At 64.2% G+C, this 53496-nt stretch carries 63 protein-coding genes and 1 pseudogene (2 of these 64 cut by a window edge); 33 read left to right on the forward strand and 31 right to left on the reverse strand.

Going from position 1 to position 53496, the window contains the following annotated elements; genetic code table 11:
• From AC07UX_RS14995 to AC07UX_RS15005, 3 genes are all read left to right on the forward strand, one after another.
• Nucleotides 1-321, forward strand: partial view of an alpha/beta fold hydrolase gene (locus AC07UX_RS14995; protein ID WP_495192795.1) — the end only. The gene continues 435 nt to the left of window position 1, outside the view; the window shows 321 of its 756 coding nt (coding positions 436-756); its start codon lies off the left edge, out of view; its stop codon occupies nt 319-321.
• Nucleotides 321-1193, forward strand: a complete 873-nt coding sequence (locus AC07UX_RS15000; protein WP_495192796.1) for a tetratricopeptide repeat protein — start codon at nt 321-323, stop codon at nt 1191-1193. Before AC07UX_RS14995 ends, AC07UX_RS15000 begins: the two co-directional genes overlap by 1 nt.
• Nucleotides 1194-1281: 88 nt before the next feature.
• Nucleotides 1282-1524, forward strand: coding sequence for a YMGG-like glycine zipper-containing protein (locus AC07UX_RS15005; protein ID WP_495192797.1), 243 nt, complete (start codon nt 1282-1284; stop codon nt 1522-1524).
• A gap of 109 nt (nt 1525-1633) precedes the next feature.
• On the opposite strand, the gene AC07UX_RS15010 is transcribed toward AC07UX_RS15005, so the two are convergent.
• The gene (locus AC07UX_RS15010) at nt 1634-2341 is read right to left on the reverse strand and encodes an SIMPL domain-containing protein (protein WP_495192798.1); all 708 of its coding nucleotides are present in this window, start codon (nt 2339-2341) and stop codon (nt 1634-1636) included.
• A gap of 104 nt (nt 2342-2445) precedes the next feature.
• Between AC07UX_RS15010 and AC07UX_RS15015 the strand changes: the two genes are divergently transcribed.
• From AC07UX_RS15015 to AC07UX_RS15025, 3 genes are read left to right on the forward strand one after another with little or no spacing between them, the layout of a single operon-like run.
• A complete protein-coding gene (locus AC07UX_RS15015) occupies nt 2446-2880 on the forward strand; it encodes a VOC family protein (protein ID WP_495192799.1) in 435 nt (144 codons plus the stop codon).
• 5 nt (nt 2881-2885) lie between these two features.
• Nucleotides 2886-3608, forward strand: coding sequence for a hydroxyacylglutathione hydrolase (gloB, locus tag AC07UX_RS15020; RefSeq protein WP_495192865.1), 723 nt, complete (start codon nt 2886-2888; stop codon nt 3606-3608).
• Between the two features lie 56 nt (nt 3609-3664).
• Nucleotides 3665-4078 carry a hypothetical protein gene (locus tag AC07UX_RS15025; RefSeq protein ID WP_495192866.1) on the forward strand — a complete coding sequence of 138 codons (414 nt, stop codon included), beginning with the start codon at nt 3665-3667 and terminating at the stop codon, nt 4076-4078.
• Between the two features lie 70 nt (nt 4079-4148).
• Here the strand turns inward: AC07UX_RS15025 and AC07UX_RS15030 are convergent, their stop codons facing one another.
• The 5 genes from AC07UX_RS15030 to rpmF form a co-directional block, all read right to left on the reverse strand.
• The gene (locus AC07UX_RS15030; RefSeq protein WP_495192800.1) at nt 4149-4520 is read right to left on the reverse strand and encodes a MerR family transcriptional regulator; all 372 of its coding nucleotides are present in this window, start codon (nt 4518-4520) and stop codon (nt 4149-4151) included.
• Nucleotides 4521-4669: 149 nt separating this feature from the next.
• Complete coding sequence (gene ihfA / locus AC07UX_RS15035; protein ID WP_495192801.1) at nt 4670-4966, reverse strand: integration host factor subunit alpha; 297 nt, start codon at nt 4964-4966, stop codon at nt 4670-4672.
• A gap of 97 nt (nt 4967-5063) precedes the next feature.
• On the reverse strand, nt 5064-6044 hold the full coding sequence (locus AC07UX_RS15040; RefSeq protein WP_495192802.1) for a beta-ketoacyl-ACP synthase III: 981 nt from the start codon (nt 6042-6044) through the stop codon (nt 5064-5066).
• The gene (gene plsX / locus AC07UX_RS15045; protein ID WP_056690763.1) at nt 6041-7066 is read right to left on the reverse strand and encodes a phosphate acyltransferase PlsX; all 1026 of its coding nucleotides are present in this window, start codon (nt 7064-7066) and stop codon (nt 6041-6043) included. Before plsX ends, AC07UX_RS15040 begins: the two co-directional genes overlap by 4 nt.
• 68 nt (nt 7067-7134) lie before the next feature.
• Entirely contained in the window at nt 7135-7314 is a 180-nt protein-coding gene (gene rpmF / locus AC07UX_RS15050) for a 50S ribosomal protein L32 (protein ID WP_066606737.1), read from the reverse strand.
• 207 nt (nt 7315-7521) lie between these two features.
• Here rpmF and AC07UX_RS15055 point away from each other — a divergent pair, with 207 nt between their 5' ends.
• Nucleotides 7522-7953 (forward strand): MAPEG family protein, encoded by a 432-nt coding sequence (locus AC07UX_RS15055; RefSeq protein ID WP_495192803.1) that lies wholly within the window; start codon nt 7522-7524, stop codon nt 7951-7953.
• Nucleotides 7954-8064: 111 nt separating this feature from the next.
• Here the strand turns inward: AC07UX_RS15055 and AC07UX_RS15060 are convergent, their stop codons facing one another.
• The 5 genes from AC07UX_RS15060 to AC07UX_RS15080 all read right to left on the reverse strand — a co-directional run bounded on the left by AC07UX_RS15060 (nt 8065) and on the right by AC07UX_RS15080 (nt 11150).
• Nucleotides 8065-8724: an MBL fold metallo-hydrolase gene (locus tag AC07UX_RS15060; protein WP_495192804.1), complete on the reverse strand. Its 660-nt coding sequence runs from the start codon at nt 8722-8724 to the stop codon at nt 8065-8067.
• A 116-nt stretch (nt 8725-8840) separates the two neighbouring features.
• Nucleotides 8841-9266: an RrF2 family transcriptional regulator gene (locus AC07UX_RS15065; protein ID WP_120251189.1), complete on the reverse strand. Its 426-nt coding sequence runs from the start codon at nt 9264-9266 to the stop codon at nt 8841-8843.
• Between the two features lie 91 nt (nt 9267-9357).
• Nucleotides 9358-10401, reverse strand: coding sequence for a glycerophosphodiester phosphodiesterase (locus AC07UX_RS15070; protein ID WP_495192805.1), 1044 nt, complete (start codon nt 10399-10401; stop codon nt 9358-9360).
• The gene (locus tag AC07UX_RS15075; RefSeq protein ID WP_120251191.1) at nt 10398-10754 is read right to left on the reverse strand and encodes an ArsC family reductase; all 357 of its coding nucleotides are present in this window, start codon (nt 10752-10754) and stop codon (nt 10398-10400) included. Before AC07UX_RS15075 ends, AC07UX_RS15070 begins: the two co-directional genes overlap by 4 nt.
• A gap of 15 nt (nt 10755-10769) precedes the next feature.
• Complete coding sequence (locus AC07UX_RS15080; RefSeq protein ID WP_495192806.1) at nt 10770-11150, reverse strand: RidA family protein; 381 nt, start codon at nt 11148-11150, stop codon at nt 10770-10772.
• 154 nt (nt 11151-11304) lie between these two features.
• Here AC07UX_RS15080 and AC07UX_RS15085 point away from each other — a divergent pair, with 154 nt between their 5' ends.
• A complete protein-coding gene (locus AC07UX_RS15085; protein ID WP_495192807.1) occupies nt 11305-11616 on the forward strand; it encodes a hypothetical protein in 312 nt (103 codons plus the stop codon).
• Here AC07UX_RS15085 and AC07UX_RS15090 read toward each other — a convergent pair.
• The gene (locus AC07UX_RS15090) at nt 11613-12026 is read right to left on the reverse strand and encodes a globin domain-containing protein (RefSeq protein WP_495192808.1); all 414 of its coding nucleotides are present in this window, start codon (nt 12024-12026) and stop codon (nt 11613-11615) included. The two genes, AC07UX_RS15085 and AC07UX_RS15090, sit on opposite strands and share 4 nt — an antisense overlap.
• Before the next feature lie 149 nt (nt 12027-12175).
• On the opposite strand from AC07UX_RS15090, the gene AC07UX_RS15095 reads away from it, so the two are divergent.
• Complete coding sequence (locus AC07UX_RS15095) at nt 12176-12778, forward strand: thermonuclease family protein (RefSeq protein WP_495192809.1); 603 nt, start codon at nt 12176-12178, stop codon at nt 12776-12778.
• Between the two features lie 12 nt (nt 12779-12790).
• On the opposite strand, the gene AC07UX_RS15100 is transcribed toward AC07UX_RS15095, so the two are convergent.
• The 4 genes from AC07UX_RS15100 to AC07UX_RS15115 form a co-directional block, all read right to left on the reverse strand.
• Nucleotides 12791-13375, reverse strand: coding sequence for a glycine zipper 2TM domain-containing protein (locus tag AC07UX_RS15100; protein ID WP_495192810.1), 585 nt, complete (start codon nt 13373-13375; stop codon nt 12791-12793).
• 403 nt (nt 13376-13778) lie between these two features.
• A complete protein-coding gene (locus AC07UX_RS15105; RefSeq protein ID WP_495192811.1) occupies nt 13779-13976 on the reverse strand; it encodes a hypothetical protein in 198 nt (65 codons plus the stop codon).
• A 129-nt stretch (nt 13977-14105) separates the two neighbouring features.
• On the reverse strand, nt 14106-15155 hold the full coding sequence (locus tag AC07UX_RS15110) for a ribonucleotide-diphosphate reductase subunit beta (RefSeq protein ID WP_495192812.1): 1050 nt from the start codon (nt 15153-15155) through the stop codon (nt 14106-14108).
• A gap of 11 nt (nt 15156-15166) precedes the next feature.
• Nucleotides 15167-15442: a hypothetical protein gene (locus AC07UX_RS15115; protein ID WP_495192813.1), complete on the reverse strand. Its 276-nt coding sequence runs from the start codon at nt 15440-15442 to the stop codon at nt 15167-15169.
• 59 nt (nt 15443-15501) lie between these two features.
• Here AC07UX_RS15115 and AC07UX_RS15120 point away from each other — a divergent pair, with 59 nt between their 5' ends.
• A complete protein-coding gene (locus AC07UX_RS15120; protein ID WP_495192814.1) occupies nt 15502-15765 on the forward strand; it encodes a DUF2171 domain-containing protein in 264 nt (87 codons plus the stop codon).
• Nucleotides 15766-15811: 46 nt separating this feature from the next.
• Here AC07UX_RS15120 and AC07UX_RS15125 read toward each other — a convergent pair whose 3' ends face one another.
• Nucleotides 15812-17698 (reverse strand): ribonucleoside-diphosphate reductase subunit alpha, encoded by a 1887-nt coding sequence (locus AC07UX_RS15125; RefSeq protein WP_495192815.1) that lies wholly within the window; start codon nt 17696-17698, stop codon nt 15812-15814.
• 721 nt (nt 17699-18419) lie between these two features.
• Here AC07UX_RS15125 and AC07UX_RS15130 point away from each other — a divergent pair.
• The 5 genes and pseudogenes from AC07UX_RS15130 to AC07UX_RS15150 all read left to right on the forward strand — a co-directional run bounded on the left by AC07UX_RS15130 (nt 18420) and on the right by AC07UX_RS15150 (nt 24157).
• Nucleotides 18420-19940, forward strand: a complete 1521-nt coding sequence (locus AC07UX_RS15130; protein WP_495192816.1) for a fumarate hydratase — start codon at nt 18420-18422, stop codon at nt 19938-19940.
• A gap of 50 nt (nt 19941-19990) precedes the next feature.
• Nucleotides 19991-20208: pseudogene (locus tag AC07UX_RS15135) on the forward strand (hypothetical protein).
• 106 nt (nt 20209-20314) lie between these two features.
• Nucleotides 20315-21232, forward strand: a complete 918-nt coding sequence (locus tag AC07UX_RS15140; protein WP_495192817.1) for a DMT family transporter — start codon at nt 20315-20317, stop codon at nt 21230-21232.
• 96 nt (nt 21233-21328) lie between these two features.
• Nucleotides 21329-22690 carry a methyl-accepting chemotaxis protein gene (locus AC07UX_RS15145; RefSeq protein ID WP_495192867.1) on the forward strand — a complete coding sequence of 454 codons (1362 nt, stop codon included), beginning with the start codon at nt 21329-21331 and terminating at the stop codon, nt 22688-22690.
• Between the two features lie 249 nt (nt 22691-22939).
• The gene (locus AC07UX_RS15150; RefSeq protein WP_495192818.1) at nt 22940-24157 is read left to right on the forward strand and encodes an MBL fold metallo-hydrolase; all 1218 of its coding nucleotides are present in this window, start codon (nt 22940-22942) and stop codon (nt 24155-24157) included.
• Nucleotides 24158-24308: 151 nt separating this feature from the next.
• On the opposite strand, the gene AC07UX_RS15155 is transcribed toward AC07UX_RS15150, so the two are convergent.
• A complete protein-coding gene (locus AC07UX_RS15155) occupies nt 24309-24827 on the reverse strand; it encodes a DUF3617 domain-containing protein (protein WP_495192819.1) in 519 nt (172 codons plus the stop codon).
• Between the two features lie 183 nt (nt 24828-25010).
• Nucleotides 25011-25577: a DUF3617 domain-containing protein gene (locus AC07UX_RS15160; RefSeq protein WP_495192820.1), complete on the reverse strand. Its 567-nt coding sequence runs from the start codon at nt 25575-25577 to the stop codon at nt 25011-25013.
• 226 nt (nt 25578-25803) lie between these two features.
• On the opposite strand from AC07UX_RS15160, the gene uvrB reads away from it, so the two are divergent.
• Genes uvrB through AC07UX_RS15175 form a run of 3 tightly spaced genes read left to right on the forward strand, consistent with a single transcriptional unit; the run spans nt 25804 to nt 28564 of the window.
• Nucleotides 25804-27987 carry an excinuclease ABC subunit UvrB gene (gene uvrB, locus AC07UX_RS15165; RefSeq protein WP_495192821.1) on the forward strand — a complete coding sequence of 728 codons (2184 nt, stop codon included), beginning with the start codon at nt 25804-25806 and terminating at the stop codon, nt 27985-27987.
• A 41-nt stretch (nt 27988-28028) separates the two neighbouring features.
• Nucleotides 28029-28346 carry a type II toxin-antitoxin system HicA family toxin gene (locus tag AC07UX_RS15170; RefSeq protein WP_495192822.1) on the forward strand — a complete coding sequence of 106 codons (318 nt, stop codon included), beginning with the start codon at nt 28029-28031 and terminating at the stop codon, nt 28344-28346.
• Nucleotides 28343-28564 carry a type II toxin-antitoxin system HicB family antitoxin gene (locus AC07UX_RS15175; RefSeq protein ID WP_495192823.1) on the forward strand — a complete coding sequence of 74 codons (222 nt, stop codon included), beginning with the start codon at nt 28343-28345 and terminating at the stop codon, nt 28562-28564. Before AC07UX_RS15170 ends, AC07UX_RS15175 begins: the two co-directional genes overlap by 4 nt.
• 37 nt (nt 28565-28601) lie before the next feature.
• Here the strand turns inward: AC07UX_RS15175 and AC07UX_RS15180 are convergent, their stop codons facing one another.
• The 4 genes from AC07UX_RS15180 to ruvA form a co-directional block, all read right to left on the reverse strand.
• Complete coding sequence (locus tag AC07UX_RS15180; protein ID WP_495192824.1) at nt 28602-29345, reverse strand: 3-keto-disaccharide hydrolase; 744 nt, start codon at nt 29343-29345, stop codon at nt 28602-28604.
• 104 nt (nt 29346-29449) lie between these two features.
• Nucleotides 29450-31192, reverse strand: a complete 1743-nt coding sequence (locus AC07UX_RS15185; RefSeq protein WP_495192868.1) for an AMP-dependent synthetase/ligase — start codon at nt 31190-31192, stop codon at nt 29450-29452.
• Nucleotides 31193-31332: 140 nt separating this feature from the next.
• Nucleotides 31333-32355, reverse strand: coding sequence for a Holliday junction branch migration DNA helicase RuvB (gene ruvB, locus AC07UX_RS15190; RefSeq protein ID WP_495192825.1), 1023 nt, complete (start codon nt 32353-32355; stop codon nt 31333-31335).
• On the reverse strand, nt 32352-32960 hold the full coding sequence (gene ruvA, locus AC07UX_RS15195) for a Holliday junction branch migration protein RuvA (protein ID WP_495192826.1): 609 nt from the start codon (nt 32958-32960) through the stop codon (nt 32352-32354). The genes ruvB and ruvA overlap by 4 nt, the downstream gene beginning before the upstream one ends.
• Nucleotides 32961-33086: 126 nt before the next feature.
• On the opposite strand from ruvA, the gene AC07UX_RS15200 reads away from it, so the two are divergent.
• The gene (locus tag AC07UX_RS15200; RefSeq protein WP_495192827.1) at nt 33087-33662 is read left to right on the forward strand and encodes a peptidase S14; all 576 of its coding nucleotides are present in this window, start codon (nt 33087-33089) and stop codon (nt 33660-33662) included.
• A 54-nt stretch (nt 33663-33716) separates the two neighbouring features.
• On the forward strand, nt 33717-34343 hold the full coding sequence (locus AC07UX_RS15205) for a DUF1345 domain-containing protein (RefSeq protein WP_495192869.1): 627 nt from the start codon (nt 33717-33719) through the stop codon (nt 34341-34343).
• On the opposite strand, the gene thiL is transcribed toward AC07UX_RS15205, so the two are convergent.
• The 4 genes from thiL to hisG all read right to left on the reverse strand — a co-directional run bounded on the left by thiL (nt 34340) and on the right by hisG (nt 37750).
• A complete protein-coding gene (gene thiL, locus AC07UX_RS15210) occupies nt 34340-35254 on the reverse strand; it encodes a thiamine-phosphate kinase (protein ID WP_495192828.1) in 915 nt (304 codons plus the stop codon). The two genes, AC07UX_RS15205 and thiL, sit on opposite strands and share 4 nt — an antisense overlap.
• 34 nt (nt 35255-35288) lie before the next feature.
• The gene (nusB, locus tag AC07UX_RS15215) at nt 35289-35735 is read right to left on the reverse strand and encodes a transcription antitermination factor NusB (RefSeq protein WP_120251216.1); all 447 of its coding nucleotides are present in this window, start codon (nt 35733-35735) and stop codon (nt 35289-35291) included.
• A gap of 73 nt (nt 35736-35808) precedes the next feature.
• A complete protein-coding gene (gene hisD, locus AC07UX_RS15220) occupies nt 35809-37098 on the reverse strand; it encodes a histidinol dehydrogenase (protein ID WP_495192829.1) in 1290 nt (429 codons plus the stop codon).
• The gene (hisG, locus tag AC07UX_RS15225) at nt 37088-37750 is read right to left on the reverse strand and encodes an ATP phosphoribosyltransferase (RefSeq protein ID WP_495192830.1); all 663 of its coding nucleotides are present in this window, start codon (nt 37748-37750) and stop codon (nt 37088-37090) included. Before hisG ends, hisD begins: the two co-directional genes overlap by 11 nt.
• A gap of 180 nt (nt 37751-37930) precedes the next feature.
• Between hisG and AC07UX_RS15230 the strand changes: the two genes are divergently transcribed.
• Nucleotides 37931-38206 carry a hypothetical protein gene (locus tag AC07UX_RS15230; protein WP_495192831.1) on the forward strand — a complete coding sequence of 92 codons (276 nt, stop codon included), beginning with the start codon at nt 37931-37933 and terminating at the stop codon, nt 38204-38206.
• Between the two features lie 100 nt (nt 38207-38306).
• Here AC07UX_RS15230 and mnmA read toward each other — a convergent pair whose 3' ends face one another.
• Nucleotides 38307-39413: a tRNA 2-thiouridine(34) synthase MnmA gene (mnmA, locus tag AC07UX_RS15235; protein ID WP_495192832.1), complete on the reverse strand. Its 1107-nt coding sequence runs from the start codon at nt 39411-39413 to the stop codon at nt 38307-38309.
• 163 nt (nt 39414-39576) lie between these two features.
• On the opposite strand from mnmA, the gene AC07UX_RS15240 reads away from it, so the two are divergent.
• The 3 genes from AC07UX_RS15240 to AC07UX_RS15250 all read left to right on the forward strand — a co-directional run bounded on the left by AC07UX_RS15240 (nt 39577) and on the right by AC07UX_RS15250 (nt 40761).
• Nucleotides 39577-39876 (forward strand): hypothetical protein, encoded by a 300-nt coding sequence (locus tag AC07UX_RS15240; protein ID WP_495192833.1) that lies wholly within the window; start codon nt 39577-39579, stop codon nt 39874-39876.
• A gap of 105 nt (nt 39877-39981) precedes the next feature.
• Entirely contained in the window at nt 39982-40281 is a 300-nt protein-coding gene (sciP, locus tag AC07UX_RS15245; RefSeq protein ID WP_120251221.1) for a CtrA inhibitor SciP, read from the forward strand.
• A gap of 225 nt (nt 40282-40506) precedes the next feature.
• Nucleotides 40507-40761: a GlsB/YeaQ/YmgE family stress response membrane protein gene (locus AC07UX_RS15250; RefSeq protein WP_495192834.1), complete on the forward strand. Its 255-nt coding sequence runs from the start codon at nt 40507-40509 to the stop codon at nt 40759-40761.
• Between the two features lie 61 nt (nt 40762-40822).
• Here the strand turns inward: AC07UX_RS15250 and AC07UX_RS15255 are convergent, their stop codons facing one another.
• Nucleotides 40823-41071, reverse strand: coding sequence for a GlsB/YeaQ/YmgE family stress response membrane protein (locus AC07UX_RS15255; RefSeq protein WP_495192835.1), 249 nt, complete (start codon nt 41069-41071; stop codon nt 40823-40825).
• Nucleotides 41072-41318: 247 nt separating this feature from the next.
• Here AC07UX_RS15255 and AC07UX_RS15260 point away from each other — a divergent pair, with 247 nt between their 5' ends.
• The 3 genes from AC07UX_RS15260 (at nt 41319) to AC07UX_RS15270 (ending at nt 47094) form a co-directional block, all read left to right on the forward strand.
• On the forward strand, nt 41319-42491 hold the full coding sequence (locus AC07UX_RS15260) for an efflux RND transporter periplasmic adaptor subunit (protein ID WP_495192836.1): 1173 nt from the start codon (nt 41319-41321) through the stop codon (nt 42489-42491).
• 83 nt (nt 42492-42574) lie between these two features.
• Nucleotides 42575-45745, forward strand: coding sequence for an efflux RND transporter permease subunit (locus AC07UX_RS15265; RefSeq protein ID WP_495192837.1), 3171 nt, complete (start codon nt 42575-42577; stop codon nt 45743-45745).
• Between the two features lie 83 nt (nt 45746-45828).
• Nucleotides 45829-47094 carry a DUF445 domain-containing protein gene (locus AC07UX_RS15270; RefSeq protein WP_495192838.1) on the forward strand — a complete coding sequence of 422 codons (1266 nt, stop codon included), beginning with the start codon at nt 45829-45831 and terminating at the stop codon, nt 47092-47094.
• Nucleotides 47095-47210: 116 nt separating this feature from the next.
• On the opposite strand, the gene AC07UX_RS15275 is transcribed toward AC07UX_RS15270, so the two are convergent.
• The gene (locus tag AC07UX_RS15275) at nt 47211-47801 is read right to left on the reverse strand and encodes an EF-hand domain-containing protein (protein ID WP_495192839.1); all 591 of its coding nucleotides are present in this window, start codon (nt 47799-47801) and stop codon (nt 47211-47213) included.
• 208 nt (nt 47802-48009) lie between these two features.
• Between AC07UX_RS15275 and AC07UX_RS15280 the strand changes: the two genes are divergently transcribed.
• The 6 genes from AC07UX_RS15280 (at nt 48010) to ribH (ending at nt 52872) form a co-directional block, all read left to right on the forward strand.
• Nucleotides 48010-48711, forward strand: a complete 702-nt coding sequence (locus AC07UX_RS15280; protein ID WP_495192840.1) for an energy transducer TonB — start codon at nt 48010-48012, stop codon at nt 48709-48711.
• Nucleotides 48712-48804: 93 nt separating this feature from the next.
• Nucleotides 48805-49326 carry a hypothetical protein gene (locus AC07UX_RS15285; protein ID WP_495192841.1) on the forward strand — a complete coding sequence of 174 codons (522 nt, stop codon included), beginning with the start codon at nt 48805-48807 and terminating at the stop codon, nt 49324-49326.
• A 30-nt stretch (nt 49327-49356) separates the two neighbouring features.
• Nucleotides 49357-50343 (forward strand): bifunctional diaminohydroxyphosphoribosylaminopyrimidine deaminase/5-amino-6-(5-phosphoribosylamino)uracil reductase RibD, encoded by a 987-nt coding sequence (gene ribD / locus AC07UX_RS15290; RefSeq protein ID WP_495192842.1) that lies wholly within the window; start codon nt 49357-49359, stop codon nt 50341-50343.
• A gap of 104 nt (nt 50344-50447) precedes the next feature.
• The gene (locus AC07UX_RS15295) at nt 50448-51056 is read left to right on the forward strand and encodes a riboflavin synthase (protein ID WP_495192843.1); all 609 of its coding nucleotides are present in this window, start codon (nt 50448-50450) and stop codon (nt 51054-51056) included.
• A 97-nt stretch (nt 51057-51153) separates the two neighbouring features.
• Complete coding sequence (gene ribB, locus AC07UX_RS15300) at nt 51154-52437, forward strand: 3,4-dihydroxy-2-butanone-4-phosphate synthase (RefSeq protein WP_495192844.1); 1284 nt, start codon at nt 51154-51156, stop codon at nt 52435-52437.
• 12 nt (nt 52438-52449) lie between these two features.
• The gene (gene ribH / locus AC07UX_RS15305) at nt 52450-52872 is read left to right on the forward strand and encodes a 6,7-dimethyl-8-ribityllumazine synthase (protein WP_495192845.1); all 423 of its coding nucleotides are present in this window, start codon (nt 52450-52452) and stop codon (nt 52870-52872) included.
• 120 nt (nt 52873-52992) lie between these two features.
• On the opposite strand, the gene AC07UX_RS15310 is transcribed toward ribH, so the two are convergent.
• Nucleotides 52993-53496, reverse strand: the end of a protein-coding gene (locus AC07UX_RS15310; RefSeq protein ID WP_495192846.1) for an alkene reductase. Its footprint extends 591 nt past the window's final position; 504 of the gene's 1095 nt are visible here — the last part of the coding sequence; the start codon falls outside the window, past its right edge; it ends in the stop codon at nt 52993-52995.

Raw genomic sequence — 53496 nt, forward strand, 5'->3', positions numbered from 1 at the left:
GCGCTGCTGCACACCGAGGGGCGGATCGAGGAACCGACGCCTTATGGGGACCAGCCCTATGTGACGACGCTGGGTTTCTGGGAATCGGGTCAGGCGCTGCGGCTGCTGGATGGAGGGATCGGCATCGATTGTCCGGTGCGGCTGCTGCACGGGCAGCAGGACGAGGATGTGCCCTGGGCCATCGCCATCAGGACGGCGGAGCGGATGCGTTCATCCGATGTGCAGACGTTGTTGATTAAGGACGGCGACCACCGCCTCTCGCGCGACGGCGACATCGCCCTGCTGATCCTGACCGTCGCCACTCTCCTGGACAGCCTCTGATGCCCTTCTTTCTTCTTCCGATCCTGCTTCAGGCCTATGATCCCGAAATCGAGGCGGTGATGAATCGGAGCCGCAAGCAAAAGCAGGAACAGCGCGCAGCCGCCGCTGCGGCTGCAACACCGGCCGCCGCCGCCCCGGTTCGGGAGGATGGCAAGGTGCCTGTCCCCGCGAAATTCGCTGCGCCCTTTCAGGCGTGCCTGGATCAGGCGATCGAATCGCCCGATGCCGGTGTCGCCTTCGCCGAAAAATGGCGGATCGAAGGTGGCAGCTTCTATGCGCGCCATTGCATGGGATTTGCCTATGCGCGGGCAGAGCGCTGGACCCCGGCCATTGTCGCCTTCGAACAGGCGGCGGAGGAAGCCGAGCGGAGCGGCGAGATGGTCGAGGCGGCGCGGCTGTGGGCGCAGGCCGGCAACGCCGCGATGGCCAGCGGCGACCTGCCCAAGGCGCGGGGCGATTTCGATGCGGCACTGGCGCGCGGCCTGCCCGACGGGCTGGAGAAGGGCGAGGTGCATCTGGACCGGGCGCGGGCGCTGGTGGCGCTGGACGATGCGAACGCCGCGCGCGATTCGCTGGACATCGCGTTGACGCAAGCCCCCAAGGATCCGCTGGCCTGGCTGCTGTCGGCGACGCTGGCGCGGCGCACGGGCGACCTGCGCCTGGCTCAGGCGCATATCGCGCGGGCTGTGCAACTGTCGCCTGACGACGCCTCCGTCGCGCTGGAGGAGGGCAACATCGCCGTGCTGACCGATCATGAGGATGTGGCGCGCGCCGCGTGGGGCCGCGCGGTGAAATTGGCCCCGACGGCGGCAGCGGGCAAGGCGGCGGCAGACAATCTGTCGCGCCTTCCTGCCGAAAAACCAGCCGGTTAAGATCGGCAGCAAGACTTTGTCACGGAACTGGCTTCGCGCCTGACTCGTTCGCCTGTCCGTAGCGGGATTAGATGAAAGAGACAGCGAAATGGACAGTCATTGGAAGAAGATGGTGGGCATCGGCCTGCTGGTGGTTGCAGCGAGCGCGACCACGGCCTGTTCGCGCGGGGCGACGCGCGGCGGGCTGATCGGCGGTGCGGGTGGCGCGATCGTGGGTAGCGCGACGGGCCTTGGCACCACCGAGGGCGCGGTGATCGGCGGGGCTGCCGGCGCGGTCATCGGCGACAAGAGCGATTGTTCGCGCCGCGAACGCCGCCGGGGCCGTTGCTGAGGCTGGCGAATTCCTCACCTCCGTTCGGTTCGAGCATGTCGAGGAGCACAGCGCCAGACGCTTCTCGACTTCGCTCGAAGCGAACGGGATCGGGTGATGGCGGCGAACCCTATTTGAGGTAGAAGTCGATGGTCGTGACGACGCGCACCTTTTTGTAGGGCGTGTCGCTCGATCCGTCACCACCCTCCCCGTTGCGGGCGTCGATCGAGAAATAGCCCTGGGTCGCACTCTTGATGCCACCCACCCCGGCGCCTGAATCCTTGGCGAATTGTTCGGCGGCGGCGCGCGCGTCTCTGGTGGCGGCAGCGACCATGTCCGGCTTCACGTCATTCAGCTTGGTGAAGCTATATTTCATCCCCGACCCTTCCTGAAGCGTCACGCCGCGACGGACGAGGTCGAATTGTTGCGCCACCGCCTTTTGCGCGCGGGCGATGTCCGTGGTGCGCAGCAACATGCGTTGCGTGATGGTGATCGTGTTCACGCCATTGTTGAGATATTGATTCACGCCGGCCCCGGTCGGGGTAAGATCGCCCGGCTTGAAACCCAAGCCGTTGAAATAGGCCTGCAATTCCCTGGTATTATTGTCGATTTCGGCGCGTACCGTCGGCAAGTCGAAACCGGTGGCCGAATAGCTGATTGACCAGGTGGCGAGATCCGCCGTCACATCCTTTTCGGCAAGGCCGCGCACCGTGACCGACCGGTCCGCCGCCTTGGCCCGGGTGAGGCCATCGCCCAGCAGATAACCACCCGCTATCAAACCAAAAGCCAGCAGCCCTGCGCTGCCCAGCAAAATCCTGTCCCGCATTTCCAGTGCCATTGTCCGCTTTCCTCTTCCGTCCGGTGATGCGCGACCTTATCTTGGGGCTCTATCTATAATCACCGAGATGAACCGTTGCTTTATAGCGACAAACGGAGACTATCTTGCCCAAATTTCTGCATAGCATGATCCGCGTGACCGACGTGGACAAGACGATCGCCTTTTTCGACCTGCTGGGCCTGAAGGAGGTCAAGCGCTTCGACAGCGAGCAGGGGCGCTTTACGTTGGTCTATCTCGCCGCGCCGGGGGATGAGGATGCGCAGGTCGAACTCACATACAACTGGCCGCCAGTCGATGGCGGCGCGGGCGAAACTTATGATGGCGGGCGCAATTTCGGCCATATCGCCTATCAGGTCGAGAATATTTACGAGACATGCCAGACGTTGATGGACGCGGGCGTCACGATCAACCGGCCGCCGCGCGACGGGCATATGGCATTCGTGCGCACGCCGGATAATATTTCGATCGAATTGTTGCAGGACGGGCGGCTGGAGCCGGCAGAGCCGTGGGTTTCCATGCCCAATATCGGGGCCTGGTAAGCGCCATGCTGGAGGTCGTTCGCATACCCGTCCTGACCGACAATTATGTCTGGTTGCTGCATGACGACGTCAGCGGCGACACGGTGGCGATCGACCCCGCCGTGGCGGAGCCGGTGCTGGAGACGGCGGCCGCGCGCGGCTGGACCATCGGCCAGATCTGGAACACCCATTGGCACGGCGACCATGTCGGCGGCAATGCGGCGATCAAGGCGGCGACGGGCTGCGTCATAACCGGGCCTGCCGCAGAAGCGGAAAAGATCGGCACGCTGGACCGGACGGTCGAAGAAGGCGAGACGGTCCGCATCGGCGAGCATATAGCTACCGTCATGGCGGTGCCGGCCCATACGGCGGGCCATGTCGCCTATCATCTGGCCGACGATCATATCCTGTTCGTCGGCGACACGATGTTCGCCATGGGATGCGGCCGGCTGTTCGAGGGGACGCCGGCACAGATGTTCGCCAACATGGCGCGCTTCGCCGCCCTGCCCGACGACACGACCGTCTATTGCGCGCATGAATATACGCTTTCCAACGGGCGGTTCGCGCTGGGGGTAGAGCCCGGCAATGCGGCGCTTACGCAGCGGGTCGCGGCGGTGGAAGCCGCGCGGGCGCGGGGAGAGGCCACGGTGCCGACGAGCATCGGGCTGGAACGGGCGACCAACATCTTCATGCGTGCAGACAGTGTGGCGCAGCTGGCGGAACGACGAGCGGCGAAGGACGCAGCCTGACGGATTTTGCGCTATGGTGGCGTCCTTGGGACATGATGATGGAGAGAGTCGCGATGATGGCGAGGATCGGACGCGCGGGGATGGTGGCGGTGGCGACGCTGCTGGCGGGCTGCGCCGGCAGCTATGAACCCACGCCGCTCACCCAGAAGCAGGCGTCCGCGCTGGACAAGGCATTGGCCGGCAAGGTGGCTGGCGAGAAGGTCAGCTGCATCAATCGCGAACCGCAAAGCAACCTGACCGTCATCAGCAACAATGTGCTGCTCTATAGGGTCAGCCGCAAGCTGGTGTACAAGAATGAACTGATCGGCAGTTGCAGCGGCTTGTCCGCTGGCGACATCATGATCGTGCGCAGCTTCGGATCGCAACTGTGCCGGGGCGATTTCACCACAACGGCCGACCGGATGACCGGCATGATGTCGGGCGCCTGTGCTTTAGGCGACTTCATCCCCTATCGCGCGCCGGCGAAATAGACCGTTCCAAGAGTCGTTCGTTTTCCGCATTTTGCGAGCCGCCATCTGTTCCAGATGGCTTCAAAATGCTCTAATCGCCGATCGCCTTGGCCAGGTCCATTCGGATCGCCAGCAGGCGGGCGAGCAGGTCCGCCTGCTCCAGCGGTGCAGGTGCGATCGTGACCGGAGCTTGTGCGGCCAGTTCTTCGCCCCGCGTAGCGCCATTGCCGTCCACCAGCGCCTTTTGCGCGCCCTTGACGGTGAAGCCTTCGACATTGAGCAATTGATGGATACGGCGTGCCAGTGCGACGTCGGCGGGTCGATAATAGCGGCGATTGCCCGACCGTTGCAACGGGCGCAGCTGGGGGAAGCGCGTTTCCCAGTAGCGCAGGATATGTTGGGGAAGCGCAAGCTGGTCGGCCAGCTCGCTGATGGTCAGAAATGCACCCTCCGCCTTTTTCATGACAGGGATGTTGCACCCATAATCGCGCCAAGGTCAACCATGGTGGCGATGCCTATATCGGAAAGGCGATCAATTGCCGATTAGTGCGGGCAAACGACCAGATTATGCGCCGGCCTCACCAGAATTCTGCTGCGCGTGGCGCTATTCCTTCAGGCGGAGGCGACCCTGTCGCGCATAGTCTGGCTGGCGCGAAAGGTCAGCACACGGCGCGGTTCGATCGGCACTTCGACGCCGGTCTTGGGATTACGCCCCATCCTTTCCGTCTTGTCACGCAGGACGAAAGTGCCGAAGCTGGAAATCTTCACATTTTCTCCGCGCTCCAGCGCGCAGGACATATGTTCGAGAATGGATTCGACCAGCGCCGCCGCCTCGGCCCGCGACAGGCCCACATGGCGATTCACGCTTTCTGCCAGATCCGCGCGCGTCAGCGTTCCGTTGCCGGTCATCGACCATCCCCTCGTTCAAGCCCAATGACCATCCCCCCCGGACGGTCAGCAGGAAATGTGATTGATTCGCGGCGCTTTGGCAAGCGGTAGCTATGGTTTACACCCGAAGGACGCATGCGCCCCAGGTGAAACCGCCACCCATCGCTTCCAGCACGATGAGGTCGCCGCCCTTGATCCGACCGTCGCGCACTGCGCAGTCGAGCGCGAGCGGTACCGAGGCAGCAGAGGTGTTGGCGTGACGATCGACCGTTACCACCACGCGATCGGGCGACAGTTTCAGCTTGCGCGCAGTCGCGTCCAGGATGCGGGCATTGGCCTGATGCGGGACCAGCCAGTCGATATCGTCGGGGGTCAGGCCCGCCAGTTCCATCGTTTCCTTGAGCACGGAGGCAAGGTTGACCACCGCATGGCGGAACACTTCCTGCCCCTTCATGCGCAACTTGCCAACGGTCTGGGTCGTGGACGGACCGCCGTCGACATACAGAAGCTGGTTGTGGCGGCCATCGGCATGCAGCTTGGCCGCCAGGATGCCGCGCGCGGTCTTGGGATCGCTGTCCGCGCTTTCCTCGGCGCCCAGCACGACCGCGCCCGCGCCGTCCCCGAACAGGACGCAGGTGGTGCGGTCTTCCCAGTCGAGGATGCGGCTGAAGGTCTCCGATCCGATCACCAGCGCGCGTGTCGCGGCGCCCGAACGGATCATGCTGTCCGCCACGGTCACGGCATAGAGGAAGCCGGAGCAAACGGCCGCGACGTCGAAGGCGACGCAATCGTCGATGCCCAATGCCGCCTGCACCTTGGTCGCGGCGGCGGGGAAGGTCTGGTCCGGGGTTGCCGTCGCCAGGATGATGAGGTCGATATCCTGCGCGGTGATGCCGGCCGCCTCGATCGCCTTGGCAGCGGCGTCGGCCGCCAGCGATGCGGTGGTTTCACCATCGCCCGCGATATGGCGGTTGCGGATGCCCGTCCGCTCGACGATCCATTCGTCGCTGGTATCGACGGTTTCGGCCAGTTCGGCGTTGCTGACGGTGCGAACCGGCAGGGCCGAGCCCGTGCCGAGCAAAATGGACCGGCGGATCACTTGACGGGCTGCTCCAGCTTGGACGCGGCGGCCGACAGCGACTGGATGCCGGCCATGTCGGCGGCGATGCGACGGGTGATATCTTCCTCCAGCAATCGGGCGGCGACATGCACGGCATTGGCCACGCCCTTGTCGTTCGCGCTGCCATGGCTTTTCACCACAACGCCGTTAAGGCCGAGGAAGACCGCGCCATTATGATTATTGGGATCGAGATGATGTTTGAGCAGGTGCATCGCCGGCTTCGAGATCAGGAAGCCGATCTTCGAGCGAATCGAGCTGGTGAACGCCTTGCGCAACACATCGGTGACGAAGCGGGCCGTGCCCTCCGCCGTCTTCAATGCGACATTGCCGGAAAAGCCATCGCACACGATGACGTCGGCGTCGCCGCGCGCGATCTTGTCGCCTTCGGTGAAGCCGTCGAACTGAAGCGGCAGGCTGGTCGCACTGCGCAACACGGCAGCAGCGTCGCGGATCTCGTCCGTGCCCTTCAAATCTTCGGTGCCGATGTTGAGCAGGCGCACGCGCGGCCGTTCAAGATCGAAGGCGATCCGCGAATAGGCCGCGCCCATGACCGCGAACTGGACGAGGTTGCGGGCGTCGCACTCGGTATTGGCGCCCAGGTCCAGCATGACGACATCATTGTCGCCCAGCGTCGGCAACAGGGCCGCGAGTGCAGGACGATCGACACCTGGCATCGTGCGCAGGGCGACTTTCGCCATCGCCATCAGCGCGCCGGTATTGCCGGCGGAGACGGCAGCGCCGGCCTCCCCCGCCTTCACGGCGGCGATGGCCATCGCCATGGAGCTGCTCTTCTTGCGAATCGCGACACTCGGCTTGTCCGAGCCATCGACGACCGTATCGGCATGGACCACGTCCGACGCCGCCCGCAGATTCGGGTGCTGGTCGAGCGCCGCCTTGATCCGCACCTCGTCGCCGAACAGGGTGAATCGCAAACCGTCATGCCGGCGGCGGGCCAGTGCGGCCCCCGCCATCATCACGCGCACGCCTTCATCCCCGCCCATCGCGTCGATTGCGATTCGCGGTTGGCCTGACACTTTAGAGCACCCCTTTGCGGAGTAGAGAGACGGGCTTACGCCCCGACGGCGACGATTTCGCGGCCGTTATAATGCCCGCAGGCGTCGCACAGATTGTGGGGACGCTTCAGTTCGCCGCAGTTCGAGCATTCCTGGAATGCTTCGACGCGGAGCGAATCGTGGCTACGGCGCATGCCGCGCTTGGAGGGAGAAGTTTTGCGCTTGGGGACAGCCATGTCGGCACCTTGTTCCGTATATCAATCAAGTTGTACGACCGGCCAGTTCCCATGGAAAAGCTGACGCCAACGGCGCCGCAGACCCATGCGGCCCGGGTGATCGCGAAGCCCTGCGCCTATAGCGGTTTTTGTTCGGGGTGCAAGTCCTTCCTTGCCCCGCCACACCGGCAAGCTAGGGTAAAGGCCACGAAAACTGGGGGAAAGTCCATGTTGCTGCCGATTACGCTGACCTTTGCCGCCGCCTGCGCGCTGCTGAACATGTGGCTGGCGATTCGCTGCGCCCGGTTCCGCATCAAGGACAAGATATTGCACGGCGATGCCGGGAACGGCCTGCTGGCCAAGCGCATGCGGGCGCATGCCAACTTCGTCGAATATACGCCGATCGTCCTGATTCTCTTCGCGCTGGTGGAGATGGCGGCGGGTGCATCGCTGGGGCTGTGGATCGGCGCGCTGGTCTATGTGGTGGCGCGGGTGGTCCATGCGTTCGGCATGGACGCGGACAAGCCCACTTTATGGCGCGCGGGCGGCGCGCTGCTGACCTGGGGCGTGATGCTGGTGATGGCGGGCGTGGCGCTCAGCATCGCCTATGGCGCGACGCGGGAGGTCACGGTTCCACCGGCGATGGCGGCACGGGGGTAATATGAGGCAAGCGTTCCCCGGCGCAGGCCGGGGTCCAGTTCTGGCCGTGGCACTGGCCCCCGGCCTGCGCCGGGGAACATTCACGTCATTGCTTGTTCTTATACGGGCGAACTATCCCGCCAGCACCGAATCGGCGACATAAGGGTTGGTGCGCCGTTCGTGGGCGAAATTGCTCATCTGGCCATGGCCGGGGACGAAGGCCGTCTCCCCGCCCAGCGGCCACAGCTTGCCGGTGATCGCGTCGATCAGATCCTGATGATTGCCGCGCGGGAAGTCGGTGCGGCCGATCGACCCCTGGAACAGCACGTCGCCCACGATCGCCAGCTTGCTGGGCGCGTGGTGGAAGACGACATGGCCGGGCGTGTGGCCGGGGCAGTGGAACACATCGAGAATGAGGTTGCCGACCGTCACCTGGTCGCCGTCATTGAGCCAGCGGTCCGGCTCGAAACTTTCGCCGGGCAGGCCCCAGCGCTCGCCATCCTGCGGCAGGCGGTCGATCCAGAAGCGGTCGTCCTCATGCGGCCCCTCGATCGGGACGTTGAGGTCGCGGGCCAGTACGCCGGCTTGGCCGCAATGGTCGATATGGCCGTGGGTGACGAGGATCTTCTCGATCGTGACGCCTTGGCTGACGATCGCCTTCTTGAGCACCGGCAGGTCGCCACCCGGATCGACGAAGGCGCCGCGCATCGTTTCCGTACACCAGAAAAGCGTGCAATTCTGCTGCAACGGGGTGACGGGGATCAGGGTGGCTTTAAGCGGCGGCGTGGTCATAGGGCTGATGTGGCGAAGCGGGGCGCGGGGCGCAAGAGCGTCCCTACAGGAGACCATGCCAAATGCCTTTCCCCGTTCCGCGTTCTGGACTGGCCCCCGGCCTTCGCCGGGAACAGTCAGGCCTCATCCATCGCTGCGAACGGTTCGGCCAGGCTGATGCTGTCCAGCACCTTGGCCGTTTCATCGCGCACGCGCAGCATGACGCGGTGCAGGCGGCATTCCGATTCGGGCAGGCAGTTGGTGCAGCTTTCATGCGCGAAGCGGCTGGCGCAGGGCGTGAGCGCCAGCGAACCGCGCGTCAGGCGGACGATGTCGCCATAGCTGATATCGACCGGCGCCAGTGCCAGCCAATAGCCCCCGTCCCGTCCCCGCTGGGTCGCGACCAGCCCTTCGCGCGACAATTCGGACAGGATGACCGTCAGGAACTTGGACGGGATATTCTGCCGCGTGGCGATTTCATTGAGGGGCACCGGACCCTGACGGTAGCGGTCGGCAAGATGCTGAAGCGCGCGGATGGCATAACGGGTCTTCTGGGACAACATGGCCCCGTTATTCGCGTGCCGGCGGGCTTTGGCAAGTCAAGCAAGGCGCAAGACAAAGAAGTTTTCCCGGATCGGCGCGCTCCGGCTGCGATCAGGGGTTGGCAGGCGTCAGGGCCGCCTTCGCCTGCCCTGGAAAATCGCTGAAGATGCCATCGACGCCCGTGTTGGCGATGGCCCGGACATAGCCGGCAAAGTCGCCCCGGCCCTGCGCATCGTCGGGCCGCTGATATTGGGCGGGCAGGAAGCTGTTTTCCATCCGCAGCGTCCATACATGGACCTGAAGCCCCGCATCATGGGCACGACCGACCAAAGCCGTCGGCCCCTGCGCGTCGATCAGTTGCCCTGCCGAGGGGCCAAGGCCATCGGCATAAGTGGCGATGTCGCTCAACCCCTGCACCGTCAGCATGTCCGCATAGGTGGTGCCGGGCAGGTCGGCCGGGCCGCCCTCCCCATCCACAAGCTGGACGAGGCGCAGGCGGGTCGCGGCGCGCAGGGCCTTGAGATTGCCGACCTCGAACGACTGGATGAAGACCGGGTCGGCCTCCGTCTGGTAACCATAACGGCTAAGCAGATCGAGCAGCGCCGCCTGATGCGGCAGGCCGATGCCGGCGAAATAGCTGGGATGCTTGGTTTCGGGATAGAGGCCGATGCGGCGGCCGGTTTCGGCCTCCTTGGCGCGGACCAGCTTCAAAATCTCTTCGAAGGTCGGGATGAGATAGAGATCGTTGAAGCGCTTGTTGGCCGGGCGCAGGTCGGGCAGCCGTTCGCGCGCCCGCAAAGTGCGCAGTTCGGCCAGGGTGAAATCCTCGGTAAACCAGCCCACCATGTCGATGCCGTCGATCCGCTTCGTCGTCTTGCGATCGGCAAATTCGGGATGGTCGGCGACGTCGGTGGTGCCGCCGATCTCATTTTCATGGCGGGCGACGAGGACGCCGTCCTTGGTCAGAACCAGATCCGGCTCGATGAAATCGGCGCTCTGGTCGATCGCCCGCTCATAACTGGCCAGCGTATGTTCGGGCCGTTCGCCGCTGGCGCCGCGATGGGCGATCAGCAGCGGTTCGGCATAGGCCGCAGAAAGGGGGGTGAGGCTCATCAGCAGGAACAGCCCGATGCGCGCCAGCCCCCGCCCGATCACGCCTTCACACCTTGCAGCGCGTTTTCATAGGTCGTCGCCTTGAAGCCGACGATGGTTTCGCGGCCGGTGTCCAGGATCGGGCGCTTGATCATCGAAGGGTTGGTGATCATCAGCAGGATCGCCTTTTCCGCGTCGATATGCGCCTTGTCGCCCGCGTCCAGCGCCTTGAAGGTGGTGCCGGAGCGGTTGAGGATGGTTTCCCAGCCATGCTCCATCACCCATTCCTCCAGCTTCGCCTTGTCGACGCCGGCAACCTTATAGTCGTGGAAGTTGTAGGTGACCCGCTCATTGTCCAGCCAGTTGCGGGCCTTCTTGATCGTGTCGCAATTTTTGATGCCATACATGGTAATCATGACGCCGTGCTCCTGTTACCCTTTGAAGGCGGTGACTTCGATCTCGATCTTCATCTCCGGCTTGACGAGGCCGGCGATGACGCAGCTGGCGGCCGGGCGGGTGTCGCCGAAGACCGGGCCGGCTATATCCCCCATCACGTCCCAATAGGCCGCATCGGTGATATAATAAGTGACGCGCACCACGTCAGCGAAGGAAAAGCCCGCTTCGTCCAGCGCCTTGCCGATGACTTTGAGCGCATTGCGACCCTGTTCGACCACATCTTCGGGCATGGTCTTGGTTTCGGGATCGGTGCCGGTAGTGCCGGCGACGAAGCACCAGTCGCCCTGGACGACGGCGCGCGAATAGCCGACCTGCGCCTCAAAGGGCGAGCCGGAGGAAATGAGCTGGCGGGACATGGGGATTCCTGTTGCAGTGCGAAAGGATCGCAGGGGCCTTTGCGCTCAAGACTGCACACTGTCCAGTATTTTCCGGCCAGCATTTTCCAGCCAGCATTTCCGGAACGGCGGACGCGGCAGACCGTTGGTGGTGCCTTAGCCAAGGAGATATGCGATGGCCCCTTCAAACCCCACTCCGACCCCCGACCGGGACTATGAGGACAATAGCGAGCAGGCAGAGGGCGGCACGCAGGCGCAGGATGTCGCCGACGATGCGCGGGCACGATCGACCGACATCAGTGAGGACAGCGAACGGGGCGGAAAGACCAACCTGGCGCAGATCATCCCCGACGATACCGAGGATCTGGTCGAAAAGATGGAAGCGATGAACCGGTCCGGCCGGATCGACATGGACGCCTATGCCGGCGAACCGCAGATGGACGATGAGGAAGACGACGCCTACGGCCCGACCGAAGACGAGGATTAGGCGGCGGCGTTGCCGGCGTTCAGGCCAAAATTGATCATGCCCCGCGCCATATGGCCTAATGCCTCCGCCATGGCGTCCCCCAGTTCAGGGTCGAGATCGTCGGCGCCGGCGATGGCGCAGGCCATGGCGGTCGCCCATTGATCGGCCAGTGCCGGGGTGATCGGAAAGGCGCGGTGCAGCGACATGATGCAGGGTCCGCGTTCGAACCAGTCGCGCGGGCCGCCGAGCCAGCCGACGAGAAAGCGGGTCAGGCCATGGCGTACCGGGCCAAGGTCCGCTGCATGGATGGCGCGCAAGTCCGCATAGACCGGGTCGCTTTCCAGCAGATCGTAAAAGCGGTCGGCGATGGCGCGGATCGGCCGGTCGCCACCGATGCGGGCATAGGGGCTGGGCGGCGCTGCGGCGTTCATCAATCGGCTCCGTTTCGGATGGGCCGGCTCAGCATGGCAGCGCAGGCAGGCACGGCATTGACCTGCGTCAAATCCCGATATCGCCGGATCGGCGGAAAGATGGAGCGGCTTTAACAAACCATTTGCCGACCCGACGCTAGAGCGGGGGCATGTCGAGATTTGGGATTGGACGGCGGCGGCCGTCACGCAGGGACAAGGTGCAGCAGGCCTGGATGGCGGAGGCGCGGCGGGCCGGTCATGTTGCGCGCTTCCAACCCGTGCGAAAGAGCGGGGGCTTTGGCGGTCCGGCGCTGATCTACATGATGTGCCTTGGCCTGCTATTGGGTTGGTATGGGCCGGACTGGATGGCGCGGCTCAATCCGCCGGACGCGAACGCGCCGCGGCAGAGCCTGGCGATCGACAGCCTCTCTGCCGATTTCGGTTTCTGCCATAGTGGCGGCGCAACCAATTGCGTGGTCGATGGCGACACATTCTGGTTCCGGGGCGGCAAATACCGGATTGCCGACATCGACACACCAGAAACCCATGGACCGCGCTGCGCGGCCGAGGGCCAACTGGGCGCGCAGGCGACGCGGCGGTTGCAGGCGTTGATGAATGACGGTCCCTTCTCGCTGGAGGTCGAAGGGCGCGATACCGATCGCTATGGCCGCGCGCTCAGGATCGTGACGCGCGGAGGCCAGTCGATCGGCGAACAGTTGGTCGCCGAAGGACTGGCCCGACGCTGGGACGGCCGCCGCCATCCCTGGTGCTGAACGGCATGCGCCTTAGCGGCAGCTGACCCCGCCACGGTCGATCTCACGGCCGAGCAAGGCGCCCGCGCCGCCGCCGATCAGCGTGCCCAGCAGGTTGGATTGACCCTGCGCGATCTGGTTGCCGAGCAGGCCGCCCAGCGCCGCGCCGACGATCAGGCCGGTGGTGCCGTCCGACCGGCGGCAATAATAGCGGTCGTCATTGCCGCGATAGATACGGGTACGGCGATCGACGCGGATCGGCTCGTAGCCGCCGCGATAGTAGCGATTGGCCTGATAGCCACGACCATAGCGCGGATCCGGCCGGTTCCAGTCATAGCTGTAGATCGGCCGGCCAGGGCGGATATTGCCGCGCCGGTCCTGTCGCCAATCGCGACGATCATCGCGCAGGTCGCGATTCGCACTGCGAACGTCGCGGCGATAATCCTGTCGGGCATCCCGAACGTCGCGGCGGTAGTCCTGCCGGGCATCGCGGACGTCGCGGCGATGCTCGCGCACGTCGCGGTTCGATTGGGCCGCGGCCGGCGTTGCCGCAATGCCGGTCAGCGCCATGGCGCCGAGCGACAGGGCAACAACGGCCCGTTTGAGCGAGAATGTCATGGAATGAGGCTCCTTCCCTCTGAAGCATTTTATGTCAGCGGCCACGGATGACGGCTGGCGAAATGCCGAAAACAAAAGATTCTTGAGGCGTGATCCGATCCGGTCTCATCGGATCACGCGCCAAGGTCGTGGCGATAGAACCCGTGACGATGAAGGATGTTGCATGAACGGAACAAATCCGACCCGTTCAGCCGGCGGAAAGCCAAGGTCGGCGCAGCACCGCACATAGGACATGCGCGGCTTAACTTCGCACATTTCCCGCCGATTTCGACATTCCATATCCTATCGACGACATATCGTTACGCGACCAGGCGAAATCGGGAGCGTCAGCCGCGACAATAGCGCGGCATGGGGAAGTAGGACAGCCAGCCCGTGACGGCCGATCGAGCGGTGACGGGACGGATCAGAAGATGTTGGCGATGGCCTGACGCTGTTCGTTGGTGAGGCCGTCAGCAGCGGTAGCGTTATCGCCTTGCGCCGGGTCGTCCTTATCGGGACCGGAACCCACGAACTGAATCGCGGTCAGGATGACCAGCACCGCCCAGAGCAGGGCGAACCAGCGGCTGGTAAAAAGCGAGCGGAGACGGACGCCGAAGAGCATGGGAGTGGAGCGTATAGGGCGCAGGTTAAGGAATGCTCATTCCGCGCGCCGCTGGAGGGACAGGCCCTGCGGCTTCAGGAAGACAACAGGTGGCGCCAGCGTGAAGGCGCCACCTGCCATCTCCCCACGTTATTCTGCCGCGATGCCCGCCGCCTTGAACATGTCCGGATCGGTATCGAGATTGGCAGCTTCGCCACCCTTGACCTGCTGGCGGCGATCGAAGGCGTCCCAGACGTCGTTCCACTGGCCGCGGGTCGCGCCCTTCGAATATTCGGTCGCGCGGGTTTCGAAGAAGTTGGCATGCTCCACGCCGTTGAGCAGCGGGGTCAGCCAGGGCAGCGGATGCTCGTCGATCATGTAGATGGGCTTCAAACCCAGCTGGCCCAGGCGCCAGTCGGCGATGTAGCGGACATATTTCTTGATGTCCTTGGGCGTCATGCCGGGCACCGGTCCCATTTCGAAGACGAGATCGACGAAGGCGTCCTCGATGCGGACGGTCTTCTGGCACATGTCCATGATGTCGTCCTTGACCGCGGGGGTCAGGCACTGGCGTTCGGCGCAGAAGGCGTGGAACAGCTTGATGATGCCTTCGCAATGCAGCGTTTCGTCGCGGACCGACCAGGTGACGATCTGACCCATGCCCTTCATTTTATTGAAGCGCGGGAAGTTCATCAGCATCGCGAAGGATGCGAAGAGCTGAAGCCCTTCGGTAAAGCCGCCGAACATGGCGAGCGTGCGGGCGATATCCTCGTCACTCTCGACGCCGAAGGTCGCCAAATAGTCATGCTTGTCCTTCATCTCCTTATATTGGAGGAAGGCGCTATACTCGCTTTCGGGCATGCCGATCGTGTCGAGCAGATGGCTGTAGGCGGCGATGTGGACCGTTTCCATGTTGCTGAACGCGGTCAGCATCATCTTGATTTCGGTCGGCTTGAACACGCGGCCATATTTTTCGTGGTAGCAATCCTGCACTTCTACGTCGGCCTGGGTGAAGAAGCGGAAGATTTGCGTCAGCAGGTTGCGCTCATGGTCGCTGAGCTTCTGCGCCCAGTCGCGGCAATCCTCGCCCAGCGGCACTTCTTCGGGCAGCCAGTGCAGCTGCTGCTGGCGCTTCCAAAATTCATAGGCCCAAGGATATTCGAAGGGCTTGTACACCTTGGAGGCTTGAAGAAGGGGCATGTGGTTCGTCCTTAATGTAATTTGATGGTTTCGATGCCCTCAACAGGGCCAAGAAATCCGAAAGTGAGAGCGCAGGCAAAAACGAAAAATAGCGGTGCAAAAATCATCTGGATTTTGCCGATCAGGTTGAGCCGACCTATTGGTAACTGCGAACCCTCTATTGGCATTCCAAACAGTGTACGGCCAACGAAGGGGTTTGCAGCCATGCGAGCAAAGCGCAGACCGTTTGCAAATACCCCCAACGCAATGAGCGCGACGATCGCCAGAAAGATGCGCCCGTCGGTCATGCGACCATTGCCGCCGCCGCGCGTTCAACGCTCGCTACCCCCAGCACAGGAGAAATATCATGGTCGATCTGACCAGCATCCAGGAACATGCCGAAGTGATCGGTGCCGACGGCGTCCATGTCGGCACCGTCGACCATGTCGAAGGTGACCGCATCAAGCTGACCAAGAAGGACAGCGGGGCGCAGATCGAGGGCGCCACCGGCACCCATGAAGGGCATCATCACTATATCAGCCAAGGCCTGATCGCCGAGATCGAGGACGATGGCACCGTGCGCCTGAGCGCCAATGCCGACGTCGCGGTGACGTTCGAAGAAGAAGCGTGAGTGCGCGGGCGCGGCGGCACCAGCCGTCGCGCCCCGCTTCAACCGGTTACTGACAGGCGAGACATTCGTCATAGTCGGTGGTCTCGCCGATCTGGAATTTGGGCGCGTCGATCGTGTTGTCGGCCTCTACCCCGCCGGCGAAGCCCGCGCGCTGCACGCTTTTCGAGCGCAGATAATAAAGCGACTTGATGCCCAGTTCCCAGGCGCGGAAGTGGAGCATGAGCAGGTCCCATTTTTCCACGTCGGCCGGGATGAACAGGTTCAGCGACTGCGCCTGGTCGATATAGGGCGTGCGGTCGGCCGCGAGTTCGAGCAGCCAGCGCTGGTCGATTTCGAAGCTGGTCTTGAACGTGTCCTTTTCTTCCTGGGTCAGGAAGTCGAGATGCTGGACCGAACCGCCGCGCTCCAGAATCGAATTCCACACCGCGCTGCTGTCCTTGGCCTTGGCCACCAGTAGCTTTTCCAGGTAGGGATTCTTGACCGAGAAGCTGCCCGACAGCGTCTTGTGCGTGTAGATGTTGGCCGGGATCGGTTCGATGCAGGCCGACGTGCCGCCGCAGATGATGCTGATCGACGCGGTGGGCGCGATCGCCATCTTGCAACTGAAGCGTTCCATCACACCCATGTCGGCGGCGTCCGGGCACGGGCCGCGCTCCTGCGCCAGCAGCATCGACGCTTCGTTCACCTTGGCGTTGATATGCTTGAAGATGCGCAGGTTCCACGACTTGGCCATGGCGCCTTCGAACGGGATATTGCGCGCCTGAAGGAAGCTGTGGAAGCCCATGACGCCCAGGCCCACCGAGCGTTCGCGGGTCGCGCTATATTTGGCGCGGGCCATTTCGGGCGGTGCGCGGTCGATATAATCCTGAAGGACATTGTCGAGGAAGCGCATGATGTCTTCCGCGAAGGTCGGATGATCCTTCCACTCGTCCCAGGTTTCCAGGTTCATCGACGACAGGCAGCAGACGGCCGTGCGGTCGTTGCCCAGATGATCGAACCCGGTCGGCAGCGTGATTTCCGAGCAGAGGTTCGACGTCGATACCTTAAGGCCCAGGTCGCGATGATGTTTGGGCATCATGCGGTTCACCGTGTCGTTGAACACGATATAGGGTTCGCCGGTGCGCAGGCGGGTTTCCACCACCTTCTGGAACAGCGAGCGGGCGTTGACGGTGGCACGCACCGACCCGTCCTTGGGCGAGGTCAGGTTCCATTCGTCATTGGCGCGCACCGCTTCCATGAAGGCGTCGGTGATGAGCACGCCATGATGGAGGTTCAGCGCCTTGCGGTTGAAGTCGCCGGTGGTGTTGCGGACTTCGAGAAACTCCTCGATCTCCGGATGCGAGATGTCGAGATAGCAGGCGGCCGAGCCGCGACGCAGGCTGCCCTGGCTGATCGCCAGGGTCAGGCTGTCCATCACGCGGACGAAGGGGATGATGCCGCTGGTCTTGCCATTCAAACCGACCGGTTCGCCGATGCCGCGCACATTGCCCCAATAGGTGCCGATGCCGCCGCCGCGCGAGGCGAGCCAGACATTCTCGTTCCAGGTGTTGACGATGCCTTCCAGGCTGTCGTCCACCGAATTGAGGTAGCAGCTGATCGGCAGGCCGCGCCCGGTGCCGCCATTTGACAGAACCGGGGTCGCGGGCATGAACCATAGTTTGGAAATATAGTCGTACACGCGCTGGGCATGGTCCGCGTCGTCCGAATAGGCCGCCGCGACGCGGGCGAAGAGATCCTGATAGGATTCTCCGGGCAGCAGATAACGGTCGTTCAGCGTTTCCTTGCCAAATTCCGTCAGCAGCGCGTCGCGCGAGGAATCGGTCGTGACCGGAAAACGCCGCGCCAGCACGGTCGAAGAAGTCATAGGCGCGGCATCGGGGGCAGCCTGAGCTGTCGCCACGGCGACCTTCGCCTCTTCCAACAGATCATCCATTACAGTCGCCACGTCGCCACCTTGTCCACTATCTCGAAAATCCATGCGAGTCCCCGTTGTTCCTGTTCCGTTCGATTCGGTCAAGCGGGTCGCGACAAGCCGCGCATCCTAGCATGAACCGCTCCGTTGCGGGGACGGAAATGGGCCCAACCGACCGGTTGCGGAGACAAAAAGTCCCCTTCGTCGAAAAATGATCCGACAACGCAATCACAATCTGTTGGGTGGCCCCCGTTAACCCGATACCACAGATAGTGCATAACTATCGCCCGCACGACAAGAGGCGAATCATCGCGTCGTGACAGGATGATGAAACCATCCGTCGATAAAAAGAGTCATCTCATCGACCCGGCAGCGAACGACGCGCGGAGTTGCCTTGCCCCCACAAAAGGCAAGAGGGTTCGGGCAGATAAAAAATAAAAAACCCTTGCCACGGATTTTCCGACGAAGGTCTGAAAAGGATGACAGGAATCGTCATAGCGATCGGGCGGGGATCGCCATCGCGCGCCACCCGGACCGGCGCCGAGCCTGTCGGACGGGACGGCAAACACAAGATATTGTGGTCCGCAGGGGGATATCGGACGATTCCCTACTATCAACCCTTTCCATCCGGTTGTTCTTGCGAACGTGTCTCACTGGACTTGGGCGTGATTCCCCACTAGCCGCTGCCCCTTGCAAGACCTGCCGTACAGAGGCGGGCCGCAGGAATAGGGACTTTGGCAAGATGACGCTCATCAAGACCGCCGACCTCATCGAGAGCGTCGCCGACGCGCTCCAGTTCATCAGCTATTATCACCCGATGGATTATATCCGGGCGCTGGGCACGGCCTATGAAGCCGAAGCCAATCCGGCGGCCAAGGACGCCATCGCGCAGATCCTGACCAACAGCCGCATGTGCGCCGAAGGGCATCGCCCGATCTGCCAGGATACGGGCATCGTCAATGTGTTCGTGAAATGGGGCATGGAGTGCCGCCTGGACGATAATAGCCGGTCGATGCAGGACATCATCGATGACGGCGTGCGCAAGGCGTATCTGAACCCGGAAAATCGCCTGCGCGCCTCGATCCTGAAAGACCCTGCCTTCAGCCGCCAGAACACCAAGGACAACACGCCCTGCGTGCTGAACGTGGAAATGGTGCCGGGCAACAAGGTCGTGATCGACGTCGCGGCCAAGGGCGGTGGCAGCGAAAACAAGACCAAGTTCAAGATGATGAACCCCAGCGATTCGATCGTCGATTGGGTGCTGGAGATGGTGCCGCAGATGGGCGCGGGCTGGTGCCCGCCGGGCATGCTGGGCATCGGCATCGGCGGCACGGCGGAAAAGGCCGTCGCGCTGGCCAAGGAAAGCCTGATGGACCCGATCGACATGGGCGAGCTGAAGGCGCGCGGTCCGCGCAACAAGATCGAGGAACTGCGCATCGAGATTTTCGACAAGGTCAATGCGCTGGGCATCGGCGCGCAGGGCCTGGGCGGGCTTGCCACCGTGCTGGACATCAAGATCCACGACTATCCCTGCCATGCGGCGGGCAAGCCGGTGGCGATGATCCCCAATTGCGCCGCGACCCGCCATGCGCATTTCACGCTGGACGGCTCCGGCCCCGCCTATCTCGAAGCGCCCAAGCTCAGCGAATGGCCGCAGGTCGACTGGAAGCCGAGCAAGGAAGCGATCCGCGTCGATCTCGACAATCTGACGCCGCAGGTGGTGCAGAGCTGGAAGCATGGCGACCGGTTGTTGCTCAACGGCAAGATGCTGACCGGCCGTGACGCCGCGCACAAGCGGATCAAGGACATGCTGGCCAAGGGCGAGGCCCTGCCGGTCGATTTCAAGGGCCGCGTCATTTACTATGTCGGCCCGGTCGATCCGGTGCGTGACGAGGTGGTCGGTCCGGCCGGCCCGACGACCGCGACCCGGATGGACAGCTTCATGGACATGATGCTGGAACAGGGGCTGGCCGCCTGCGTCGGCAAGGCCGAGCGCGGTCCGGCCGCGACCGAAAGCATCCGGATCAACAAAAGCGCCTATCTGATGGCCGTCGGCGGCGCGGCCTATCTGGTCGCCCGCGCGATCAAGGAAGCCAAGGTCGTGGGCTTTGAAGATCTGGGCATGGAAGCGATCTACGAATTCACGGTGGAGGATATGCCCGTCACCGTGGCCGTCGATAGCGAAGGCCAGAATGTCCACCGCCTCGCCCCGCTGGTGTGGCAGGAGAAGATCAAGCGCGAGAAGCTGCTCGAAGGGGCGTAAGTCCTGTTACCCTCCCCAGGCTTGCTTGGGGAGGGGCGCCGGCGTAGCCGGTGGAGGGGAAATGCGGTGACGCCCACAAGGCCCTGGCCGTCATCGACCATGGGCAGCAGCATGGTCTGATCTGGGTGACGGGCCTGTCCGACAGTGGCGAGATAGTGGCGAGATAGGGGTGTGCGCGCCCAATCCGCTGGCGGGGCTGGAGGCGAACTGGACGATGGGGCGGCAGGGCTGGTCCCTGACCGCGCCGAGCGGCATCAAGCCAAGCTGAGGTCCCGTTCCCGGCTTTTTGCTCGGCGGTGCCCCTTCCCCCGCCCGCCTTCACGCCGATCCTTCACCGGGGTGACGCGAGCGACCGGCCCTGTATAGGGGCTGGCATGATTACGTCCCCCATATGGTTGCCCGCCACGCTGATCGCGGGCGCGGTCCAGGCGTGGCGCACCGCGGTGCAGCGCCGGGTCAGCCACAGCCTGTCGATCAACGCCGCCGGTCTGGTGCGCTATCTTTATGGCATCCCTTTCGCCCTGATGCTGCTGGGTGGCTATCGATTGACCTTTCCCGCCGCGCTGCCGGCGATCGGGCCGCTCTTCCTGCTATTCTGCCTTGCGGGCGGGCTGGCGCAGATCATCGCCACCAATCTGCTGATCATGGCGTTCAAGCATCGCAATTTCGTCGTCGGCACCGCTTATTCCAAGACGGAGGCGGTGCAGGGTGCGGTGCTGTCTTTCCTGCTGCTGGGCGAGCGGCTGCATCCGCTGGCCTGGGCCGGGATCGGATGCGGCGTGATGGGCGTGATGCTGCTATCGACGGGCGGCAAGCGGATGGGTCCGGGCGATTTCCTGCGCGCGTTGGCCCAGCCGGCGGCGATGACCGGTATCGCGTCAGGTTTCTTCTTTGCCCTGACAGCGATCGGCATCCGCCGCGCGACCCAGAGCGTGGGCGGCGACGATCGCATTCTCGCTGCCCTGCTGGTGCTGGTGACGACGATATTGATCCAGACGCTGATGCAGGGTGCATGGATGGTCTGGCGCGAACCGGGCGAGATGCGCCGGGTGCTGGCCAGCTGGCGCGTATCGGGTCAGGTCGGCTTGCTATCGGCGCTGGGCAGCGCCTGCTGGTTCACCGGCTTTGCCACCGCGCCCGTCGGGCTGGTGCGGATCGTCGGCCAGATCGAGGTCGCCTTCACCATGGCGTTCGGCCACTTCTACCTGAAGGAACATATGCGCGGCAGTGAGGTCGCCGGGCTGATGATGGTGGTCAGCGGGGTGGCGCTGGCACTGATGGGATCGCTCTGATACGCGCCGCATCGCTAACCCTTATTTTACCATGGTGCGATAGCCATCGAGTCCGTGGGAAAAGAAGCGCAATCCGAAACCGTCGCCCGTGCGGTGATGAAGGTCGCCAAGTTGTCTGGTGACCTGGGCATCCGTACGCTTGATTTGCAGGCAGATATCAGCGAGCTGGCCGACCGGGTGACGCATCAGGCGCGCACGATCGAGGCAATCAGCGGCACCGCGGCGCAACTGTCGCGCGATGGCGACAGCGTATCGATGGCGGGACAGGCCGCACGCGAGCAGGCCGTCGCCGCCCGCATGATCATCGACGATTCGAGCCGGCAACTTTCCACCGCCAATCATAATTTCGTCGATCTGATCGAACAGGTAAGCCGGATCCATGCGCGGCTGGACGGCTTTGGCGAGGCGTTGAAGACCGTCGCCCATGTCACCAGCGTCATCAGCGGCATCGCCAGCCAGACCAATCTGCTCGCGCTCAATGCCACGATCGAGGCGGCCCGTGCCGGGGACGCGGGGCGCGGCTTTGCCGTGGTCGCGTCCGAAGTGAAGAAGCTGGCGCAGGAAACCGCCGCCGCGACGCACACCATCGAACAGTCGATCGGCGCGCTGACCGGCGAAGCGGGCGGGATGCTGTCCAGCATCACCCATGGCGCGCAGACCGCGCGCACTGCATTGAACGACACCAAGACGATCGAGGCGCTGGTCGAGCGGCTGGGCAATCTGATGCAGGGCCTGTCGAGCAACAGCGATGCGATGGCCAGCCGCATCGTATCGATGGTGGGATCGGCAAGCGAAATCAGGGGTGGACTGGCAGCGTTGGCCAGCACGTCCACCGACAATGCCGATGGGCTGCAACGCCTGTCCGGCCGGGTGTCCACCGCCAGCGACGATACCAACGAACTGCTGCAATATCTGGCCGAAAGCGGCATCGACATTCCCGATTCGCCCTATATCGACTTCAGCCTGGAAAGCGCGCGGAAGGTCAGCCGCGCGATCGAACGGGCGATCGACGCGGGCGAGGTGAGCGAGGCGGCGATATTCAGCGACCATTATGCGCCGATCGCCGGCACCAACCCGCCGCTCTTCACCCATCCGGTGCAGGCCGTGATGCTGCCGACCGCCCGCGCCGCGCAGGAAAGGGCGCGCGGTTTCCCTGGCCTGTTCGGCATGACCTTCACCGACCGCAACGCCTATGGCGCGATCGCCATGCCGGAGCGTGCCCAGCAGCAGCGCCCGGGCGACGAGCAATGGAACATGGAATATGCACGCCAGGGCGTGGTGTTCGATTTCCCCGATACGCGCGAGCAGGCGAAGATCACCCAGCCCTTCTGCATCAAGGCCTATCGCCGCCTGACCGCCCAGGGCGACGTCATCCTGCTGAAGCAGGTGATCGCGTCCATCCACGTAAAGGGCCGCCATTGGGGCATATTGCAGATGGCCTATCAGGATCAGGGCTGACGGGAGGATCAGGTCCGGTCCTGTGATGGCCCCAGCCCCTTACGCGGCGGCGGAAGGAGCAAGCCGTCCGGTGGTATCCGTTTAGGCGGCATATCCATGCCTGAGATCCCGGCATGCGCTGGCATGAGGGCATTTTTCGGGCGTCCTACCTGAAGCGCAACGTGTCCGCCCACCCCTTAATCCCCCTCCGCCCCTTGCTCCGCAGCCATCTTGCGTTATGTCGCTCGCACATCGTCTTCGGGAGCAGCCATGGGTCGCCTTGTCCGCATAGCCAGGGGTGTGGCCGTCGCGCTGCTGTTCACGGTGATCGCTCTGTGCCTGGCGATCACGATCATTCCGCCTTTCCTGGACCGCGTTTATTATGAGGGACAGGCGAGCCGCCATTATGACGGCGCGCGCTTCTTCAATCCCGACGGGACGATCGAGACGCCGGCGCCGCCGGGCAGCAGCCGGCAGGGCTTCATCGCCCGCTGGCTGCTGGGGAATGACGACCGGCCGCCATGGCCATTGGGGATTGCGGTCAAGCCCGCCCGCCCTGCCCCGTTCGCCGCGCCGCGCGGGATGGTGGCGACCTGGGTCGGCCATGCGACCGTGCTGGTGCAGGCGGCGGGCCTCAATATCCTGACCGATCCGATCTGGTCCGACTATGCCAGCCCCCTGCCGCCATTGGGGCCGAAACGGGTGGCGGAGCCGGGCATCCGCTTCGATGACCTGCCCAAGATCGACCTGATTGTCCTTAGCCACAATCATTATGACCATATGGACCTGCCTACGCTCAAACGCCTGTGGGACCGGGACCGGCCCAAGATCGTCACTAGCCTGGGCAATGACGCGATCCTGAAGGCACATGGCATTCCCGCGACGGCGCTGGACTGGGGCCAGTCGGTCAGTGGGGCGGCGCTCAACGGCCTGGCCCCGCAGGCGGTGATCCAGTGCGGCAATTACGAACATTGCCCCGATTATCGGGTCCATGTGACCCGCAACCATCATTGGGGCAGCCGTTGGGGCACCGACCGCAACCGGGCGCTCTGGTCGAGTTTCCTGATCGAAACGCGGGCGGGCAATATCTTCTTTGCCGGCGATACCGGCGCGGGCGACATGGGCTGGCCCTATGAAGCCAGGCGCTATGGCCCGATCCGGCTGGCGCTGATCCCGATCGGCGCGTTCCGCTTCTGGAAGGGGCAGATGGCATCGGACGCGCATATCGGTCCGGCGCAGGCGGTGGAGGTGTTCGAACGGCTGGGCGCATCGACCGCCATCCCGATCCATTGGGGCACCTTCCGCCTGTCCTACGAACAATGGGACACGCCGCCCAAGATGCTGGACCTCTATCTGCGTTGCGCCGGGATCGACCGGAAGCGTTTCGCCCCGGTGCGGATCGGCCAGGCGTTGCCGGTGCCCACGGTCAGCCTGGTGCCGATCGGCGCCAAGCGTTGCGACGAACGGGCGATCCGCGCACTGGAATGATCCCATGGTTATCCACAGGCTATGCACAGGGTCATACAGGGACTGGCCACAGCTTGCGCACAGCAGAGCCCACAGTAAGGGCGCACAATGCGTCAACGACCAGCGCGGCTAGTCGCAGCCAGACTATCCTGTCAGGATCGTCAAGGCCGCATCAGCCCGCCTTGCTGCAATCCCCGGTGCGCGTGCCGGTCAGGTCATGGGTGGTGCGCAGCACGGGCTTGCCGCCCTGCGTCTTCGTCATGGTCGTGCCCAGCGTCAGCGTGTCGGCGGTGTAATTACCCTCGACCGTGATGTCCGATGTGCCCGCGCCCGCCTTGCAGCTCAATGTCGCGATCAGGCGGCCCTTGCGCGCCATCTTGTCCTTATAGCTGCAATCGCTGCCCTCCTTGCCCGCGATCGCATCGGGATCGGGCAGGCCGTCCCTGTCGATGGCGATGCAGACCTTGTCCTCACCCACCTGTTTCAGGGCTTCCTGATATTGGGCAGGGGTCACGGTGGGAGTGTTGTAGCCGGTCGTCTTGCGCGTCAGCGTCCATTGCCCCGTCTGCATAAGGACCGGCGCTTCCTCCGCTTCAGGTGCCGGTGCGGGATCGCTGCCGCAAGCGGTCAGGCCAAGAGTGCCGCCACATAAAAGGGTCAGCGGCAATGCCGCATGCCAGGTCTTTCGCATATCCTCTCCACCGTTCTCATCCAGGAACGCGATGGAGGCTCTACCGCTTGGTCGTGAAGCGCAAGGGAAATTATCGGGGAGCCGCAGGGCGGGCGCGCGGACGTCGGCCGGCCTGTCCGCGATCCATGGCAGGACGCGGCCGATCGCACGGACAGTAGCGATCGGGCCTGTCGTCGATCGAGATCAGTGCGCTTGGGTCGGTGCGCAATCCGGGCCGATCCACTTGCCCTCCGACCGGGCGGTCATCGCCATGGTCGTGCCCTGCGGGCCGCCCGCCATCTTCATGTCCAGGTCCATCGCATAAATTTCCGGCGCATAGGTGCCGAACATGGTCGCGTTCATCGTGCCACCCTGCGACTTGCAGGATATCTGGCCTTTAACTGCGCCGCCCTTCGCTTCGAACCCGCCATAGGTGCAGTCCTTATTCTCCTGACCGGCGAACATGTCGCCGCTGGGGTTGGCGGCCTGCTGCGGCGTGACGCAATATTTGAGCGAGGTCTGGCTCATCATGCTTTTCATCTGATCCTTCATGTTCGCCGGCGCGCCGGGCATGTCGGACAGGTCGATATCCTTGACGGTGAAGCGCCCTTCCCACTGACCAGGTTTCAGTTGCACCTTGTCCACCTGCGCCTTCACCTCCTGCTTGCTCATCGCGTCGGTGGCGGCGATGTCGCCCGTCTTGTCGCCCGGCTTGTCACCGCAGGCGGCAAGGGTCGTCAGCATCGTGAGCATCATCACTGTCCGGCGCATCGTCATCCTCCCTGTCCATGTCTCAGGGCCAGCATATCAGCGCAGCGGAAGGGTTCAATGACTGAAGAAATGAGTGTCCAAACAATCAGCATGGAACGGTGCGAGGCAGCCTTGCGCGCGCGCTTCGGCGACAAGCCGGTGGTCTATCCGCCCATGCCCAAGACTGCGTTCGCGCTGAAACCCTGATCCCGATTGCGCCTGCGCGCAAAGACCCCATATTCGCCCCATGTCGATTCAGATCCGCACCAGCCTCGATGAACCGGAAACCGGCGAGGGTTTCGTCCCCCACCGCCCCGCCCGCCCCGAAAAGAGCGAAGGGGGCAAACGCTTCACGCTGGTCAGCGACTATGAACCGTCGGGCGACCAGCGCACGGCGATTCCCGAATTGGTGGAACAGGCGCTCGCCGGCGAGAAGGACCAGGTGCTGTTGGGCGTCACGGGTTCCGGCAAGACCTTCACCATGGCCAAGGTGATCGAGGCGTTGCAACGGCCCGCGCTGATCCTGGCGCCGAACAAGATATTGGCGGCGCAGCTGTACGGGGAGTTCAAGAGCTTCTTCCCCGACAATGCGGTCGAATATTTCGTCAGCTATTACGACTATTATCAGCCCGAAGCCTATGTCGCGCGGTCGGACACCTATATCGAAAAGGAGTCCAGCGTAAACGAAAGCATCGACCGGATGCGCCATTCGGCCACCCGCGCGCTGCTGGAACGGGATGACGTCATCATCGTGGCGTCCGTATCCTGCCTTTATGGCATCGGGTCGGTCGAAACCTATTCGGCGATGACCTTCAGCATGAAGAAGGGCGGGATCGAGGATCAGCGGGAGATCATCCGCAAGCTGGTGGCGCTCCAGTATAAGCGCAACGACGCGGGTTTCGCGCGCGGCAATTTCCGCGTGAAGGGCGATAATCTGGAAATCTTTCCGTCCCATTATGAGGACACCGCCTGGCGCATCAGCTTTTTCGGCAACGAGATTGAGGAGATTGTCGAGTTCGACCCGCTGACCGGCAAGAAGGTCGCGAACCTGGACTATGTGAAGGTCTTTCCCAACAGCCACCACGTCACGCCCGGCCCGACGCTGAAGCAGGCGATGGAGGCGATCCGTTTCGAGATGACCGAACGGCTCAAGGAATTGGTCGAGGAAGGCAAGCTGCTGGAGGCGCAGCGGCTGGAGCAGCGCACCAATTTCGACCTGGAGATGATCGCGGCCACGGGTAGCTGCGCGGGGATCGAGAATTACAGCCGCTTCCTGACCGGCCGCCTGCCGGGCGAGCCGCCGCCGACCCTGTTCGAATATCTGCCCGAAAACGCGATGCTGTTCGTGGACGAAAGCCACCAGACGGTGCCGCAGATCGGCGCGATGGCGCGGGGCGACCACCGGCGCAAGATCACGCTGGCCGAATATGGATTCCGCCTGCCCAGCTGCATCGACAATCGCCCGCTACGCTTCAACGAATGGGATGCGATGCGGCCGCAGACGGTCAGCGTCTCCGCGACGCCGGGGCCGTGGGAGATGGAGCAGACCGGCGGCGTGTTCAGCGAACAGGTGATCCGCCCCACCGGCCTCATCGACCCGCCGGTCGAGATCAAGCCGGTCGAGGACCAGGTCGACGACCTCATCAACGAATGTCGCAAGGTCGCGGCGCAGGGTTATCGCACCCTCGTCACAACACTGACCAAGCGCATGGCAGAGGATCTGACCGAGTTCATGCACGAGGCGGGGATCAAGGTCCGCTACATGCACTCGGACGTCGAGACGCTGGAGCGTATCGAGCTGATCCGCGACCTGCGGCTCGGCGTCTATGACGTGCTGATCGGCATCAACCTGCTGCGCGAGGGGCTGGATATTCCCGAATGCGGGCTGGTCGCGATATTGGACGCGGACAAGGAAGGCTTCCTGCGCTCCGAAACCTCGCTGATCCAGACGATCGGCCGCGCGGCGCGCAATGTGGAAGGGCGCGTGATCCTCTATGCCGACCGGATTACCGGAAGCATGGAGCGAGCGCTCAACGAAACGTCGCGGCGGCGCGAGAAGCAGGAAGCCTATAATCTGGAGCACGGCATCACGCCGACCACGATCAAGCGCAATATCGGCGACATCATCGCCCATGTGTCGAGCAAGGATCAGGTCACGGTAGAGACGGGGCTGGAGGATCGCCCGCACCTCGTCGGCCATAATTTGCGCGCCTATATCGAGGATCTGGAAAAGAAGATGCGCGCGGCGGCCGCGGATCTGGAGTTCGAGGAAGCCGGGCGGATTCGCGATGAGATCCGCAAGCTGGAAGCAGAGGAGTTGGGCCTGCCCGCGCATGAACAGGTGGCAGCGCCGCGGGGACGGGCGACCGAGGGCAAGCCGGGGACGCGCAAGCTGCGGTACGGGAAGGTGCAGAAGAAGTTTGGGCGATGACTTTTCTCGCGGAAATCCCACAAGAGGAGGCAATCTGATCGATGACGGTAAACGTCGATTTGCAATCTTGTCATGCAGTGGCAGGTTCACATCGAAGGGATCGTCATTTGGTCAAACCCGCCAAACTTCTTCAGCGCCTGCTGCAAGGTAGCCGAAACCTCAGCTTTCGCGATTTCCAGCGCCTGCTCGAAGCGTTTGGATTTCGCCTGACGCGGGTGAGTGGCAGCCATCATGTCTATGGCCGCACCGGCCTTGGCCGCCCGCTCATCATCCAGCCGAATGGCAAGGACGCCAAGACCTATCAGGTGCAGCAGTTTCTTGATATGGTCGAGGCTTACGGCCTCAGCATGGACGAATGATGGATCATCATTATCACATCAATATCTTCTGGTCGAAAGAGGACAAGGTCTGGATCGCCGACGTACCGGACCTCAAACCCTGTTCGGCGCATGGCGATACGCCTGCCGAAGCCATTGCCGAAGTGCAGGTAGCGATCAGCCTCTGGCTGGATTTTGCGCGCGAGCATGGCCACCCTATCCCCGAAGCCCGCTATCGCCCGGCGATCTACGCGGCCTGACTTCACTGTCGTCGCGCAGGGCTTTGCCCCTGCGTCCCTAATCCAACCGTTGCAGTTCGATGTTGCGAAATGCGATGGGATGGCCCTCGCCTTGCAGGGCGATATAGCCGCGCGTGAGCTGCAACGCGCCCCCCGCAGCAGCGATCAGGGGTTTGGCGTCCGCATCGTCCGGGTCGAGTTCGATCGCCGAATAGCGCAGCACCGCCTTCCCGTCGATATAATGGGTGACCTCGCCAGATGGCAGCACTTCCAGTTCCGCCCTGGTCCAGCGACCAGCGGGCAATGGCGAACCGCTGGACAAGATACAGTGGCGCGGATCGCGCTTACCGTCAAAAACGACGCTGGTGCCGGGCGTGCAGACATTGCCGCTCGGCTCTTGCGTCGGGCGAGGCGTGGCCAGCAGCTGCATTTCCAGACTGACGGGAAAATCCTGGTCACGGCGGATGGTCTCGGGCGGCTGCGCATGGAACATCAGGCCGCTATTGGTCGCCTGCCATGATTTGATGCCGGGCAGGGATGTGCCGAACAGGCGATATTCGAAGCGGATGCGATACGCGCTAAGCGGCGCCTTCCAGAACAGATGGCCGAACTCGCCCTCGAAACGCTTGTAATGGGCGTGGGAGACGCGGATCGCACCATCCTGCACGATGAACATATGCAGCGGATCTTCGCCCAGCGCATGGCCGGTGATCTTGGGCGTCCAGCCGTCGAGCGATTTGCCGTCGAAAATAGGCTCCCATCGCGGTTCGGGAGCAGGCCCGGCGCCCCCAAGCAACAGCATGGCTACGATCGCATATATCCTCATCCCTCGACTACCTCTCCGGGTTATTTCAATATCGAGATCGTGCGCGGTTGCGGGTCGTTCGTCCAGCCGCCAGTTGATCTCTACCCCTTGTACAGCGCGTCCAGCCGGTCGGCGTAGCGTTTGCGGATCACATGGCGGCGGATCTTCATCGAGGGGGTCATCTCCTCATTCTCGATGGTGAAGGCTTCGTCGGCCAGGATGAAGCGACGCACGCGCTCCAGCACCGACAGGTCGTCATTCACCCGGTCCACCGCCGCACGCAGCGCCGCCTGATAGGCGGGGTTGGCGGCTACGCTGTCCAGCGCCACCCCCTGCTCGATCGCCCATTCGCGGGTCCATTCCGCGTCCGGCACCAGCAGCCCGACCAGATAGGGCCGGCGGTCGCCATGGACCATCGCCTGGCCGATCTCGCTCTGAAGCGTCAGCATGCCCTCGACCTTTTGCGGGGAGACATTGTCGCCCTTGTCGTTGACGATCAGATCCTTCTTGCGGTCGGTGATGCGGATGCGCCCCTGCGCGTCGATCTCACCAATGTCGCCAGTGTGCAGCCAGCCATCCTTGAGCGCCTTTTCCGTCTCGGCCGGGTTGCGCCAGTAACCGTGCATCACCAGCTCACCGCGCACGAGAATTTCGCCGTCCTCGGCGATCTTCACCTCGACCCCCTCGAGCGGCGGGCCGACCGTGTCCATGGCGATGCCGGCGGCGGGGCGGTTGCAACTGATGATCGGACCGGCCTCCGTCTGACCATAGCCTTGCAGCAAAGTCAGGCCCATGGCGTCGAAGAAGAGGCCGACATCGGGATTGAGCGGCGCGCCGCCCGACACCAGAGCCTTCATCCGCCCACCGAAGCGCGCGCGAATCTTGGGGACGAGCGTGCGCGACAACAGCGCCTTCATCGGCCGATCGAGGATCGATGCCTTGCCCGCCTGCTCCTTTGCCGCGATGCGCGTCGCCTGCCCCATCAGATAGGTGGGGAATTTGCCCTGCTTTTCGATCGACTTGATGATGCGGGCGCGCAGCACCTCAAACAGCCGCGGGACCACGACCATGATGGTCGGGCGCGTTTCCTCGATATTGGAGGCCAGCTTTTCCAGCCCTTCGGAATAATAGATTTGCCCGCCCAGCAGCATCGGCAGGAACTGACCGGCGCTATGTTCATAGGCATGGGACAGCGGCAGGAAGGACAGGAACACCTCGTCACCCCAGCCGAAATCTTCCGCCACCACCGTGCCCGCGCCCTCCACATTGGAAAGGATCGCACCATGATGCTGCATCACGCCGCGTGGGGCGCCGCCGGTGCCGCTGGTATAGATGATGCAGGCCTGATCGTTGCGGGTCGCGGCCTGGGCTGCGGCGATGGAATCGACGTTCGCCGGATAGGCAGCCAGCAGATCGCTCCACAAATGGCAGGCGCATGTGCCCTGCGCGCCGCGCAGCGGTTCCATGCCGATGATGAACGACGCCTGCGACCGGACGACGGCGGGCATCAGCGCCTGCGCCAGCTTGGCGGTGGACACGATGACGGCGCGGGCGCCGCTGTCGGTCAGGATATGCTGATGATCGCGGGTGGTGTTGGTGGTGTAGGTCGGCACGGTGATGCAGCCGGCCGCCATGATGGCGAGGTCCGCGATACAGAATTCGGGGCGGTTTTCGCTGACCAGCATCACCGGATCGCCGGGCTTCAACCCCTGCGCCTTCAGCGCGGCGGCGAGCGAGGCGACCTGCCGCGCGACCTCCGTCCAGCTCTGGCCATGCCATTGGCCATCGCTCTTGCGCCAGAGGAAGGGCGCGTCGCCCTGTTCCTGCGCGCGCACAAAGAACATCGTTACCAGATTGGGGAATTTCTCGATGGCCCTCAAGGCTCGACTCCTGCGGTTTCCGGCACGTCTGATGCGCACCTATGCGTTAAGCAAGGCTATAACGACGCCTTGCCGTAACGGCCATGGCTTTCCGATAGTTTCCTTTAATCGAAAAGCCCGTCCTGCGATCCGGCCGGCGGATTGAGGCCCAGATGCTTCCAGCCAGGACCGTTGAGGCAGCGGCCCCGCGCGGTACGGGCGATAAGGCCAAGCTGGATCAGATAGGGTTCGACCACTTCCTCGATCGTGTCGCGCGCTTCGGAAAGCCCCGCCGCCAGCGTTTCCACGCCGACCGGCCCGCCGCGATAGATGTCGGCGATCATCATCAGATAGCGTCGGTCCATCAGGTCGAGGCCGAGATGATCGACCTCCAGCCGCATGAGCGCGGCATCGGCGACTTTTCTGTCCACACTCGGCGCACCTGCGACATTGGCGAAGTCCCGCACCCGGCGCAGCAGCCGCCCGGCGATGCGCGGCGTGCCGCGTGAGCGGCGGGCGATCTCGATCGCCCCGTCAGAGGTGATGGCAAGGTCGAGCAGCCGCGCGGCACGGCGCACCACCAGTTCCAGTTCGTCCACCGTATAGAATTGCAGCCGCACCGGGATGCCGAAGCGGTCGCGCAGCGGCGTCGTCAGCAATCCCTGTCGTGTCGTCGCGCCGACCAGCGTGAAGGGCGGCAGGTCGATGCGGACCGAGCGGGCCGACGGGCCTTCGCCGATCATCAGGTCGAGCGCGCGATCCTCCATCGCGGGATAGAGAACTTCCTCGACGGCCGGGTTGAGACGATGGATTTCGTCCACGAACAGCACGTCGCCTTCATCCAGATTGGTGAGCAAGGCGGCAAGATCGCCCGACTTGGCGATGACCGGGCCGGATGTGGCGCGAAAGCCCACGCCCATTTCCTTGGCGACGATCTGCGCCAGCGTGGTCTTGCCCAGCCCCGGAGGGCCAAAGAAGAGCACATGGTCGAGCGCATCGCCCCGCGACTTGGCCGCCTGAATGAAGATACGCAGATTTTCGCGCGCGGCCTGCTGGCCGACAAACTCGTCCAGGGACTTGGGACGCAAGGCCGCGTCGACATCCTCAGGGCGCCGTACGGGGGTGATAAGGCGGTCGTCGTCAGTCACTTCGCCGCCTTCCGCAGCGCCAGGCGCACTAGGGCGTCAAGGCTGGCACCTTCGCCCAGATCCTCTTCGGCGGCGGCCACGGCGACGCTGGCTTCATGGGGTTTAAAGCCCAGATTCTGGAGCGCGGACAGGGCATCGGCGGCGAAACTGCCGACCGGCATCGGCACTGCGCCACCGACCCCGACCGGTGCGCCGGTCGCCACTGCGCCGATCTTGTCCTTCAGCTCATTGGCGATGCGCTGGGCCAGTTTGGGGCCGACGCCATTGGCCCGCGCGATCATCGCCTTGTCGCCCATGGCGATGGCACGGTGCAGGTCATGCGGTTCCAGCGCCGACAAAATGGCCAGCGCGACGCGCGAACCCACGCCCTGCACATGGGTCAGCAGCCGATACCAGTCGCGCTCCTCCGCACGCGCAAAGCCGACCAGCCGGATCGCATCGTCCGACACCAGCATTTCGGTGTGGATCGTCACCGCTTCACCCACCGAGCCCAGGGCCGCGAGCGTGCGGGAGGAGGCGCCGACCAGATAGCCTACGCCGCCCACATCGATGATGGCATGATCGATGCCGGTACTGTCCAGCAGCCCCTTGAGTTTCGCGATCATAGCTTCCGCCCTTTGGTCATGATCTGTTCTTTACAGCCTGCCGCGCGCCGCGCCAGTCAAAAGCGCGGCACCTTTTCGCGCCCCATGCGTAATGCAGGCCGACCCAGCCACATATGAGGACGACCAATGTTGATGACCGCACCGATACTTGGCCCCAAGGATTTCGAATTCCCATCGATCATGCTGTCGGGCGTGGTCGACCATGGCATGTATCTGCATTTCAAGAATTGCCTGTCCACCGCGCCGCAGACCGGCCTTGTCGTCGTGGAACTCTCCACGCTGGGCGGTGACCCGGAGATCGCCCGGCTGATGGGTGAGGATATCCGTTTCCATTCCGACCTCTATCCCGAACGGCGGCTGGTGTTCATGGGGCGCACGGCGGTCTATTCGGCCGGCGCGACCTTCATGAGCTTCTTCGCAACGGAGAATCGCTATCTGACCCGTGGCACGCGGCTGATGATCCATGAGCGGATCATCACCAAGAATATCCAGCTTGCCGGGCCGCTTTCCACCTGCATCGCGACGTTGAAGGCGACGCTGAACGAAATCGAATCCTCGATCGCGATCCAGAATGAAGGCTTTGCCAATTTGATCTTGGGATCGCAGGTGACGATGGAAGAGCTTTTGGAGAAGGCACCGGAAAATTGGTATCTGGAAGCCAATGAGGCACAGGCGCGCGGGCTGATCGCAGCCGTGCTGTAAGCCCCTGTCAGTCAGTGCTTGCCAGATGGGGCGCTGATGCGTTTGATGCGGGACATGCGCTCCTCTCCCCTCTTTCCCTGGCGTTATGGCATGTTCCTGGCGCTGCTGGCACTCATCGCGCCGCTGGCGGTGATGCTGCCCTGGCATGAGGCGGCGATGGCGGGATTCGATATCGCCGCCATCGCCTTCATGGCGTCCGTCGTGCCGCTGATCGACGCCGCGCCCGCCACCATGCGGCGCAATGCGCAGGCGAACGACGCGAATCGGGAACTGATGCTGCTGCTGACCGGGATCGTCAGCGTGGTGATCCTGGTCGCGGTCGGCGTGGCGGTGAGCCAGCATGGCGGGCCGAACGGGTGGATGATCGCGCTGTTGCTGGCGACATTGCTGATCGCCTGGATCTTTTCGAACCTCGTCTATGCGATGCACTATGCCCATAATTTCTATATGCCCGGTGACAAGGGGCGGGATCGCAGCGGGCTGGATTTTCCGGACACGCACGAGCCGGGCTATTGGGATTTTCTCTATTTCGCCTTCACGCTGGGCATGACGTTCCAGACGTCGGACGTGTCGATCACGGCCAGTGCGATGCGCCGGACGGTGCTGTTCCAGTGCCTCGCCGCCTTTCTGTTCAACCTTGGCATATTGGCCTTCACCATCAACGTGCTGGGTGGGGATTAGCCATGCTCCCAGCCAAGGCTTTCGGGCAGCGGTATGACCGCGCCGTCGATCTTCAGGATCAGGCCTGATCCTTCGGCCACATGGCCGACAGGAATGGCGCGTACCGGGGGCGTGACGCCCCGAGGCAGGGCGAAAAGCAGTTCATAATCATCGCCCGCCCGTGCGGCGGCGAGTTGCACGGCGACGCTGGCGCCGCGCACTTGCTCCATCGCAACCGACAGGGGGATGTGATCGATGACGATGGCGACGCCGCTGGCCTGCGCCATGCGCGATGCGTCGATCAGCAGGCCGTCGGACAGGTCCATCATCGCACTGGCCACGGGGGCAAGCAGTCCGCCTTCGGCAAGGCGCGGGCGTGGGCGGCGATAGGCCTCCACCAGCGGACCGGATGCGGACGGGTCGGCAGTCGCCAGCGACAGGCCGATGCCCGCGTCGCCGACCGGACCGGTGACATAGAGCCGATCGCCGGGCCGCGCACCGGTGCGGGTGGGGATCGATCCAGTCGCTTCACCCATGGCGGTCAGGCTGTAGCTGCGCGCGGAGCCGGCGGGCATCTTCACCGTGTCGCCACCCAGCAAAGGCATGGCGTGACGATCGAGCGCTTCGCCCAGCCCCGCGACGAAGGCTTCATCCCAGTCCTCGTCACCCGACAGGGCATAATTCAGGAGGCAACCGACCGGCCGCGCGCCCTTGGCCGCGAGATCGGACAGATTTACCGCCGCCAGTTTCCAGCCGATATCCTGCGGCGGATCGGTGGGGAGGTAATGGACGCCCTCCACCATCGTGTCGCTGGTGAGGATGAGGCGACTGGCGCCAAATGACAGCACGGCGACATCGTCCACCAGCCCCTGCGCCGCAGGGTCGTGCGCCAGCAGGCGCAGCAGGGTGAGAAAGCGGGATTCGGCGGACATGATCCCTATCTATACGATGGCGGCGCGCGGAACTTTACTTCCGCACGTCCTTCGACACGCCGTCGAGCAGGCCGTTGACGAAACCCGATTCGCGCTTGTCGTAGAAAGCATGGGCGACATCGACATATTCGCTGATGACGGTGCCGGTGCCGACATCGAGCCGGGCGAGCAGTTCATAGGTGCCGGCGCGCAGGATCTGGCGCATCGGCTTGTCGAGGCGGTCGAGGCTCCAGCCGCTCGACAGGCGGGCAGTGATCAGGCCGTCAATCTCGTCCCGGCGACGGTCCACACCCTGCACGATATCGTCGAAGAAAGGCTCTTCGGCCTGGGCGTAGGTGACGTCCTCTATCGTGGCGCCCAGGCGGTGCTGATGGAATTCATGCAGCAGGATATGGACGGGGGTACCCTCCATTTCGAGCTGATAGAGCGCCTGGACCGCGGCAAGGCGCGCGGCGGAGCGGGATTTTGAGCGATCGTTCATAGTAATTCCCTACTTCGTTCGGTTCGCGCTTGTCGAGAACCGCTTCCCGACTTCGCTCGACGCGAACGGCTGATTATTTAAGGCGCAGCGCCACCGAAGCGGCGTGCGCGGGCAGCCCTTCCGCCTGCGCCAGCGCGACGGCGGCGGGGCCGATCGCGCCAATCGCTGCGGGCGTGAGGCTGAGGAAGCTGGTGCGCTTCATGAAGTCGAGCACCGACAGGCCCGACGAGAAGCGGGCGCGGCGGCCGGTGGGCAAAACGTGATTCGGCCCGGCGACATAATCGCCGACGGCCTCGGGCGTCATCCGGCCCAGGAACACGGACCCGGCATGACGGACCTGCGCGAAGAGCGACTCGGGATCGTCCACGGCGAGTTCGAGATGTTCGGCGGCGAGGCGATCGACCAGCGGCATGGCTTCGTCGAAGTCGCGCACGACGATGATCGCACCATTGGCGTCCCAGCTGGCGCGGGCGACCGCGCTGGTGGAAAGCGCCGGAATCTGGCGCTCGACCGCTTGCGCGACCGCATCGGCGAACGCCGCGTCGTCGGTGAAGAGGATGGACTGGCTGGTCGGATCATGTTCCGACTGGCTGAGCAGGTCGGCGGCGGTCCATTCGGGATCGTTCTTGCCATCGGCGACGACGACGATTTCCGAGGGGCCGGCGACCATGTCGATGCCGACCACGCCGTACAGCTGACGCTTGGCTTCGGCGACCCAGGCATTGCCGGGACCGGTGATGACATCGACGGGCTTGATCCGGTCGGTGCCATAAGCGAGCGCGGCGACGGCCTGTGCGCCCCCTACCCGCCAGATTTCCTCGATCCCGGCGATCTGCGCGGCGGCGAGGACGAGCGGGTTGATCTCGCCATTGGGGGTCGGCGTGACCATGGCGATGCGCTTTACGCCCGCGACCTTCGCCGGAATGACGTTCATCAGCAGCGAGCTGGGATAGGCGGCGCGCCCGCCCGGCACATAGAGCCCGGCGGCATCGACCGCGTTCCAGCGGGCGCCCAGACGCACGCCGGCGCTGTCCACGCCGTCGCTGTCCTGCGGCTTCTGTTTTTCATGATAGGCCGTGATGCGCGCGGCCGCGAGTTCGAGCGCGTCGCGCAGTTCCGTCGAGATACCGTCAAGCGCCGCGCGGGTTTCCGCCGGGGTCACTGCCCAGCCGCTGACATTCAGGTCGTGGCGGTCGAAACGCTGCGTATAATCGGCGAGCGCCGTATCGCCCCCGGCGCGCACCGCCTTCAAGATTGCGGTGACGTCGCGCGACACATCCTCGTCCGCTTCGCGACGGGCATCGACCAGCGCGGTGAAGGCGGACGCGAAATCGGCGTCGGTGGTGGAAAGCTTAAGCGGCATCCTTCACCCCCACGGCGGCGCGGAAGGCCTCGACCAGCGGCGAGAGTTCGGCCGAGCGCATCTTGTAGGCGGCGCGATTGACGATCAGGCGCGCGGAAATCTGCATGATGATGTCGGTTTCCACGAGACCATTGGCTTTGAGCGTCGCGCCCGACGAGACGAGATCCACGATCCGTCGCGACAGGCCGAGCGAGGGGGCCAGTTCCATCGCGCCGTTCAGCTTCACGCACTCGGCCTGAAGCCCGCGCTTTTCATAATAGCGGCGGGTGAGGTGCGGATATTTGGTCGCGACGCGCACATGGCTCATCGCGGCCTGATCCTCGTCCGCGGCGCCGACCGGCTCGGCGACCGACAGGCGGCAATGGCCGATGTCGAGATCGACGGGCGCGTAGAGTTCGGAATAGTTGAATTCCTCGACCACGTCGGAGCCGACGATGCCGATCTGCGCCGCGCCATGGGCGACGAAGGTGGCGACGTCGAACGCGCGCACGCGGATGATCGACACGTCGGGCCGGTTCGTGGCGAAGCGCAGCGCCCGGCTCTTCTTGTCGTGAAACTCCGCCTCCGGCTCGATACCGGCTTTGGCGAGCAGGGGCAGCGCTTCATCGAGGATGCGGCCCTTGGGGATGGCGAAGGTGAGCGGGCGAGTCATGACGCGCGGGCCTTACGCGCGGGGGCGTAAAAGGGCAAGGTTTGGGGGATGGTCGCGGGAAATGCTCGGCTATATGACACACCGATGCCATACAAGCCGCCCCCATTTTCGCTTTTGCAGTTCCTTACCTCCGGGCTGGGATGTTTAGCGGCTATCGTCTTGGTGCCGATATTATTGTTGGTGAAACTGGTGATCCTGCCGTTCGAGAAGCCGCTAAACCGCACGGCAGACGAGGTTCTGCAATATATGCACCGTTTCGTTGATGGAACTGACGGCCCGTGGGACTGGGACAACTTCACCACCCAGCCCATCGCCGACCCTCGGCTGGACGAGATCAGAGATCGGCTGGCAGCTCTAGATGTTCCGCTGAGCGAGGCCGATTTCCCTGCCATCAAGGCATTGATCGTCGAAGCCGAAGCCATCGCTGCGGAAGAGTGGATCGACTCCAGCCAGTAATGTCGTCATCCCGGCCTTGAGCCGGGATCCCGCTTCTTTCTGTTGCGCCACAAGAACAGCGAGATGCCGGGTCAAGGCCGGGATGACGATGGGAGTGGGGTCAGGCCGCCTCCGCCATCGCGCTTTCCGTTTGCGCGATCCAGCCGCCGCCCAGCACGCGGTCGCCCGCGTAAAGGACCGCCGCCTGGCCCGGTGCGACGCCAAATTCCGGTGCGTCGAAAGCCAAGCGGTCGCCGTCGAGGCGCGCGGGGACGGGCTTGGCCATCGAGCGGACCTTGGCGGTCAATGGCCCGGTAAAGTCGCCGCCCAGCCAATTGATGTCAGAAAGGCGCGCACCCGCCACCGCCAGCGCCGCCCTTGGCCCCACGATCACGCGGCGGCTTTCGGCGTCCAGCCGCACGACATAGAGCGGGTCGGGCTGGCCGCCGATGTCCAGCCCCTTGCGCTGGCCGACGGTGAAATGGATCATCCCCTTGTGCCGGCCGAGCGTGCGACCGTCGATATGGACGATGTCGCCGCCCTCGTCCGCGTCGGGGCGCAGTTTCCGCACGATCTTCGCATAGTCGCCGTCGGGCACGAAGCAGATGTCCTGGCTGTCGGGCTTCAGGGCCACCGACAGGCCCAGTTCGGCCGCGATCTCGCGCACCTGCGGCTTGGGCAGGCCACCCAGCGGGAAGCGCAGATAGTCGAGCTGCGCCTGAGTCGTGGCGAAGAGGAAATAGCTCTGGTCGCGGGCCGGATCGGCGGCGCGGTGCAGTTCCGCGCCCTGCGCGCCCTCGATCCGCTGGACGTAATGGCCGGTGGCGAGGCAGTCGGCGCCCAGATCGCGCGCGATCTGGAACAGGTCGGTGAACTTCACGCCCATATTGCACTTCACGCACGGAATGGGCGTGCGGCCGGCCATATATTCGTCGGCAAAGTCCGCAATCACCGAATCGCGGAAGGCGGTTTCATAATCAAAGACATAGTGCGCGATGCCGATGCGGTCGGCGACCGCGCGCGCGTCCCGAATATCCTGCCCGGCGCAGCAACTGCCGGTGCGGCCGACGGCGGCGCCATGATCGTAAAGCTGGAGCGTGACGCCGATGACTTCGGCGCCGGTCCTGGCGGCGAGCGCGGCGACGACGCTGCTGTCCACGCCGCCCGACATGGCAACGACGATACGCCGCTTATCAAGCGGCTGGGGAAGCTGAAACTGAGGCTGCATGGGCGGGCATATAGTGCAACAAAAGCGGCGGCGCAAAAGTTAACAAAATATGATGCCCATTTAGCCCCAATCGGGCCGGATCGACGCAGATTGGCGACCGGACGAGTCACAAAAGCGTCTTCGAGTTTACGGACCCTTATCCATTGGCCCGTAAAAGGGGGTCATGGATCTGAGTTTCCTTCGGGGCGGCGGGCTGAAACCTGGCGCTCCCAGACCCCTCAGCCGGCCGCGCGTGCCGGCCTGGCCGTTTTTGCGGGCTGCCACGGCGGCGGCGCAAGCGGCCAGTCCCACCGCGCAGGCGGTGGCGGGCGTCCTGCGGGGGCAGGGCGGAAGCGATGACTGGATCGAGGAACTGGCGGGAATTTTCGCGCCACGTTCCGGCGGCAAGATCGAAGCCGTGCGCCTCGCGGGAAGCTTCAACCCGTTGATCGCGAGCCGTTTAGCCAGGGGGCATGAAAGATGAAGGCTGTGTTTACCGTGGGGCTTTAGCCGATGTTCAGGGCTGATGCGCATAATCGGAAGACAAGGCCGAAATCGGTAACGCCAGTGCCGCACTTTGAGGGTAAGAATGATCGAGAACCAGAAAATCAAGCCTGCCCAGGTCGTCGGGCCACTTGGAGAGCCCTTGACGCTGGACAGCCTGCCCCCTGCGGACACGACCCGCTGGGTCGTGCGGCGCAAGGCGGAAGTGGTCGCCGCAGTCAATGGCGGCCTGCTGACCGTGGACGAGGCCTGTGCGCGCTATAACCTGACGCTGGAGGAATTTGCCGGCTGGCAGCGCGCGGTCGACCGTTCGGGCATGCATGGCCTGCGCGTCACCCGCATCCAATATTACAAGTCGCTCTACGAGCGGCAGCAGAAATATTGATCGCCCATCGCGCGATTTGAACGTTGGACAGGAAAGGGCCGTCGGATATCCATCCGGCGGCCCTTTTTCATTCCGGGGGCGCATATTTCATTCCGGGGGCGCACAAACGACGCAAAGACAAGATGGTTTCCGTGCCGGAATCATTTTTAGCCCATGGAACGCGACGCCTTCTGCTCCGTTGAATGCAGCACCCAACCCGCTGGGGGCGTGGTCAAGGAGAGTAACATGGGCATCATCTTGTGGCTTATCGTCGGCGGCATCATCGGCTGGCTCGCCAGCATGGTCATGCGCACGGACGCACAGCAGGGCATCCTGCTCAATATCGTCGTCGGTATCGTGGGCGCCTTCATCGGCGGCCTGATCTTCAGCGGCGGCTCGATCAACGAAGGTCTGACGCTGTACAGCTTCCTGGTTTCGCTGGTCGGTGCGATCATCCTGCTGGCGATCGTCAATCTGGTCCGTCGCGGATCGATGCGCTAAAAAACGCGACATCGTTCAATGCAAAAGAGGCTGCGCCACCGCGCAGCCTCTTTTTTTCGTTTCAGCGTCGCCCCGCGAACCAGCGATAGATGGCCAGTACGGCCACCGATCCCACTATCGCGGCGACGAACCCGGCCCTCTGGCCCGGCAGATAAAGGCCAGCGAGTCGCCCGACAAAGCCGGCGAGCAACGCCCCGGCTATCCCCAGCAAAATCGTGACCACGCATCCGCCCGGATCGCGGCCGGGCATGATCAGTCGCGCGATCGCGCCTGCGAGCAGGCCGACCACGATCCATCCCAGCAAGTCCATGCTGCGTTCCCTTTTTATATTTAAGCATCGACCCGGCCTCCATAGCGCCACAGTCCGGCATTTTTGGCAAGTCAATGTGACCCCAGGGGCAGGATCGGCACGATATGCCGTCATTTTCCCTCCGCCCGCCGCGCATAATCGCTTTGCCGACCCGCTTTAAACCATGATATTGGGGCTTGAGGGTGGTGATATATTCATATAACACAGCTACCAGCAGGGCGGATGCGCCGGAGAGACGAGAAGCGGGATGAATTACGAAACCCAGTTGGTGGGCGATTCCATGACGGTCATCGACGATGACGACGCACGCCAGCGGCGCAAGCGCCTGCTGCTGATCGGCGGGGGCGTGGCCGTGGTGCTGGTAGCCGCAGCCGTAATCATTTCCATGCGCGGTGAAAAGGCCGGCGATGCCGCCGCACCCACGGCGCAGGTGCCCGTCGTCACCGTGGTCAGCCCTGGCCAGTCCACCGTCGCCCGCACCGTCAGCGCGACCGGTTCGCTCGCCGCGCGCATCGACATGCCGGTCGGCGTCGTCGGCGAAGGCGGCATGGTGACGCGCGTACTGGTGCAACCGGGCGACTGGGTGCGTGCAGGCCAGGTGCTGGCCACCGTCGAGCGCTCCGTCCAGACGGAACAAGTGCGCTCGCTCGCCGCGCAGGTGGAGGTGCAGCGCGCCAATGCCAAGCTGGCACAGGCGCAGCTCGATCGGGCCAAGGCGCTGGTCGGGCGCGGCTTCATCAGCGCGGCCGACATCGACCAGCGGACCGCGACCCGCGATCAGGCCGAAGCGCAAGTGCGCGTGGCGGCGGCGCAGCTGGCCGAACAGCAGGCCCGCACCGGGCGTCTCGACATTCGCGCGCCAGCGTCCGGCCTGGTACTGACCCGCACCGTGGAACCCGGCCAGATCGTCCAGGCCGGCGGCGGCACGTTGTTCCGCATGGCCAAGGATGGCGAGATGGAGATGCAGGCGCAGGTGGCCGAAGGCGACCTGGCGACGCTGCGCGCGGGTAACAGCGCCACGGTCACGCCGATCGGCAGCACGCAAAAATTCGCCGGTCGCGTCTGGCAGGTTTCGCCCGTGGTCGATCCGCAGACGCGGCAGGGCATCGCCCGCATCGCCATTCCCTATAATTCGGCCATCCGCCCCGGCGGCTTTGCGTCGGCATTGCTGACCAGCGGTTCGGGCACCGCGCCGCTGCTGCCGGAATCGGCGGTGCAGAGCGACCCCAGGGGCAGCTATGTCTATGTCGTCAATGCCAAGGGCCAGGTGGAACGGCGCGACGTCACCGTCGGCCAGGTGTCCGACAACGGCGTTGCGGTGACCAGCGGGATTACCGGCACCGAACAGATCGTCACCTCCGCCGGCGCCTTCCTGACGCCGGGGCAGAAGGTGAAGCCGGAACAGGCCAAGGGCCGCTGAAAGACCGTTGCGGGCGGATCGTCCGCATCGGGAGCATCGGGAGGAAACGGGCGCCTGACCGCGCCCGGTGAAGGAAGCGCGTCATGAATTTTCGCAATATATCCGCATGGGCGATCCGCAACCCGGTGACGCCGCTGGTGCTGTTCATCGCGCTGGTGCTGGCCGGTGTCGTCAGCTTCATGCGGATGGACGTCAACAATAATCCAGACGTCAGCTTCCCGATGGTCAGCGTGACCGTGTCGCAGCCGGGTGCAGCCCCGACCGAGTTGGAAACCCAGGTCACCCAGCGGGTCGAAGCCGCCGTGCGCGGCATCAGCGGCGTGGACGAAATCACGTCCTTCGCGTCCGAAGGCCAGTCTCTGACCAACGTCCAGTTCCAGATCGGCACGCCGGTCGATCGTGCGGTGGCGGATGTGAAGAACGCCGTGGACCAGATCCGCAGCGACCTGCCCGACGGCATTTTGGAGCCGCAGGTTCAGCGGATCGACGTGGACGGTGGGCCGATCGCCTATTTCAGCGCCGAAGCGACCGACATGACGCTGGAGGAATTGTCCTGGTATGTGGACAATACCATCGCCAAGCGGCTGCTGTCGATCAGCGGCATGGCAGCAGTGAAGCGCGGCGGCGGCGTCAGCCGCGAGATTCGCGTCATCCTGGATCCCGCCAAGTTGCAGGCCTATGGCGTCACCGCCGCGCAGGTGAATGCGCAGTTGCAGCAGGTGAACCTGAACGCAGCGGGCGGCCGTACCGAAATTGCGGGCGCGGAACAGTCGATCCGCGTGCTGGGCAACGCGGCCAATGCGCGAACGCTGGGCGACACGCAGATCGCCATTTCCGGCGCCCGCACGGTCAAGCTGGCGGACCTGGCCATCGTGCGCGACATGTATGCCGAACAGCGCAGCCTGTCGCTTATGAACGGCCGTCAGGTCACCAGCTTCAGCCTGGAAAAGGCCAAGGGTTCATCCGACGTCACCGTCTATGACGAGGCGATGAAGGTCCTGGACCAGCTGAAGAAGGAAAATCCCAAGGTCCAGTTCAAGCAGCTTTATACCAGCGTCGAATATACCAAGGGCCAGTATCACAGCGCCATGTCGGCGATGATCGAGGGCGCCGTGCTGGCGGTCGTCATCGTCTTCCTGTTCCTGCGCGACTGGCGCGCGACCATGATTTCGGCGCTGGCCATCCCGCTTTCGGCCATTCCCGCCTTCTGGTTCATGGACATGATGGGCTTCACGCTGAACGGCATTTCGCTGCTGGCCTTGAGCTTGGTCGCGGGCGTGCTGGTCGACGACGCCATCGTGGAGATCGAGAATATCGTGCGCCACATGCGCATGGGCAAATCGGCCTATCAGGCATCCATCGACGCGGCGGACGAAATCGGCCTGGCCGTGCTGGCGACCACCATGGCGATCGTCGCGGTGTTCCTGCCGGTCGCGATGATGCCGGGGCTGGCCGGGCAGTTCTTCATCCAGTTCGGCATGACGGTCGTGGTGTCGGTGCTGATGAGCCTGGCCGTCGCGCGCCTTATCACGCCGATGATCGCAGCCTATTTCCTGAAGGCCCATGGCGAGGAAAGCCATGGCGAAGGCTGGCTGATGGACCGCTATATGGGCGTGCTGCGCTGGTCGCTGAATGACGAAAAGGCGAAGGAACGGCGCGCGCGCGGCGGGTTCCGCAACAAGGCCGCCGGCTTCTTCACCGATCATCGCGTCTGGACGCTGGGCTTCGGCTTCCTGGCCTTTGCCGCCACCATCGTCGCCTTTGCGACCCTGCCCATGACCTTCCAGCCGACGACCAACACCGATTTCAGCCAGGTGAAGATCGAAACCGTGCCGGGCAGCACGTTGGAACAGACCACCGCCATCACCCGCAAGGTCGCCGACATGCTGAGCGCCGACAAGGATATGGTGGAGGCCGCCTTCGCCGATATAGAGCCGACCAGCGCCGACATCTTCCTGACGCTGAAGAAGGACCGGCCGATCAGCTCGGTCGATTGGGAACGCAAGGTCGCGCCCCAGTTCCAGACGGTCGCCGACGCCCGCGTCAATTTCCAGTCGCAATCGGGTGGTGGCTTCGGCCGCGATATCATCATGATGTTCGGATCGGACGATCCGGCGCTGCTGGAAAGGACCGCCAACCAACTGGTCCATGAAATGGCCGGCATCCATGAACTGCGCGCGCCGCGCGTGCAGGGCGATTTGCAGCGTCCGGAAATCATTATCAAGCCGCGCCTGGACCTGGCTGCCAGCATGGGCGTGACGACGATGGCATTGAGCCAGTCGATCCGCATCGCGACGATCGGCGACATCGACCAGAACAGCGCCAAATTCTCCCTGTCCGATCGCCAGATTCCGATCCGCGTCGCCCTGGCCGAGGATAGCCGCAAGGATATTTCCACGATCCAGAACTTGCCGGTGCCGACCGTATCGGGCGGATCGGTGCCGTTGCGGGTCGTGGCCGACATCAGCTTTGGCGCCGGGCCGACGCAGATCCGTCGCTACAACCAGATCCGCCGCGTCGTGGTGGGCGCGGACCTGGCGCCGGGGATCGTCACCAGCCAGGCCATGGCCAAGATCAGCGCGCTGCCGCTGATGAAGGACATCGTCGCCGGCAAGATCCAGGGCGTCCAGAAACTGAACGCAGGCGACGCCAAGTGGCAAGCCGAGATGATCCAGAATTTCATCATCGCCGTCTTCTCCGGCGTCCTGCTGGTGCTGGCGGTGCTGACCCTGCTCTACAAGCGCCTGATGCCGCCCTTCGTCAATCTGGGGTCGCTGCTGCTGGCGCCGCTGGGCGCTGCATTGGCGTTGCACATTGCGGGGCAGCCCGTGTCGATGCCCGTGTTCATCGGCCTGTTGATGCTGCTGGGCATCGTGGCGAAAAACTCCATCCTCGTCATCGACTTCGCACTGGAGGAAATGGAGAAGGGCGTGCCCAAGAAGGTCGCGATCATCGACGCGGGACACAAGCGCGCCCAGCCGATCGTCATGACGACGGTGGCGATGGTCGCGGGGATGGTGCCGACGGCCCTGTCGCTGTCGGGCGACGGCGCTTCGCGTCAGCCGATGGGTATCACCGTGATCGGCGGCCTGTTGCTGTCGACCGTGCTGACGCTGGTGATCGTGCCGGCCATCTTCAGCCTGGCGATCGGGCTGGAAAGCTGGGTCGGCCCGCGTCTGGGCCGGGGCCTGCTGACCTACAAGCCGGGTGACGATGGCAATGCGGTGCGTGGCGGGGTGCATCCTGCCGAATGACCCTGATCGTTCAGGCCAGGAGGTCGAACCGGCCAAAAGAAAGCCTTGCCTGAACGAAACGGCAGCGTAACCGTTAAGGGGTCATGACGCTGCTTCGCCTGCCCCGGCCGAAAGACCTTTTGACGCCCCATCCCGCCCGGCGGATGCGGCTGGTGGCGACGGGCATGCTGGTGGCGATGGCCGCCTTGTTCATCGCCGCGCGGGCCACCGCCCATCTCCATCCCGCCATCGGCTTCGTCCAGGCCTTTGCCGAGGCGGCGATGGTGGGCGGGCTGGCGGACTGGTTCGCGGTGACGGCCCTGTTCCGCCATCCGCTGGGCCTGCCCATTCCCCACACCGCCATCATTCCGCGCAACAAGGACCGGATCGGCGACACGCTGGCGTTGTTCCTGCGCGACAATTTCCTGATCCCCGCCGTGGTCGCGCGGCGGATGCGCCATATCGACGTCGCCGCAGCAGCAGGGCGTTTTCTGGCCAGTCCGTCCGAAGGCGACGGCCGGCTGCGCGAGGGCGCGTCGCGCCTGATCGCCGACGTGCTGGAGGCGCTGGATCAGGAGCGGCTGGGCGGCATGGTGAAGGGCGCGATCGGCCAGCGGCTACGCGCCATCAACATCGGCCCGCTGGTGGGTCAGGCGATCGAGGCGGCGATGCGCGACGGCCGCCATGGCCCGGTGATGGACGGCATCATCACTTGGGCCGACCGCGCGCTGGAGGCGAACGACCATCTGATCCGCCAGATGGTGCAGGAGCGCGCGGGCAAGGTGCTGCGCTGGACCGGGCTGGACGAAAATCTGGCCAATGCGATCCTTTCCGGCCTGCGCAAGATGCTGGCGGACATGGCCGCCGATCCGGGCCACAGCCTGCGCCTGAAGGCCGAAGAGGGCATGGCCAAGCTGGCCTTCGACCTGCAATATGATCTGGAGATGCAGGCGAAGGTCGCCAGGATTCGCGACGAGATCGTCGACAATCCGGCGATGCAGCGCTGGATCGAGGGGATGTGGGAGCAGGCGCGCGGCGGGCTGCTGCGCGCGGTACGCGATCCGGGCAAGGCGATGGCCGGGCGGCTGGGCGAGGCGCTGCGCGCGCTGGGCGGAACGTTGCAGGAGGAGGCGCGGCTGCGGCTGGTCATCAACCGTTTCGTCCGGCGCGCGGCGGTGGGCGCGACCGCCAGCTATGGCGATGCGATCGTCCGGCTGGTCAGCGATACGGTGCGTGGGTGGGATGCGGGCACGGTGACCTCACGGCTGGAAAATGCAGTCGGGCGCGACCTGCAATATATCCGCATCAACGGCACGCTGGTCGGCGGGCTGGTCGGCCTGGCGATCCACGCGATGGATACATTCCTTTAGGTCGAACCGCACCTGCGCCTTACCCAACGATGCCGGGGCGTGTCGGGCCAAACGACACGCCCCGGCGGAACCGGCCGCGCAGAGGAGAGGAGGCGGCCGGTTCCTGACCTTATGGCTTAATCTTCCGGCTCTGCCCGCGGTCCGCGCCGGGGTGGGGGCGGCAGTTCATCGGCGGTCAGTACGCCGTCGCCATTGCTGTCCCGATCGGCGAACAGAGCGAGCGCAGGGGCGATGAATTCGGCGCGATCGATCTGGCCGTCATCATCATCGTCTTCGGGATAAGGCATGGCGCGACCCGGCGGCGGCGGCGGCGGCGATCCGGCATCGGCGCGCTTGCCTTCGGGCGGACGACCGCCCGGCGGCGGACCACCGGCGCCGCCTGGACCCTCACCCCCTCCACCGGGTCCGCCGCGACCTTTGCCGGGGCGGCGCTGCGCCGATTCGGACTGGCTCCGCGCCTGGGGTTCATGGCCCTGCATGCGCTGCATCGCCTGCACCGGCACCAGCCCGTCGCCATCCTGATCCATCAGGCCAAAGCGACGCTCCATATAGGCGGCCATCTCATCACGGGTGATGCGGCCGTCCCCATCGGCATCGGCGGCCCAGGGACCGCCTTCGGGCGCGGCAGGCGGCTGGGCAAACAGGGGGGCAGATGCCAGAAGTGCGACAGCGAGTTGGACAGCGGAAAGACATTGGCGAAGGCGCATGAAGGCTCCTGGAAGCGGGATCGCCCTTCCCTTCGCAGCTATGCTTTGCCGCCATATGTCGCGATGCGGCGCCTATGTTGCAAACCGCAGAAAATGATGTTGCAACATATCATATAATGATGTTGTATCATTTCATCGTCGATGCAGGTTCGGCCATGATCGAGTCGAATCGCCGGCGAGAGGATGCGACACATAGAGGAGCCGGACGATGCGACTCATGACCATGGGAATGACGGGGCAGGCAAGCGGACAATCGCGTTATGGCGCAGGGCGCAAGTCGCCGCTGGGGCTGGGCGGCACCGTGGCGGTGCATGCGCTGGTGATCGGCGCCTTTCTGCTGCTCCCCAGGGAGGTCATCGACACATTCAGGCCTTCGCCGCCCATTACCGGCGTCAATATTCCGATCGAACCGCCGCCGCCGATCGATCCGGTGGACGATGTGAAGGCAGATCCCAAATTGCCGACCCAGCCGCAGCTACAACCAGACAGGCCGACTGCGCTCGATCCGCTGGTGGACATGCCCATTGGCGATCCCGTCCTGACCGGCAGCGACGGGAGCGGCGACATCGGGCCGGTCACCCCGCCCTATATTCCGCCCCCGCCGCCCCTGAGCGAGCCGGTGCTGACCGAGGCGTCGATCGATCCGCGTGCGAAGGCCGCGTTCCAGCCCGACTATCCCGGCACGATGATTCGCCAGGGCGTGGAAGGCGTGGTCACGGTGCGCGTCACCATCAGCCCGGAAGGGCGCGTCACCGCCATAGAGAAGGTCAGCGCCACCGATGAAAACTTCTGGCTGGCGACCCAGCGCCATGCCGTGCGCTCATGGCGTTTCCGCCCCGCCACCCGCGACGGCGTGGCGATCATATCGACCAAGACCCTGACGGTGCGGTTCACGCTGACGGATCGATGAGAATGGGCCTCTTCTTCGCCTTCGGCCCTTCCTTCGGCGTCGCCCCCTTCCCCCTCCCGACAATCGGCAGGGGGCAGGAAAATGGAGATAAGCATGGACCATTTTGCATTGGCGCCCGCCCTGTCCTATAAGGGCGGCATGGCGATCTTTCCCCGTCCCGTTTCCCCCAAAAATGCGCTCGGCGACTTTTGGGGCTATTTCAAGCAGCAGCGGCAGCATAAATGGCCGCTGCTGGGCGTTTCCGTCGCGCTGACCTATGTCATCGTGTGGACGTTCGTGATCGATGCGAACACCAACACGATGCCCACGCGCAACAAGATCATCTACGTCCAGAGCTGGGACGCGAACCGGTCCGACGCGGCGATCATCCTGCAACAGAAGATCGACTTTGCGAAGCGCGAGGCCGCACTGGTCAAGCAGCAGACCAAGATGCAGGGTTATGCCGACGCCTTCGGCATCGAATGGCGCGAGGAGGAAGCCCGCAACACCGCCAAGCGCAAGGAGGCGGTGAAGGCGATCGACGCGATGCTGGACGACCGGCTGGCCAAGGCGGAAGCCGCAGGCAAGGCCGGGCCGCAGGCCAGCGCCAGGCCGGCGCCAGCGGCCCAGCCCTGATCGCCCAGCCCTGATCGTACAGTCCTGACCATGTCGCCTTCGCCTGCTGACGACCGGCGCTTCATGGCCACCGCCATCGCCCTGTCCGGGCGCGGGCGGGGCCTTTCCACCCCCAATCCCAATGTCGGTTGCCTGATCGTCCGGGATGGGCAGATCGTCGGGCGCGGCTGGACGCAGAGGGGCGGACGCCCCCATGCCGAGGCGCAGGCGCTGGAGCAGGCGATGGACCGGGCGGCAGGCGCTTGCTGCTACGTCACGCTGGAACCCTGTTTCCATCTGTCCCCACGCGGGCCGCGCTGTGCCGACCTGATGGCGCGGGCCGGGGTTGCGCGCGTGGTAATTGCGCTGCGCGATCCTGACCCGCGTACCGATGGACAAGGCGCGGCATGGCTGCGCGAGCGCGGCGTTGCCGTCGAAATGGGCCTTATGGCGAATGAAGCCGCGCGCGCCATGGGCGGCTTCGTGCTGCGCCAGACGTTGGGCCGGCCGCATGTCACGCTGAAACTGGGCCTGTCGCTCGATGGCCGCATTGCCCTTCCCGACGGATCGAGCCGCTGGATCACGGGGCCGGATGCCCGCGCCCATGCCCATATGGAGCGAGCGCGGCATGACGCGATTCTGGTGGGTGGCGGTACGCTGCGCGCCGACGAGCCGCGCCTGGACGTCAGGCTGGCGGGGCTTGAGGCCCGATCGCCGCGCCGCGTGCTGCTGAGCCGGGGCGCCGCGCCTGCCGGCTGGGAGCGGATCGCCACGCCACAGGACATCGCCACGCTGGACCGCGTCGATCATCTGCTGGTGGAGGGTGGCGCTGCGACGGCAGCGGCCTTCCTGCGCGCCGGGCTGGTCGATCGGCTGCTGCTCTACCGCGCGCCGATCATCATCGGCGACGGGCTCGCCGGGATCGGCGACATTGGCCTCACCGACCTCAGCCAGGCGCATGGCCGCTGGCGCATCACCGACACGCGCCAGTTGGGGGCCGATCGGCTGGAGGTTTACGAAGCGGTCCGCAACGCCTAGGGATTTGTCATGTCCCCGGCGAAGGCCAGGGTCCAGTTCCGCGACCGGTACTGGACCCCGGCCTTCGCCGGGTAACATTCTATATAGTGAATGGATCGAAGCGCATGTTCACCGGCATCATCACCGACATCGGCACCATCCGCAGCCATGAGCAGCGCGGCGACCTGCGCCTCGTGATCGGTTGCGCCTATGCGATGGACGGCGTGGCGATCGGTGCGTCGATCGCCTGCTCGGGCGCCTGCCTGACGGTGGTGGAAAAGGGTCCGGACTGGTTTGCGGTCGATCTGTCGGCCGAAACCGTGGCGCGCACCGCGCCGGGCCTGTGGGCGCAGGGCGGACGGCTCAATCTGGAGCGCGCGCTCAAGGTCGGCGACGAGCTGGGCGGGCATATCGTGACCGGACATGTCGATGGTATCGGTCATCTGGTGTCGGCCACGGCCGAGGGCGATTCGACCCGGCTGACCATCAGCGCACCCGCCGAACTGGCCGCCGCGCTGGCGGCCAAGGGATCGATCACGGTCGACGGCATTTCGCTGACCGTGAACAGCGTGGAGGATCAGGCCGACGGCAGCGTACATTTTGGCCTGAACATCATCCCGCATACCGCTGCGGCAACGACGCTGGACCGGCTGGTGGACGGCCGTACCTTCAACCTGGAAATCGACGTACTGGCCCGCTATCTGGATCGGATGCAGAGCCTGCGCGCCCGATAATCGCGCCAGCCTGAACAGCCTATTGTGATTCCTCACTTGAAATAATCACATTGCAATGTGATATGAGCGCCATCCCATAGGGGAAGGAGTTTCCATCATGTCGTCCGCGCTTCTCGATTCCGTCCGCAGCCTCGTCACCGATGGCGGCATGTCCCGGTCCGGCCTGGCGCGCGCCGCCGGCCTGCATGCCAACAGCCTTCGCAAGCTGGGCGAGAGCGACTGGAACCCGACCGCCGACACGCTGGGCAAGCTGGAGGCCTATCTGCTCAAGCGCGAAGGTGGCACCGCGCTCGCCAGCCCGGAAGAAATCATCAACGAGGCTCGCAACGGCCGCATGTTCATCCTGGTCGATGACGAGGATCGCGAAAATGAGGGCGATCTGGTCATCCCTGCGCAGATGGCGACCCCCGATGCGATCAACTTCATGGCCACCCATGGCCGGGGCCTGATCTGCCTGGCGTTGACCAAGGATCGCGTCGACCAGCTGGGCCTGGACCTGATGAGCCGCAACAATGGCACCCGTCATGAAACCGCCTTCACCGTGTCGATCGAAGCGCGCGAAGGCGTGACCACCGGCATCAGCGCCGCCGACCGCGCCCGCACCGTATCGGTCGCGATCGACGGGGCGAAGGGCAAGGCGGACATCGTGACGCCGGGTCATGTCTTCCCCCTGATCGCGCGCGACGGCGGCGTGCTGGTACGCACCGGCCATACCGAGGCCGCTGTCGATGTCGCGCGCCTCGCCGGCCTCAATCCGTCAGGCGTCATCTGCGAAGTGATGAAGGACGACGGCACCATGGCGCGGCTCGACGACCTCATCATCTTCGCGCAGAAGCACAAGTTGAAGATCGGCACGATCCGCGACCTGATCGCCTATCGCCGCCGGCACGACCATATGGTCGAGCGCCGGTCGGAAACCACGTTCCAGAGCAAGTGGGGCGGCGACTGGAAAGCGATCAGCTTCTACAACAAGGCGACCCAGAGCGAACAGCTGGTCCTGCAAAAGGGCCATGTCGCGTCGGACCAGCCCACGCTGGTGCGCATGCATCAACTGTCGCTGCTGGACGATGTCTATGGCGCGGAGGGCGGACGCGCCGGGCTGCTGGCCAAGTCGATGGAGATTATCGGCCAGGAAGGATCGGGTATCATCGTGATCCTGACCGGCAATGAGGACGGCGATTTCGTCACCCGCTGCGTTCAGGCGCATGCGGGCACCGCCCCGGCCGGCATGGACGAACTGCGCAACTATGGCGTGGGCGCCCAGTTGCTCGCCGAACTGGGCGTGCATGACATGATCCTGCTCAGCAACAGCCAGCATAGTCTGATCGCGCTTGACGGCTATGACCTGTCCGTGGTTGGGCAGCGTCCGATCGCGCTTTAAGGAACCAACATCATGGCGAAATTCCTGATCGTCGAAGCCCGCTTCTACGACCATCTCAACGACCTGCTGATCGAAGGCGCCAAGGCGGCGCTGGACGAGGCGGGCCATAAATATGAGGTCGTCACGGTGCCCGGCGCACTGGAAATTCCCGGCGCGATCGCGCTGGCGGCGGAAAGTGGCCGCTATGACGGCTTCGTCGCGATCGGCGTGGTGATCCGCGGCGAAACCTATCATTTCGAGGTGGTGTCGAACGAAAGCGCGCGTGGCCTGATGGCGCTCAGCATGGACGCCATCGCCATCGGCAACGGTATACTGACCGTCGAAAATGAAGAGCAGGCGCTGGTCCGCGCCCGCCCCGATCAGAAGGACAAGGGCGGCGAAGCAGCCAAGGCGGCGATCGCCATGCTGGCCTTGCGGGACCGTTTCGGCGCCTGACCGGCAGGACCAGCGGACGCAAAAAAGGGGCGGCTCCCGATGGAGCCGCCCCTTTTTTTGTCGGGCCGGGACTCGCAGCCATAAGCCCCTCCTTGAAAAGGAGGGGGGAGAGGTGGCGCTTTACGCTGCCGCCTTCTCCTCTTCCAGCGTCGGATAGTCGGTATAGCCCTCGACGCCCGGCCCGTACCAGGTCGCCATTGCCTGCGGCGGGTTGAGCGGCGCGCCCTTCTGCAAACGCTCCACCAGATCGGGATTGGCCATGAGCGGGCGGCCGAAGCTGATCGCGTCGGCCAGGCCGCTGGCCAGGTCCGCCTGCGCGCGATCCGCGTCATAGTCGCTGTTGAGGACCAGCGGCCCCTTGAAATGCTGGCGGATCAGCGGCGACTGGCGCGGTACGTCCGTCGCGCCGAAGCTGCCGTGCGGACCGGGCTCGCGCAGTTCGAGGAAGGCGATGCCGATATCGTCCAGTGCATCGGCAGCCGCGGCGAACAGGGTCGCGGGATCGCTGTCGTCCACACCCTGCGTTTCGCCGTTGGGCGACAGGCGCACAGACACGCGATCGGCGCCGATCGCATCGGCCACCGCCTGCGTCACTTCGCGCAGCAGACGGACGCGGTTTTCTAT

The organism is Sphingobium sp. GW821-FHT02B05, from assembly GCF_059421905.1.

Coding starts and splice junctions, on each gene's coding strand:
- mnmA (WP_495192832.1), bottom strand. CDS start 39,413: ATGCAGCCTCAGTTTCAGCTTCCCCAGCCGCTTGATAAGCGGCGTATC.
- AC07UX_RS15005 (WP_495192797.1), top strand. CDS start 1,282: ATGGACAGTCATTGGAAGAAGATGGTGGGCATCGGCCTGCTGGTGGTT.
- AC07UX_RS15055 (WP_495192803.1), top strand. CDS start 7,522: ATGTTGCTGCCGATTACGCTGACCTTTGCCGCCGCCTGCGCGCTGCTG.
- AC07UX_RS15180 (WP_495192824.1), bottom strand. CDS start 29,345: ATGCTGTTGCTTGGGGGCGCCGGGCCTGCTCCCGAACCGCGATGGGAG.
- AC07UX_RS15170 (WP_495192822.1), top strand. CDS start 28,029: ATGACGGTAAACGTCGATTTGCAATCTTGTCATGCAGTGGCAGGTTCA.
- AC07UX_RS15110 (WP_495192812.1), bottom strand. CDS start 15,155: ATGCCCCTTCTTCAAGCCTCCAAGGTGTACAAGCCCTTCGAATATCCT.
- AC07UX_RS15030 (WP_495192800.1), bottom strand. CDS start 4,520: ATGAAAAAGGCGGAGGGTGCATTTCTGACCATCAGCGAGCTGGCCGAC.
- AC07UX_RS15140 (WP_495192817.1), top strand. CDS start 20,315: ATGATTACGTCCCCCATATGGTTGCCCGCCACGCTGATCGCGGGCGCG.
- AC07UX_RS15105 (WP_495192811.1), bottom strand. CDS start 13,976: ATGCTCTTCGGCGTCCGTCTCCGCTCGCTTTTTACCAGCCGCTGGTTC.
- hisG (WP_495192830.1), bottom strand. CDS start 37,750: ATGACTCGCCCGCTCACCTTCGCCATCCCCAAGGGCCGCATCCTCGAT.
- AC07UX_RS15295 (WP_495192843.1), top strand. CDS start 50,448: ATGTTCACCGGCATCATCACCGACATCGGCACCATCCGCAGCCATGAG.
- AC07UX_RS15185 (WP_495192868.1), bottom strand. CDS start 31,192: ATGTTCTTTGTGCGCGCGCAGGAACAGGGCGACGCGCCCTTCCTCTGG.
- AC07UX_RS15250 (WP_495192834.1), top strand. CDS start 40,507: ATGGGCATCATCTTGTGGCTTATCGTCGGCGGCATCATCGGCTGGCTC.
- uvrB (WP_495192821.1), top strand. CDS start 25,804: ATGTCGATTCAGATCCGCACCAGCCTCGATGAACCGGAAACCGGCGAG.
- sciP (WP_120251221.1), top strand. CDS start 39,982: ATGATCGAGAACCAGAAAATCAAGCCTGCCCAGGTCGTCGGGCCACTT.
- AC07UX_RS15090 (WP_495192808.1), bottom strand. CDS start 12,026: ATGAACGCCGCAGCGCCGCCCAGCCCCTATGCCCGCATCGGTGGCGAC.
- AC07UX_RS15275 (WP_495192839.1), bottom strand. CDS start 47,801: ATGCGCCTTCGCCAATGTCTTTCCGCTGTCCAACTCGCTGTCGCACTT.
- AC07UX_RS15160 (WP_495192820.1), bottom strand. CDS start 25,577: ATGCGCCGGACAGTGATGATGCTCACGATGCTGACGACCCTTGCCGCC.
- AC07UX_RS15025 (WP_495192866.1), top strand. CDS start 3,665: ATGGCGAGGATCGGACGCGCGGGGATGGTGGCGGTGGCGACGCTGCTG.
- plsX (WP_056690763.1), bottom strand. CDS start 7,066: ATGGGCGGGGATGAAGGCGTGCGCGTGATGATGGCGGGGGCCGCACTG.
- AC07UX_RS15100 (WP_495192810.1), bottom strand. CDS start 13,375: ATGACATTCTCGCTCAAACGGGCCGTTGTTGCCCTGTCGCTCGGCGCC.
- AC07UX_RS15125 (WP_495192815.1), bottom strand. CDS start 17,698: ATGGATGATCTGTTGGAAGAGGCGAAGGTCGCCGTGGCGACAGCTCAG.
- ihfA (WP_495192801.1), bottom strand. CDS start 4,966: ATGACCGGCAACGGAACGCTGACGCGCGCGGATCTGGCAGAAAGCGTG.
- AC07UX_RS15130 (WP_495192816.1), top strand. CDS start 18,420: ATGACGCTCATCAAGACCGCCGACCTCATCGAGAGCGTCGCCGACGCG.
- AC07UX_RS15265 (WP_495192837.1), top strand. CDS start 42,575: ATGAATTTTCGCAATATATCCGCATGGGCGATCCGCAACCCGGTGACG.
- AC07UX_RS15120 (WP_495192814.1), top strand. CDS start 15,502: ATGGTCGATCTGACCAGCATCCAGGAACATGCCGAAGTGATCGGTGCC.
- AC07UX_RS15010 (WP_495192798.1), bottom strand. CDS start 2,341: ATGGCACTGGAAATGCGGGACAGGATTTTGCTGGGCAGCGCAGGGCTG.
- ruvA (WP_495192826.1), bottom strand. CDS start 32,960: ATGATCGCGAAACTCAAGGGGCTGCTGGACAGTACCGGCATCGATCAT.
- AC07UX_RS15255 (WP_495192835.1), bottom strand. CDS start 41,071: ATGGACTTGCTGGGATGGATCGTGGTCGGCCTGCTCGCAGGCGCGATC.
- AC07UX_RS15115 (WP_495192813.1), bottom strand. CDS start 15,442: ATGACCGACGGGCGCATCTTTCTGGCGATCGTCGCGCTCATTGCGTTG.
- ribH (WP_495192845.1), top strand. CDS start 52,450: ATGGCGAAATTCCTGATCGTCGAAGCCCGCTTCTACGACCATCTCAAC.
- gloB (WP_495192865.1), top strand. CDS start 2,886: ATGCTGGAGGTCGTTCGCATACCCGTCCTGACCGACAATTATGTCTGG.
- ribB (WP_495192844.1), top strand. CDS start 51,154: ATGTCGTCCGCGCTTCTCGATTCCGTCCGCAGCCTCGTCACCGATGGC.
- nusB (WP_120251216.1), bottom strand. CDS start 35,735: ATGAACGATCGCTCAAAATCCCGCTCCGCCGCGCGCCTTGCCGCGGTC.
- AC07UX_RS15205 (WP_495192869.1), top strand. CDS start 33,717: ATGCGCTCCTCTCCCCTCTTTCCCTGGCGTTATGGCATGTTCCTGGCG.
- AC07UX_RS15260 (WP_495192836.1), top strand. CDS start 41,319: ATGAATTACGAAACCCAGTTGGTGGGCGATTCCATGACGGTCATCGAC.
- AC07UX_RS15145 (WP_495192867.1), top strand. CDS start 21,329: ATGAAGGTCGCCAAGTTGTCTGGTGACCTGGGCATCCGTACGCTTGAT.
- AC07UX_RS15240 (WP_495192833.1), top strand. CDS start 39,577: ATGGATCTGAGTTTCCTTCGGGGCGGCGGGCTGAAACCTGGCGCTCCC.
- AC07UX_RS15150 (WP_495192818.1), top strand. CDS start 22,940: ATGGGTCGCCTTGTCCGCATAGCCAGGGGTGTGGCCGTCGCGCTGCTG.
- ribD (WP_495192842.1), top strand. CDS start 49,357: ATGTCGCCTTCGCCTGCTGACGACCGGCGCTTCATGGCCACCGCCATC.
- AC07UX_RS15075 (WP_120251191.1), bottom strand. CDS start 10,754: ATGATTACCATGTATGGCATCAAAAATTGCGACACGATCAAGAAGGCC.
- AC07UX_RS15200 (WP_495192827.1), top strand. CDS start 33,087: ATGTTGATGACCGCACCGATACTTGGCCCCAAGGATTTCGAATTCCCA.
- AC07UX_RS15000 (WP_495192796.1), top strand. CDS start 321: ATGCCCTTCTTTCTTCTTCCGATCCTGCTTCAGGCCTATGATCCCGAA.
- hisD (WP_495192829.1), bottom strand. CDS start 37,098: ATGCCGCTTAAGCTTTCCACCACCGACGCCGATTTCGCGTCCGCCTTC.
- AC07UX_RS15095 (WP_495192809.1), top strand. CDS start 12,176: ATGTCGAGATTTGGGATTGGACGGCGGCGGCCGTCACGCAGGGACAAG.
- AC07UX_RS15155 (WP_495192819.1), bottom strand. CDS start 24,827: ATGCGAAAGACCTGGCATGCGGCATTGCCGCTGACCCTTTTATGTGGC.
- rpmF (WP_066606737.1), bottom strand. CDS start 7,314: ATGGCTGTCCCCAAGCGCAAAACTTCTCCCTCCAAGCGCGGCATGCGC.
- AC07UX_RS15085 (WP_495192807.1), top strand. CDS start 11,305: ATGGCCCCTTCAAACCCCACTCCGACCCCCGACCGGGACTATGAGGAC.
- thiL (WP_495192828.1), bottom strand. CDS start 35,254: ATGTCCGCCGAATCCCGCTTTCTCACCCTGCTGCGCCTGCTGGCGCAC.
- AC07UX_RS15080 (WP_495192806.1), bottom strand. CDS start 11,150: ATGTCCCGCCAGCTCATTTCCTCCGGCTCGCCCTTTGAGGCGCAGGTC.
- AC07UX_RS15270 (WP_495192838.1), top strand. CDS start 45,829: ATGACGCTGCTTCGCCTGCCCCGGCCGAAAGACCTTTTGACGCCCCAT.
- AC07UX_RS15175 (WP_495192823.1), top strand. CDS start 28,343: ATGATGGATCATCATTATCACATCAATATCTTCTGGTCGAAAGAGGAC.
- AC07UX_RS15285 (WP_495192841.1), top strand. CDS start 48,805: ATGGACCATTTTGCATTGGCGCCCGCCCTGTCCTATAAGGGCGGCATG.
- AC07UX_RS15060 (WP_495192804.1), bottom strand. CDS start 8,724: ATGACCACGCCGCCGCTTAAAGCCACCCTGATCCCCGTCACCCCGTTG.
- AC07UX_RS15280 (WP_495192840.1), top strand. CDS start 48,010: ATGCGACTCATGACCATGGGAATGACGGGGCAGGCAAGCGGACAATCG.
- AC07UX_RS15065 (WP_120251189.1), bottom strand. CDS start 9,266: ATGTTGTCCCAGAAGACCCGTTATGCCATCCGCGCGCTTCAGCATCTT.